Origin of the sequence: Exiguobacterium sp. CH10, assembly GCF_018617635.1 — a bacterium.
GTDB classification, from domain to species: Bacteria; Bacillota; Bacilli; order Exiguobacteriales; family Exiguobacteriaceae; genus Exiguobacterium; species Exiguobacterium aestuarii_A.
Window position 1 is genome coordinate 57,672 of the sequence record NZ_JACSKO010000004.1, and the last position, 57,671, is coordinate 115,342.

The 57,671-nt window shown below is 46.4% G+C and carries 60 protein-coding genes, 2 tRNA genes, 1 pseudogene and 1 other annotated feature (1 of these 64 only partly in view); of the genes and pseudogenes, 19 read left to right on the forward strand and 44 right to left on the reverse strand.

Annotation, left to right across the window (positions count from 1 at the left end; genetic code table 11):
* Nucleotides 1-84: 84 nt before the first annotated feature.
* On the reverse strand, nucleotides 85-936 hold the full coding sequence (locus KNP04_RS12505; protein WP_214822179.1) for a CvfB family protein: 852 nt from the start codon (nucleotides 934-936) through the stop codon (nucleotides 85-87).
* A gap of 288 nt (nucleotides 937-1,224) precedes the next feature.
* Here KNP04_RS12505 and KNP04_RS12510 point away from each other — a divergent pair, with 288 nt between their 5' ends.
* The 5 genes from KNP04_RS12510 to KNP04_RS12530 all read left to right on the forward strand — a co-directional run bounded on the left by KNP04_RS12510 (nucleotide 1,225) and on the right by KNP04_RS12530 (nucleotide 4,772).
* Nucleotides 1,225-1,377 (forward strand): hypothetical protein, encoded by a 153-nt coding sequence (locus KNP04_RS12510; protein ID WP_015880844.1) that lies wholly within the window; start codon nucleotides 1,225-1,227, stop codon nucleotides 1,375-1,377.
* Nucleotides 1,378-1,506: 129 nt separating this feature from the next.
* A complete protein-coding gene (locus tag KNP04_RS12515; RefSeq protein ID WP_074033069.1) occupies nucleotides 1,507-1,749 on the forward strand; it encodes a hypothetical protein in 243 nt (80 codons plus the stop codon).
* Between the two features lie 87 nt (nucleotides 1,750-1,836).
* The gene (locus tag KNP04_RS12520; protein WP_026826759.1) at nucleotides 1,837-2,097 is read left to right on the forward strand and encodes a hypothetical protein; all 261 of its coding nucleotides are present in this window, start codon (nucleotides 1,837-1,839) and stop codon (nucleotides 2,095-2,097) included.
* 78 nt (nucleotides 2,098-2,175) lie between these two features.
* Nucleotides 2,176-2,877: a lysophospholipid acyltransferase family protein gene (locus KNP04_RS12525; protein WP_214747215.1), complete on the forward strand. Its 702-nt coding sequence runs from the start codon at nucleotides 2,176-2,178 to the stop codon at nucleotides 2,875-2,877.
* A complete protein-coding gene (locus tag KNP04_RS12530) occupies nucleotides 2,874-4,772 on the forward strand; it encodes an ABC-F family ATP-binding cassette domain-containing protein (RefSeq protein ID WP_214822177.1) in 1,899 nt (632 codons plus the stop codon). Before KNP04_RS12525 ends, KNP04_RS12530 begins: the two co-directional genes overlap by 4 nt.
* A gap of 82 nt (nucleotides 4,773-4,854) precedes the next feature.
* Here KNP04_RS12530 and KNP04_RS12535 read toward each other — a convergent pair whose 3' ends face one another.
* The 7 genes from KNP04_RS12535 to KNP04_RS12565 form a co-directional block, all read right to left on the reverse strand.
* Complete coding sequence (locus KNP04_RS12535; RefSeq protein ID WP_214822175.1) at nucleotides 4,855-5,784, reverse strand: NADP-dependent oxidoreductase; 930 nt, start codon at nucleotides 5,782-5,784, stop codon at nucleotides 4,855-4,857.
* A 93-nt stretch (nucleotides 5,785-5,877) separates the two neighbouring features.
* Entirely contained in the window at nucleotides 5,878-6,417 is a 540-nt protein-coding gene (locus tag KNP04_RS12540) for a GNAT family N-acetyltransferase (RefSeq protein ID WP_214822174.1), read from the reverse strand.
* On the reverse strand, nucleotides 6,414-7,049 hold the full coding sequence (locus KNP04_RS12545) for a response regulator (protein WP_015880838.1): 636 nt from the start codon (nucleotides 7,047-7,049) through the stop codon (nucleotides 6,414-6,416). The genes KNP04_RS12540 and KNP04_RS12545 overlap by 4 nt, the downstream gene beginning before the upstream one ends.
* 2 nt (nucleotides 7,050-7,051) lie before the next feature.
* The gene (locus tag KNP04_RS12550; RefSeq protein ID WP_074033063.1) at nucleotides 7,052-8,074 is read right to left on the reverse strand and encodes a sensor histidine kinase; all 1,023 of its coding nucleotides are present in this window, start codon (nucleotides 8,072-8,074) and stop codon (nucleotides 7,052-7,054) included.
* On the reverse strand, nucleotides 8,071-8,760 hold the full coding sequence (gene liaF / locus KNP04_RS12555; protein WP_015880836.1) for a cell wall-active antibiotics response protein LiaF: 690 nt from the start codon (nucleotides 8,758-8,760) through the stop codon (nucleotides 8,071-8,073). Before liaF ends, KNP04_RS12550 begins: the two co-directional genes overlap by 4 nt.
* 78 nt (nucleotides 8,761-8,838) lie before the next feature.
* Nucleotides 8,839-9,483 carry a PspA/IM30 family protein gene (locus KNP04_RS12560; protein WP_214747228.1) on the reverse strand — a complete coding sequence of 215 codons (645 nt, stop codon included), beginning with the start codon at nucleotides 9,481-9,483 and terminating at the stop codon, nucleotides 8,839-8,841.
* Between the two features lie 22 nt (nucleotides 9,484-9,505).
* Nucleotides 9,506-9,895, reverse strand: a complete 390-nt coding sequence (locus tag KNP04_RS12565) for a lmo0954 family membrane protein (protein ID WP_214747230.1) — start codon at nucleotides 9,893-9,895, stop codon at nucleotides 9,506-9,508.
* 244 nt (nucleotides 9,896-10,139) lie between these two features.
* On the opposite strand from KNP04_RS12565, the gene rsgA reads away from it, so the two are divergent.
* Together rsgA and KNP04_RS12575 are read left to right on the forward strand one after the other, a co-directional pair.
* Entirely contained in the window at nucleotides 10,140-11,105 is a 966-nt protein-coding gene (rsgA, locus tag KNP04_RS12570; protein ID WP_214876493.1) for a ribosome small subunit-dependent GTPase A, read from the forward strand.
* Between the two features lie 144 nt (nucleotides 11,106-11,249).
* Nucleotides 11,250-12,482 (forward strand): annotated as a pseudogene (locus tag KNP04_RS12575) (Nramp family divalent metal transporter); the annotation flags it as partial.
* Nucleotides 12,483-12,549: 67 nt separating this feature from the next.
* On the opposite strand, the gene pflA reads toward KNP04_RS12575, so the two are convergent.
* Together pflA and pflB are read right to left on the reverse strand one after the other, a co-directional pair.
* Entirely contained in the window at nucleotides 12,550-13,266 is a 717-nt protein-coding gene (gene pflA / locus KNP04_RS12580) for a pyruvate formate-lyase-activating protein (RefSeq protein ID WP_214761178.1), read from the reverse strand.
* 56 nt (nucleotides 13,267-13,322) lie between these two features.
* Complete coding sequence (gene pflB / locus KNP04_RS12585) at nucleotides 13,323-15,569, reverse strand: formate C-acetyltransferase (protein WP_214822170.1); 2,247 nt, start codon at nucleotides 15,567-15,569, stop codon at nucleotides 13,323-13,325.
* A gap of 361 nt (nucleotides 15,570-15,930) precedes the next feature.
* On the opposite strand from pflB, the gene KNP04_RS12590 reads away from it, so the two are divergent.
* The 3 genes from KNP04_RS12590 to KNP04_RS12600 are packed head-to-tail and all read left to right on the forward strand — an operon-like array spanning nucleotide 15,931 to nucleotide 18,214.
* A complete protein-coding gene (locus KNP04_RS12590; protein WP_214696410.1) occupies nucleotides 15,931-16,353 on the forward strand; it encodes a hypothetical protein in 423 nt (140 codons plus the stop codon).
* A gap of 53 nt (nucleotides 16,354-16,406) precedes the next feature.
* A complete protein-coding gene (locus KNP04_RS12595) occupies nucleotides 16,407-17,573 on the forward strand; it encodes a DEAD/DEAH box helicase (protein ID WP_214696412.1) in 1,167 nt (388 codons plus the stop codon).
* Nucleotides 17,570-18,214 carry a hypothetical protein gene (locus tag KNP04_RS12600; protein ID WP_214876495.1) on the forward strand — a complete coding sequence of 215 codons (645 nt, stop codon included), beginning with the start codon at nucleotides 17,570-17,572 and terminating at the stop codon, nucleotides 18,212-18,214. The genes KNP04_RS12595 and KNP04_RS12600 overlap by 4 nt, the downstream gene beginning before the upstream one ends.
* A gap of 22 nt (nucleotides 18,215-18,236) precedes the next feature.
* Here KNP04_RS12600 and KNP04_RS12605 read toward each other — a convergent pair whose 3' ends face one another.
* From KNP04_RS12605 to KNP04_RS12725, 25 genes are all read right to left on the reverse strand, one after another.
* Complete coding sequence (locus tag KNP04_RS12605; RefSeq protein WP_214822167.1) at nucleotides 18,237-19,343, reverse strand: hypothetical protein; 1,107 nt, start codon at nucleotides 19,341-19,343, stop codon at nucleotides 18,237-18,239.
* Nucleotides 19,344-19,352: 9 nt separating this feature from the next.
* Entirely contained in the window at nucleotides 19,353-20,159 is an 807-nt protein-coding gene (locus KNP04_RS12610; RefSeq protein WP_214876497.1) for a hypothetical protein, read from the reverse strand.
* Nucleotides 20,156-20,836, reverse strand: a complete 681-nt coding sequence (locus tag KNP04_RS12615; RefSeq protein ID WP_211781660.1) for an ABC transporter ATP-binding protein — start codon at nucleotides 20,834-20,836, stop codon at nucleotides 20,156-20,158. The genes KNP04_RS12610 and KNP04_RS12615 overlap by 4 nt, the downstream gene beginning before the upstream one ends.
* Entirely contained in the window at nucleotides 20,814-21,206 is a 393-nt protein-coding gene (locus tag KNP04_RS12620) for a GntR family transcriptional regulator (RefSeq protein ID WP_214822164.1), read from the reverse strand. Before KNP04_RS12620 ends, KNP04_RS12615 begins: the two co-directional genes overlap by 23 nt.
* 140 nt (nucleotides 21,207-21,346) lie before the next feature.
* Nucleotides 21,347-21,937, reverse strand: a complete 591-nt coding sequence (locus KNP04_RS12625; RefSeq protein WP_214876499.1) for a kinase — start codon at nucleotides 21,935-21,937, stop codon at nucleotides 21,347-21,349.
* A 51-nt stretch (nucleotides 21,938-21,988) separates the two neighbouring features.
* Complete coding sequence (locus KNP04_RS12630) at nucleotides 21,989-23,674, reverse strand: b(o/a)3-type cytochrome-c oxidase subunit 1 (protein ID WP_214876501.1); 1,686 nt, start codon at nucleotides 23,672-23,674, stop codon at nucleotides 21,989-21,991.
* Complete coding sequence (locus tag KNP04_RS12635) at nucleotides 23,675-24,145, reverse strand: cytochrome c oxidase subunit II (RefSeq protein WP_074033048.1); 471 nt, start codon at nucleotides 24,143-24,145, stop codon at nucleotides 23,675-23,677.
* Nucleotides 24,146-24,169: 24 nt separating this feature from the next.
* Nucleotides 24,170-24,289, reverse strand: a complete 120-nt coding sequence (locus KNP04_RS12640) for a cytochrome c oxidase subunit 2A (RefSeq protein ID WP_224863290.1) — start codon at nucleotides 24,287-24,289, stop codon at nucleotides 24,170-24,172.
* A gap of 178 nt (nucleotides 24,290-24,467) precedes the next feature.
* On the reverse strand, nucleotides 24,468-25,178 hold the full coding sequence (locus KNP04_RS12645) for a Crp/Fnr family transcriptional regulator (protein ID WP_214876503.1): 711 nt from the start codon (nucleotides 25,176-25,178) through the stop codon (nucleotides 24,468-24,470).
* A 153-nt stretch (nucleotides 25,179-25,331) separates the two neighbouring features.
* On the reverse strand, nucleotides 25,332-26,717 hold the full coding sequence (locus tag KNP04_RS12650; protein WP_214785708.1) for an aldehyde dehydrogenase: 1,386 nt from the start codon (nucleotides 26,715-26,717) through the stop codon (nucleotides 25,332-25,334).
* A gap of 149 nt (nucleotides 26,718-26,866) precedes the next feature.
* Nucleotides 26,867-28,012: an MFS transporter gene (locus KNP04_RS12655; RefSeq protein WP_214876510.1), complete on the reverse strand. Its 1,146-nt coding sequence runs from the start codon at nucleotides 28,010-28,012 to the stop codon at nucleotides 26,867-26,869.
* A 121-nt stretch (nucleotides 28,013-28,133) separates the two neighbouring features.
* Nucleotides 28,134-28,847, reverse strand: a complete 714-nt coding sequence (deoD, locus tag KNP04_RS12660; RefSeq protein ID WP_074033044.1) for a purine-nucleoside phosphorylase — start codon at nucleotides 28,845-28,847, stop codon at nucleotides 28,134-28,136.
* Nucleotides 28,848-28,862: 15 nt separating this feature from the next.
* A complete protein-coding gene (locus tag KNP04_RS12665; protein ID WP_214696432.1) occupies nucleotides 28,863-29,573 on the reverse strand; it encodes a response regulator in 711 nt (236 codons plus the stop codon).
* Nucleotides 29,570-31,321 carry a sensor histidine kinase gene (locus tag KNP04_RS12670; RefSeq protein ID WP_214785711.1) on the reverse strand — a complete coding sequence of 584 codons (1,752 nt, stop codon included), beginning with the start codon at nucleotides 31,319-31,321 and terminating at the stop codon, nucleotides 29,570-29,572. The genes KNP04_RS12665 and KNP04_RS12670 overlap by 4 nt, the downstream gene beginning before the upstream one ends.
* Nucleotides 31,322-31,420: 99 nt before the next feature.
* Nucleotides 31,421-32,638 (reverse strand): M48 family metallopeptidase, encoded by a 1,218-nt coding sequence (locus KNP04_RS12675; protein ID WP_214876511.1) that lies wholly within the window; start codon nucleotides 32,636-32,638, stop codon nucleotides 31,421-31,423.
* Between the two features lie 97 nt (nucleotides 32,639-32,735).
* Nucleotides 32,736-33,836: a PQQ-dependent sugar dehydrogenase gene (locus KNP04_RS12680; protein ID WP_214822146.1), complete on the reverse strand. Its 1,101-nt coding sequence runs from the start codon at nucleotides 33,834-33,836 to the stop codon at nucleotides 32,736-32,738.
* Nucleotides 33,837-33,874: 38 nt separating this feature from the next.
* Entirely contained in the window at nucleotides 33,875-35,335 is a 1,461-nt protein-coding gene (locus KNP04_RS12685) for an MDR family MFS transporter (RefSeq protein ID WP_214876513.1), read from the reverse strand.
* Between the two features lie 63 nt (nucleotides 35,336-35,398).
* Entirely contained in the window at nucleotides 35,399-36,118 is a 720-nt protein-coding gene (locus KNP04_RS12690) for an ABC transporter ATP-binding protein (RefSeq protein WP_214876515.1), read from the reverse strand.
* On the reverse strand, nucleotides 36,115-36,906 hold the full coding sequence (locus KNP04_RS12695) for an ABC transporter permease (RefSeq protein WP_214876517.1): 792 nt from the start codon (nucleotides 36,904-36,906) through the stop codon (nucleotides 36,115-36,117). Before KNP04_RS12695 ends, KNP04_RS12690 begins: the two co-directional genes overlap by 4 nt.
* Before the next feature lie 3 nt (nucleotides 36,907-36,909).
* Nucleotides 36,910-37,470, reverse strand: coding sequence for a nitrous oxide reductase accessory protein NosL (locus tag KNP04_RS12700; RefSeq protein ID WP_214876519.1), 561 nt, complete (start codon nucleotides 37,468-37,470; stop codon nucleotides 36,910-36,912).
* Nucleotides 37,457-38,641: a NosD domain-containing protein gene (locus KNP04_RS12705; RefSeq protein ID WP_214876521.1), complete on the reverse strand. Its 1,185-nt coding sequence runs from the start codon at nucleotides 38,639-38,641 to the stop codon at nucleotides 37,457-37,459. Before KNP04_RS12705 ends, KNP04_RS12700 begins: the two co-directional genes overlap by 14 nt.
* Nucleotides 38,642-38,787: 146 nt before the next feature.
* Nucleotides 38,788-40,080, reverse strand: a complete 1,293-nt coding sequence (locus tag KNP04_RS12710; protein WP_214876523.1) for an ABC transporter substrate-binding protein — start codon at nucleotides 40,078-40,080, stop codon at nucleotides 38,788-38,790.
* 162 nt (nucleotides 40,081-40,242) lie between these two features.
* Nucleotides 40,243-41,223, reverse strand: a complete 981-nt coding sequence (asnA, locus tag KNP04_RS12715) for an aspartate--ammonia ligase (protein WP_214876525.1) — start codon at nucleotides 41,221-41,223, stop codon at nucleotides 40,243-40,245.
* Between the two features lie 69 nt (nucleotides 41,224-41,292).
* Nucleotides 41,293-41,533, reverse strand: a binding site (T-box leader).
* A gap of 106 nt (nucleotides 41,534-41,639) precedes the next feature.
* Complete coding sequence (locus KNP04_RS12720; RefSeq protein WP_251129952.1) at nucleotides 41,640-42,542, reverse strand: carbohydrate ABC transporter permease; 903 nt, start codon at nucleotides 42,540-42,542, stop codon at nucleotides 41,640-41,642.
* Nucleotides 42,539-43,444: a carbohydrate ABC transporter permease gene (locus KNP04_RS12725; protein WP_427373576.1), complete on the reverse strand. Its 906-nt coding sequence runs from the start codon at nucleotides 43,442-43,444 to the stop codon at nucleotides 42,539-42,541. The genes KNP04_RS12720 and KNP04_RS12725 overlap by 4 nt, the downstream gene beginning before the upstream one ends.
* 242 nt (nucleotides 43,445-43,686) lie before the next feature.
* Here KNP04_RS12725 and KNP04_RS12730 point away from each other — a divergent pair, with 242 nt between their 5' ends.
* The 3 genes from KNP04_RS12730 (at nucleotide 43,687) to KNP04_RS12740 (ending at nucleotide 49,257) form a co-directional block, all read left to right on the forward strand.
* Nucleotides 43,687-45,372 (forward strand): formate--tetrahydrofolate ligase, encoded by a 1,686-nt coding sequence (locus tag KNP04_RS12730; RefSeq protein WP_251129954.1) that lies wholly within the window; start codon nucleotides 43,687-43,689, stop codon nucleotides 45,370-45,372.
* Nucleotides 45,373-45,386: 14 nt separating this feature from the next.
* A complete protein-coding gene (locus KNP04_RS12735) occupies nucleotides 45,387-46,295 on the forward strand; it encodes an alpha/beta fold hydrolase (RefSeq protein ID WP_214876527.1) in 909 nt (302 codons plus the stop codon).
* Between the two features lie 190 nt (nucleotides 46,296-46,485).
* The gene (locus KNP04_RS12740; RefSeq protein ID WP_214876529.1) at nucleotides 46,486-49,257 is read left to right on the forward strand and encodes an SH3 domain-containing protein; all 2,772 of its coding nucleotides are present in this window, start codon (nucleotides 46,486-46,488) and stop codon (nucleotides 49,255-49,257) included.
* A 42-nt stretch (nucleotides 49,258-49,299) separates the two neighbouring features.
* Here KNP04_RS12740 and KNP04_RS12745 read toward each other — a convergent pair whose 3' ends face one another.
* From KNP04_RS12745 to KNP04_RS12755, 3 genes are read right to left on the reverse strand one after another with little or no spacing between them, the layout of a single operon-like run.
* Entirely contained in the window at nucleotides 49,300-49,713 is a 414-nt protein-coding gene (locus KNP04_RS12745; RefSeq protein ID WP_074033032.1) for a DUF3805 domain-containing protein, read from the reverse strand.
* Nucleotides 49,710-50,264 carry a hypothetical protein gene (locus KNP04_RS12750; protein WP_224863319.1) on the reverse strand — a complete coding sequence of 185 codons (555 nt, stop codon included), beginning with the start codon at nucleotides 50,262-50,264 and terminating at the stop codon, nucleotides 49,710-49,712. Before KNP04_RS12750 ends, KNP04_RS12745 begins: the two co-directional genes overlap by 4 nt.
* Before the next feature lie 2 nt (nucleotides 50,265-50,266).
* The gene (locus KNP04_RS12755; protein WP_214696459.1) at nucleotides 50,267-50,626 is read right to left on the reverse strand and encodes a hypothetical protein; all 360 of its coding nucleotides are present in this window, start codon (nucleotides 50,624-50,626) and stop codon (nucleotides 50,267-50,269) included.
* 130 nt (nucleotides 50,627-50,756) lie between these two features.
* Here KNP04_RS12755 and KNP04_RS12760 point away from each other — a divergent pair.
* From KNP04_RS12760 to KNP04_RS12770, 3 genes are all read left to right on the forward strand, one after another.
* A tRNA-Gly gene (locus KNP04_RS12760) sits at nucleotides 50,757-50,830 on the forward strand.
* A 14-nt stretch (nucleotides 50,831-50,844) separates the two neighbouring features.
* Nucleotides 50,845-50,918, forward strand: a tRNA-Gly gene (locus tag KNP04_RS12765).
* A gap of 156 nt (nucleotides 50,919-51,074) precedes the next feature.
* Nucleotides 51,075-51,875, forward strand: coding sequence for an MBL fold metallo-hydrolase (locus tag KNP04_RS12770; protein ID WP_214876531.1), 801 nt, complete (start codon nucleotides 51,075-51,077; stop codon nucleotides 51,873-51,875).
* 49 nt (nucleotides 51,876-51,924) lie between these two features.
* Here KNP04_RS12770 and KNP04_RS12775 read toward each other — a convergent pair whose 3' ends face one another.
* Nucleotides 51,925-52,080, reverse strand: a complete 156-nt coding sequence (locus KNP04_RS12775) for a hypothetical protein (protein WP_214876533.1) — start codon at nucleotides 52,078-52,080, stop codon at nucleotides 51,925-51,927.
* A 203-nt stretch (nucleotides 52,081-52,283) separates the two neighbouring features.
* On the opposite strand from KNP04_RS12775, the gene KNP04_RS12780 reads away from it, so the two are divergent.
* Entirely contained in the window at nucleotides 52,284-52,490 is a 207-nt protein-coding gene (locus tag KNP04_RS12780) for a DUF3006 domain-containing protein (protein WP_015880796.1), read from the forward strand.
* Between the two features lie 48 nt (nucleotides 52,491-52,538).
* Here the strand turns inward: KNP04_RS12780 and KNP04_RS12785 are convergent, their stop codons facing one another.
* Complete coding sequence (locus tag KNP04_RS12785; protein WP_251129955.1) at nucleotides 52,539-53,105, reverse strand: TlpA family protein disulfide reductase; 567 nt, start codon at nucleotides 53,103-53,105, stop codon at nucleotides 52,539-52,541.
* Nucleotides 53,106-53,179: 74 nt separating this feature from the next.
* Here KNP04_RS12785 and KNP04_RS12790 point away from each other — a divergent pair, with 74 nt between their 5' ends.
* The gene (locus tag KNP04_RS12790) at nucleotides 53,180-54,034 is read left to right on the forward strand and encodes an aldose 1-epimerase family protein (RefSeq protein ID WP_214876537.1); all 855 of its coding nucleotides are present in this window, start codon (nucleotides 53,180-53,182) and stop codon (nucleotides 54,032-54,034) included.
* 37 nt (nucleotides 54,035-54,071) lie between these two features.
* Here the strand turns inward: KNP04_RS12790 and KNP04_RS12795 are convergent, their stop codons facing one another.
* The 3 genes from KNP04_RS12795 to KNP04_RS12805 form a co-directional block, all read right to left on the reverse strand.
* The gene (locus KNP04_RS12795) at nucleotides 54,072-54,290 is read right to left on the reverse strand and encodes a PspC domain-containing protein (protein ID WP_074033027.1); all 219 of its coding nucleotides are present in this window, start codon (nucleotides 54,288-54,290) and stop codon (nucleotides 54,072-54,074) included.
* Between the two features lie 20 nt (nucleotides 54,291-54,310).
* Nucleotides 54,311-55,018: an SDR family oxidoreductase gene (locus KNP04_RS12800; RefSeq protein WP_214876539.1), complete on the reverse strand. Its 708-nt coding sequence runs from the start codon at nucleotides 55,016-55,018 to the stop codon at nucleotides 54,311-54,313.
* Between the two features lie 79 nt (nucleotides 55,019-55,097).
* Nucleotides 55,098-56,330 carry an LCP family protein gene (locus KNP04_RS12805; RefSeq protein WP_214876541.1) on the reverse strand — a complete coding sequence of 411 codons (1,233 nt, stop codon included), beginning with the start codon at nucleotides 56,328-56,330 and terminating at the stop codon, nucleotides 55,098-55,100.
* A gap of 195 nt (nucleotides 56,331-56,525) precedes the next feature.
* Between KNP04_RS12805 and KNP04_RS12810 the strand changes: the two genes are divergently transcribed.
* Complete coding sequence (locus KNP04_RS12810; RefSeq protein ID WP_214876543.1) at nucleotides 56,526-57,440, forward strand: hypothetical protein; 915 nt, start codon at nucleotides 56,526-56,528, stop codon at nucleotides 57,438-57,440.
* Between the two features lie 186 nt (nucleotides 57,441-57,626).
* Here KNP04_RS12810 and KNP04_RS12815 read toward each other — a convergent pair whose 3' ends face one another.
* On the reverse strand, nucleotides 57,627-57,671 hold the end of the coding sequence (locus tag KNP04_RS12815) for a hypothetical protein (RefSeq protein ID WP_214876545.1). Its footprint extends 183 nt past the window's final position; only the last 45 of its 228 coding nucleotides appear in the window; its start codon lies off the right edge, out of view; it ends in the stop codon at nucleotides 57,627-57,629.

The window sequence follows — 57,671 nt, forward strand, 5'->3', positions numbered from 1 at the left end:
ACTTTATTAACTATAACGTATTTATTCCTAAAATGAAAGAAATACATTTTCAAACTTTTTCATGTCATCCGAACATGAGTTATCTTATTTCAATTTGTAGCCGTTGTCGAGCTTTTCAACTTGCTTTTCTTTTAGTAGTTTTCCGAGCGCCCGTTTAAACGCGGCTTTGCTCATCCCGAACTCACGGTCAATGACGTCAGGGGCTGTCTTGTCGCCGTAAGGCATTTGACCACCACGTTCCTCGATATAAGAGAGGACGCTCGCCGCATCGCCGTCAATCGCCTCATAGGCACGTGGTTTCATTGAAACGAGAACGGTTCCGTCTTGTTTTACTTGTGTCACCCGAACTGTCAATTGTTCCCCGAGTCGTGGCCAACGTGTCATTTCTGCTTCATGTAAGAAACCAAGTGATTCCCCTTCGACCCATACGTTGACGCCAACTTCGCGTTTATTGACGACGGTCGCTTGAACATCTTGGTTGTTCCATTCTTGTTTCGATGGACGTGCCAACAAGTTCAAGTACGCGTAAGGGGCCGTGTCCCCGAGTAAACGTCCTTTTTGGTCATACTTCAAACGAATACACAATTGATCTCCCGTTTGTGGCCAATACGACCGGTTCTCTGGTAAGTCGTCCATCGAGACGAGAACATCCTTTTGAATCCCGATATTGACGAAGACACCTGTGTTATATCGAACGCCAGTCACTTCACACCATTCATACTCATCGAAAGAGACCGTCGGAATCGTCATCGTTGATGCGAGACGTCCTTCTGAGTCATGATATAAAAAGACACGAACCGTTTGACCGACTGTCACTTCTTCCGTCTGTTCTTTTCGATGAAGGAGCACCTCTTCGCGACCGTTACTAATGAATACTCCAAAATCAGCAGAACGTTCCGCGACCAAGTCTACTACTTCTCCTGCGCGCAATGCCATTACACCCACATCCTTTTCTAATCTATTACTGTCAGTATACCTATCTACACACGTTCCTAATCATATCATGTTCACTTTCAACATTTTGAATAAATGTGACGAATTTGTGAACGGGAAGTGAAAAGGGAAACCCGTCACAAGAAATGGAAGGAAGATGATTTATTAAAATTTTGTGACAATTTTGTGAACGTCTTTTTTTCTTCTAGTATCCTATTTTTGAAAACGTTATTATATAGGAAGTGTCCGGTATAGATAAGGTTTCATTTAGGATTGATCGGGGGATAATAAATGTTTGATATACAGTCTCGTTCGTTTGCAAAACGTTTTACAAAAGGGCTACTCGTCGCCTTTTTCGCATTACTCGCATCACTCAGCTTCATTTTTTCAAACGGTGTGGATACAAACGTATCGTCATCATCGACTTATATGACTCAAGAGTAAACGTCTTCCGTGCTACTGGAGGCGTTTTTTCTTTGCCAAACGCAAACAGGAATTTCCTACAAAAGGTCGAATACGATTAAAAGACCTTGCCTTTTTCTTTACTACCACATAAGAAAAGGAGACTCCGCTATGATTTTCTATTTTCTTACGACTATCTTATCGACTGCAGGCCTCGCTTTTTTGTTCCAGTCCGAACTATATAAAGATCCGATTGGGACTTTTCTATTTGCTGTCTTGATTGCGATGGGATTGTCTTCTTTCAAACAACTCTTTATGCAAGCGAGCGAGTTCTTTGTGGAAAGACGGAACCAGAAACGAATCAAACGTGTCGTGGCCAGAATGCATTCGACGACACGGAAACGCTCTACATAACGCTCGTCTTCCCTCTTCACATTTGGTATTCTATGAAGGAACAGACAACGTACATTGGATTTATAATCGCAGGAGGCACACAATCGTATGAATGAAATTCCGTTATCGAATGAATGGCTACTTCGTTATTCACCCGTCATGGAGCTTTGGTTAAAGGAAGATGGAATCTTACTTGTCGATGACGACAATCGCATCCGCCTTACCCTTGAGATCGGGAACGACCAAGCCATGCAAATTAAAAGTATTGAACAAGACGGCGCTTATTTCGTCGTCGATCCTGTGAATAAACGCATTACGTTCGAGCTTGAGGAAGAGGAAGAAGAGAGCGATTCTCGCTTTTGGGAATAAGGATTCATGCCGAAGGGTCGGATTCTCGTCAAGAGAAGAAGACTCTTTCTTGTTGTCATTATGAGAGGAGAAAATAAAATGATTCGAACAGCTGTATGGTTTTTCTCATTTTTTGCGGTGTTACCGATCACCGTCCCATTTTTACAAAAGGCGAAAAAAATTGATCCACCAAAGCGTTATCGCTACGTACAAGACATCGCTTATAAATGGGCACAATTCTTGTTGAAAATTGCCGGTGCCGACATTCGGGTCCATGGACAGGATCACATTCCGGATGAACCGGTCGTCTACGTCTCGAACCACCAAGGAAACTTTGACGTTCCCATCATGTTGACGGCCACGAAACGACCAAAAGCATTCATTTCGAAAATTGAGGTACAGAAATTCCCAATCATCCCGCGTTGGATGGAATTGATGGGCTGCATCTTTATCGATCGAAGCGATCGTCGTCAATCAATCAAAGCGATTCGCTCGGGTGTCGAGACAATCCAATCCGGTCAGTCAATGATCGTCTTCCCAGAAGGAACACGCTCAAAAGGCGGTCCTATGAAAGAATTTAAAGCCGGGAGTTTGACACTCGCGACGTCAAGCGGTGCGAAGATTGTTCCAGTTGCCATTCAAGGGAGCTACAAATTGTTAGAAGCCAAAAATCGAATCACTCCGGCAACGGTCGACGTCACCTTCTTACCCGCGATCGATCCGGCTGACTTACCGAATAAGGAAATCGCTGCAACAATCGAAGCAGCCATTCGTCAACAGATTGAAGGAGAGAACGCATGAGTTTATTAATGATTGAGGGCATTCATAAAGAGTTTGCCGACAAAGTCCTATTTGATGATGTGACGATGACGATTCATCCAGGAGACCGCATCGGAATCATCGGGGTGAACGGTTCTGGAAAGTCGACATTCATGAAAATCATCGCTGGTGCCGAGACGGCGGACAAGGGAACGATGCAACATCCGAACGATTACCGCATCCGCTATCTGACTCAGACGGTCCAATTCGATGAAGGTCAAACGATTCTTGACGCCTTGTTCACAAGCGATACACCGTCCGTTCAAGCACTGAAGCAATTCGAACGTGCCCGCCAAGCGCTCGAAGCGGATCCGACGAGTGAGCAGTTACTCGAACGTTTCATGAAAGCGCAGCAGGCTGTCGATGCCGCAGACGCTTGGGAAACGGAAGCAAAACTGAAGTCGATTTTGAACCGTCTCGGTCTTCCTGACGTGTCCGTCGATGTGAACGCCTTATCAGGAGGACAACAAAAGCGTGTCGCTCTCGCCGCAGCGTTACTCGACGAAGCGGACTTATTGCTCCTAGATGAGCCGACGAACGAACTTGATGCAGATACGATCGCATGGCTCGAGACGATGCTTGCCGATTATCGGGGAGCCATCCTTCTCATCACCCACGATCGTTATTTCTTAAATCGTGTCACAAACCATATCTTAGAGATTGCGGACGGGACGAGTTACTTCTATAACGGGAACTATGAGCTGTTCCTTGAAAAGCGGGCCGAACGAAAAGCACGGGCACAGTCGATGGAACAGAAACGGCAAAATATTTTACGTCGTGAACTCGCTTGGTTACGTCGAGGTGCAAAAGCACGAACAACGAAACAAAAGGCACGCATTCAACGTGTCGAAGACTTGAAACACCAAGAAAGCTTGGCCGAAGAAGAGTCGCTCGACGTCTCCGTCGGATCTCGCCGACTCGGTAAAAAGGTCATTGAAGTCGAGGACTTGTCTTTTGGGTACGACAATTCTCTTCTCATTCAGCAGTTCAATTGGATATTCGGACGCCGTGAACGCTACGGCATTGTTGGACCGAACGGGAGCGGAAAATCAACGCTTATGAACTTACTCGCCAAGCGTTTGGAACCGACCAGCGGTACCATCGTGCATGGGGAAACGGTCCACCTCGGCTATTACGGTCAACAAGTCGAGTTTGAAGACGAGTCACGACGCGTGATCGACGAAATCGAGCGGATTGCGAAAGTGATTTATACGCCGGACGGCGAGACAATCACGGCTAGTCAAATGCTCGAACGTTTCCTCTTCTCACCGGACGCGCAGTACAAACCGATTGAGAAGCTATCCGGCGGAGAAAAACGGCGCCTCGTCCTCCTGCGGATTCTCATGGACGAACCGAACGTCTTGTTCCTTGATGAACCGACGAACGATTTGGATACGGAAACGTTATCTGTTTTAGAAGACTATTTAGAATCGTTCCCTGGCACGGTCATCGCCGTCAGCCACGATCGTTATTTCTTAGACCGTGTCGCCGGACAGTTGATCGCATTTGAAGACGGGACCATCCAGGTGTATCACGCAGAATATAGCGATTACTTGACGATGCGCCAAGAAGAGGTTCGTCAAGTGAAGAAAGAGAAAGAACCAAAAGAGAAAAAGGAACGGGTGAAGTCGGAAGTCGTGAAATTCACCTTCAAAGAACAGAAGGAATGGGACACGATCGAAGAAGACATCGCCGCGATCGAAGAACAGATTGAAGCACAAGAAGCGACACTTGCGACAGCGGGCAGCGACCTCGGAAAAGTAAATGAATTGTACGCAACAATCGCAGAACTGAAAGAAACACTCGATGCGAAGATGGAACGGTGGACGTACTTGTCTGAAATCGATGAACAAATACAAGCGCAGAAAAAAGGCTGATTTCCACATGAGGTAGCTTTTCAAATCTAATGAAAAAGAGGTAGATTTCCGGTTCGCGTTTCGGAAATCCACCTCTTTTTTATCATTTCACTTTAATGACGATTTTCCCTTTAGCATGCCCTTCTTCTCCATAGTCATGAGCGAGTTTCGTGTCTTCTAAATCAAAGACCCGGTCAATCACAGGTTTCAGTTCGCCTTTTTCAACAGCTTCCGCAATTTTTTTCAAGCGCTCCCCCGTCGGTTGCATGAAGACGTATTCGGCACGGACATTCGCTTGTTTGGCTTCCTCTTCATTCGGTGGTGTTGAGATTGAGACGAGCATCCCATTTTCTTTAAGCATTTGATACAGTTTGCTCTGTCCGTCTCCTCCCATCGTATCGAATACGAAGTCAAGATCGCGGACGGTTTCTGATGGATCTTGTTGTTTATAGTCGATGACTTCGTCGGCCCCGAGTTCGCTGACCCAGTCCACATTCGGCGTACTGGTTGACGTGACGACATACAATCCGTGTGCTTTCGCAAGCTGGATGGCAACCGTCCCGACACCACCTGAACCAGCACCGATGAAGATTCGGTCACCCGGTTTCGCATCCATCACTTCGAACATGACTTGCCATGCCGTATGGGCGACGAGCGGAAGTGATGCGGCCTCTTCGAAGCTCAATGATGCTGGTTTCTTGACGACAAGATGAGCATCGACCGCCACGTACTCGGCATATGTGCCTTGCCGCGCAATATCCGGACGGCTGAATACTTCATCGCCGACCTCAAGCTCGTTCACATTCGCCCCGACTTCTTTGATGATGCCCGCTACATCCCACCCGATGACGAGCGGCATTTCGAAATGAAGCATTTCTTTTAAGTATCCTTCACGCAACTTCCAATCCACCGGGTTGACACTTGCGGCATGAACCTCAATCAATACGTCATCTGCACCGATTGTCGGTTGGTCAAGCTCCCCTACTTTGAATTCGTCTGACCCACCATACTGTTCGATATATGCTGCTTTCATCCTATCGTCCTCCTTTGAATGATTCACCTTTATTCGGTTCCCATTTTAGTCGCATCACAAACGAAAAAGCACACCGCCCGTTAGGCGATGTGCTTAGATTGACTGATGTGTCATATAGCTATAGACATAGACGTCATGGGCTTGTCCCCGCTGACGCATGTAATTATGTAGTCGACCTTCTTGAACGAACCCATTCTTCTCAAGCATGCGTTGCGACGCGAGATTGTCGATATAGACAATGGCACCGACACGTTCAATCTCACATGTCTCGGCAAACTGTAGGGCCGCATGGAGGGCTTCGGTCGCATAACCCGAACGCCAATATTCTGGTCTGAGTTCATAACCGATTTCGGCGCGACGGTGTGACGGCGCCCGATTGTGAAAACCGATTGTTCCAATTAACGCTTTTGATTCTAGATGTTCAATCGCAAAACGGATGATTGCCCCCGTCTCAATTTGGGTGAGCATATGGGTAAGCATCTGCTCCGTCTCTTCAAGCGTTTGATGCGGCTCCATCCCATAATGCTGGAGCACGCGTTCATTTGAAAATATGGCGAATACGTGTGGAATATCCTCCATTTGAAGGGGGCGCAGTCGAAGACGTTCCGTATCAATCACCGGGAGCCGATTCATCCTTTACTCACCAGATTATGTTGAAACGCATACACGACCGCTTGTGTTCGGTCATAGACGTCAAGTTTCGTCAAGATGTTCGAGACGTGCGTCTTTACCGTCTTCAGTGAAATAAACAATTCGTCCGCAATGACTTGATTCGACTTCCCTTCTGCCATGAGTTGCAAAATTTCTCGTTCCCGTGCAGTCAAGCTCTCATGGAGGGTCATCTCCGGGTGGCGTAGACGTTCGAGCATCTTTCCTGTCACTTGGGCAGCCATGACGGGGTTGCCGGCAGCCGTCTGACGAATCGCGTCCGCAATTTCATTGGCGTTTGCCGTCTTGAGCACATAGCTCATCGCGCCGGCTTCAATGACCGGGTATACTTTCTCGTCATCCAAGAAACTCGTCACGACTAGAATCTTAGCCTCTTTCCAGCTGGCTTTGATTCGTTTCGTCGATTCAACCCCATCCACAGGTTCCATGACTAAGTCCATGAGGACGACGTCCGGTTTTTCCGCAATCGCAAGCTCCGCTCCCGTCGCACCGTCCGATGCCTCACCGACGACTTCAATGTCCGGTTGTGTCGATAAAAAGGCAGACACGCCCGCTCGGACCATTTCATGATCATCAATTAATACAACTCGAATCATCATTACCCCTCCACTTGTTGTTTCACACGTACTTCGATTTGTGTTCCGACATTCGGCACACTGACCAATCGCAACGTTCCACCGACTTCCGCCGTGCGCTCTCTTATCGATTGTAATCCATATGAGGCGACTTGTGTATCGTCCACGTTAAATCCGATTCCGTCATCGTTGATCTTTAAAATAACCGTCTGTTGCACGGTTCGCATCTCAATTTCTAGGCGAGTCGCCTTCGCATGCCGCAACGTGTTACTGATCGCCTCTTGGACGATGCGGAACAGTTCGTTTTCGGTGTGCCGTGATAGCTTCACTTCTTCTAGACGCCAGACGAGTTCAGTCGACTGTTTACGCGACAGTTCTTCTAATAGGCGTTCGATCCCGGTTTTTAACGTCATGCCCTCTAATTCCACCGGTCGCAGTTGTAGGAGTAACGAGCGCATCTCTGCCTGTGCCGTTTGGGCCATGAGCTCCACTTGCTCCATTTGTTTACTCGCTAATTCCGGTTTCGTTTGCATCGTCTGTTTGACCGCAGTCGTCATCATCGAAATGGCGTAAAGCTGTTGACTCACGGAGTCGTGCAGTTCGCGAGCGACGCGACGTCTTTCTTCGACGACCGCTTCACTACGCGCCTCTTCGACACTGACCGGTCGTTCGCCAACTCGTTTCGCCATTTCAATCATCTCTTGACGTTGTTTTGAGACGCGAACGATTCGTTCGAGCGTGTCTCGGTAAGGCGACAACGGTCGGAACGTGATCTCTTTTTGGTTCTCTAGTTTCCAAAGGGCGTTCGCGACCTCTCGAAAGTCTCGACGTAAGTAAAAGTATGATGCGACTCCAAAGATACTGCCAATCAAAACGGCAATCACCAAAATGGACACACCGAAAGGCAACCCTTCTTCACGCGAAAATAAGTCGCTAAGTGAAGTCGAGTCACCTATGAGAAACGCCACTGTAATCAAGAAAGCCGTCAAGAGGCTACTGAACAATTGATGCCAGACGACCGTTCGTGGATAAGAATCCTTTTTCATACCGTCATCACCTCAACACTTCCGCTCATGAGCACGATATGAATCCGAACTTTCCGCGTAGCCTGGACATAATCATCAGACGCCGTATAGAAGCGACGGTTAAAAACCGGTGAATAGTTCGAATCATCAACTTGGACTTTCCCAAATCCAATCGACGCATCAATCGAATAATCGTAACCCGCTGGAATGAGGATACGGATGTCTCCCGCAAGTCCATTTAGGAGTAAAAACGTCTCCCCTTCAGGAATGATGGCTTGTGATAGATCCATCTCAACATCACGTAGCAAAAAGAACTCATTCGTATCCCGTAACACATAGTGTCCCGATTCTTTCATACCGAACGAGAAGGCTTGTTCCTGACGAAGAGGCGTCCGAATTTTTGATTCGACCGGTCGATTCTTATAGAGTCGGTACCCGAATAGCAATAACAGACCCGAGAGCACAAACCCAAACGCGGCTGATGAGAAGATCAAGCCAATCAAGAGAATGCCCCCGATTGCGTAAAAGATATAGCTGGCCGACTGTTTACCTCTACGACTGAAGCGTCTTCCAATATAAAGAAGAAGCAATGGGAGGATCATGCTGAATAAGACGCTATTCCCACCCGTCACGATGTCGATAAAGAGTCCAACTGAAAATAAGATAATCATGAATCCAATGATTTGACGTGTGTTCCAACGTTCCATGTCCATTCCCCCTTTCTGTTCATATGTATGAAGCAAAGAAAGCGATGACCTGATTCAGGTCACCGCCGAACCGTCACCTCACTCTTGTTTAAAGCGACGTTCCAGTTCTTTTAGTTTTGCTTCAAAATCGTCTTCATCTTCTTGCGTATCTTTCTTCTCTTCAGCAGGTTGTTCTTTCTTCTCTTCCTCAGTAAACGGATGAGACTGCGACGTGTTTTGACCGAAGATTTGGTCGAGTGCCCCTTTTAGAAGATCTAAGTTTTCACGCATCGCAAACTCATATCGTTTGTTTTGCATCTCATCGAGCTTGAGTTTCATCTCGAGTGCACGACGCTCTAGCGCATCCAATTCACGCTCTCCTTCATCGATCAACCCTTCGAAGTAACGATACTGTTCTCCGTAGTGTTTTGACTCAAGAGCTGCACGTTCTGCCAACTTCTCTTCACCAGCCTGTTTCGCCAGTTCTGTCTGTTCATATCGTTTATCTGCCATCTTTTTGGCATCATCACGTTTTTCAGCAAGCTCTGCAAGCAGTGTCCGTTGACGTTCGACGAGACGCTCAACCGATAACGCTTCCTTCTCCGCTCCACGGATATGACGGTTCAATTCCGCTTCTCCACTCGAACGTGGCATCTCTTTATCTTGATACTTCTTCACTTCTTTCGAAATCTCTTTCGTCAATTCATTCGCTAGTTCACGAAACTGATCAAACGGTGTCTTCATGGTGAATCCTCCTTATGGAATCTTAACGACGATTAACAAATTTTTGCCACACTTGATCGAACTGTTGGAAGCTGCTACGGCTAGCACGCGTTCCGTCGGCATTTAAAATCTCGACTTCCGGGTCACGTTTCTCACCTTTATACATCATATACCCTTTAAACAACAACCACGCGACAATGATTCCGACGAGTGCCCATATGTTTGAGAGCATCGTCCCAATCCCGATGACGGCAAGGATCCCGAAACCAACTTTAGCACCGATGTGTGTCACAGCCTGAAAACGGACTCCAGCCCAAAGCGTCAAGAGCGCTCCTAATCCGAATAAAATCATATTCGGTAAAGCACCGATCAACACGAGCACTAGAGCGATCGCGGCTACGATGAACAGCACCTTCTTCACTTGGTGATTCATCTGTTATCCCTCCTTGTTAAGTACACTCTTATCATAATACGTTATTTTGTATAGGTCGACGAGCGGAAGGCTTGTTTCGCCTCGGTCTTTAGACTGAGATGTTACCGTTTCCAAAAACTGTGGTACACTGATGCTATCGAACAATGAAAGGATGATGTTTTATGAGCAACATGATGCATGCACGTCACCAAATGTCAGCGAATCGGAGGGCTGTCGTCCTCCATCATTAAAAGGAGGATTCTTTTTGAATCAACAAACTGAAACGGGACGTGTCACGGCACAGTTCCAACATCTTTATACGGTATCCGTCGGAGAGAACGCATATATGTGCGGGGTTTCCGGTAAGTTCCGACATGAGGCGACGAGCGAACGGGAATACCCGGTCATCGGCGATTATGTCACGATTCAAGTTCGCGAGCATGGTCAAGGTACGATTCACCATCTCCTTGAGCGTCGGACCGTTCTCTCACGAGCGGCCGCCGGCAACGAGACGCGTGAACAACTGATCTGCGCGAACGTCGACTACGTCTTGATCACGATGGCATGCGGACACGACTTCAACATCCGCCGCCTTGAGCGCTATACGCTAGCTGCGTGGGACACCGGGGCCACCCCCATCATCGTCCTGACGAAAACGGACCAAGTCGAATCGGTCGACACACTGCTCGAAGACATTGAGCTAAACGCACCTGGAATTCAAGTATTTCCTGTCAGTGCAGTGACGGGAGAAGGGGTTACTGAACTTCGTCAGGCGTTACCGAGTGAAAGTACGATTGCCTTCGTCGGTTCGTCTGGAGTCGGAAAATCTACACTGACGAACGCCCTAGCTCACGAGACACTTGCCATCACGCAAGCTGTCCGGACGCAGGACGAGCGCGGGAAACATACGACGACACACCGCGAATTGTTCCGAATCGATGATTTATACGTCATCGACACACCAGGGATGCGCGAGTTCGGACTATGGGAAGGAAGCGAGCATCTCGATGAGACGTTCCGTGATATCGAAGCGCTTGCCGAGACATGCCGCTTCCGCGACTGCTCACATCAGAAAGAACCGGGCTGCGCCGTCCAAGAGGCGCTAACGAACAGTACGTTAGATGCGAAACGCTATGCGAGTTACGTCAAACTTGAGCGGGAACTTCTCTATATGGAGAAGAAACAGGCAGAACAAGCACGGGTATTAGAAAAGAAAAAACGGCGGATATAAGTTCGTTGGACTGTGAGCGAAGCTGCTCGCAGTCCTTTTTATTGTAATTTGACAGGTTCTCTAGGCAGGCGTAAACTTGCCATATACTTAAAAAGTTTACCTAAGTAAACAAATTAACCATTAGGCAAGAAAGAAGGATCTGTCATGTTGAATGAAGTCGAATTAATTCGAATACATCGCTCGATGACTCAAAAACTAAAAACACTTCTCCCTTTTTTAGGTCCAGCTTTTGTCGCTTCGGTCGCATACATCGACCCTGGAAACTATGCAACTAATATTGCAGCAGGCTCTCAATTTGGTTATTTACTCTTATGGGTCATTTTAATCGCAAACTTGATGGCCGGATTAATCCAAACGCTGTCTGCTAAAATCGGAATCGCGACTGGGAAAAACTTACCTGAAATTTGTCGTGACCGCTTCTCTAAGAAGACCGCAGTCTTTTTATGGATTCAAGCCGAATTAATGATTATGGCCACTGATTTGGCAGAATTTGTTGGTGCCGCACTCGGGATCTACCTCGTGTTTGATATAACGCTCATTCAAGCAGCACTACTTGCCGCGGCCGGTTCTTTTGCCATCTTAGAAGTACAAAGACGTGGCTATCGACCACTTGAAACGCTTGTGACTGGGATGCTACTCGTCGTTGCTCTTGCGTTTGCCATTCAAACGTTTAGCTCTCAGCCCGAAGTGAAACCCCTTTTGTCAGGTCTCCTCATACCTCGTTTTGACGGGACAGAGAGTATTTTATTAGCTGCCGGAATATTAGGTGCAACTGTCATGCCGCACGCTATTTATTTGCACTCTGCTTTGACACAACGGCGAATCAAGGGAAAAGATGCGGTAGCACGAAAACGCATCATGAAATTTGAACGAATTGATGTGACAATCGCAATGGTCCTCGCTGGCGCAATCAATGCCAGTATGTTGATTATCGCAGCTGCCGTCTTTTATAAGAATGGGATGTTCGTAAACGATTTAGAAATCGCTCACCAGCAGTTTGACTCTTTTTTAGGATCGCCAATTGCCATGTTATTTGGCATCGGCTTAATGGTTGCCGGATTATCAAGTGCATCTGTCGGAACATTGGCCGGGGATGTCGTCATGCAAGGGTACATTCAAAAGCATATTCCGATTTATATACGTCGTGTGATTACGATGGCCCCTCCACTCTTACTCATTCTTTCCGGTGTCAACTTGTCAAACGCTCTCGTTTGGAGTCAAGTCGTTCTCTCTTTCGGTATATCATTCGCCCTCATCCCTCTGCTTCTCTTTACGAGTAATAAAGAGTTAATGGGCGGGCTTGTGAATCATCGCTTTACGACATGGATTGGATGGGGCATCACAGCGATTGTCATCTCATTAAATTTATTTTTGATTGTCCAAACCTTTATCTAATCTCTAAATATAAAAAACAAGCGCAGGCCGAGCGGCCTGCGCTTATCTTTTATACAGTTCCCTGCAAGATTCCTTCCGCCCATTCGACTTCATCAGACGTCGGGGGTTTCGTACCTTTGAGTGGATAATCGAGTCCGAGCGCCTCCCATTTGTAGACGCCCATCTCATGATAAGGCAGGATCTCGACTTTCTCGACATGGTCTAATTTTTGAATGAACGCGGCGGTGCGACGAAGCGCCCCTTCTTCAAGCGTCCATCCAGGGACGAGGACGTGGCGAATCCACATTTTCGTTCCGCGCTCGGAAAGGTGTTCGGCAAGCGCGAGCGTGTTGGCATTGCTACGTCCCGTCAATTTTTTACACATGTCGTCGTCGATATGCTTGATATCGAGCAAGACAAGGTCGGTATGATCTAAAATCGCATCCAAGTTAGGAGGACGGAGAGCACCGGACGTATCGAGTGTCGTATGGAGCCCATACTTTTTCGCTTCACGCAGTAATGCCTCTAAAAATTCAGGTTGCGCGAGTGGGTCACCACCTGAGATGGTGATGCCGCCGTTCGATGCCTCCATGAACGGTCTGTAACTGAGCGCCTCTTGAATGACGTCTTCAGCCGAGCGGTGATTATTCTTTTTGAAATCCCACGTGTCCGCGTTATGGCAATAGAGGCAACGTAACGCACAACCTTGTAAAAAGACGATGAAGCGAATACCAGGGCCGTCAACTGTTCCGAATGATTCGACCGAATGTACATATCCCATTGTCATCGAAATGACCTCCTAACGAATGAGCGGCCCTCCGTGGAAGGCCGCTTAGCCTTTACTTACAACGAACCGTGGAACGTACGGTTGATGACATCAATCTGTTGCTCACGTGTCAACTTGATGAAGTTGACCGCATATCCAGATACGCGGATTGTGAGTTGTGGATACTCTTCCGGATGTTCCATTGCGTCGAGAAGCGTCTCGCGGTTGAAGACGTTGACGTTCAAGTGATGTCCTTTGTGCTCTCCACTCATATACCCATCGAGAAGTGCCGCCAAATTGAGTTCGCGTGCGATTTCTTCTTTTCCAAGTGCTTTCGGTACGATTGAGAACGTATATGAGATCCCGTCTTGTGCGTGTTCAAATGGAAGTTTCGCAACAGATGAGAGCGATGCAGCCGCACCTTTCGTATCCCGTCCATGCATCGGGTTGGCACCTGGAGCGAATGGTTCACCAGCACGGCGACCGTCTGGCGTATTCCCTGTTTTCTTCCCGTACACGACGTTTGATGTGATGGTAAGGACCGATTGCGTATGAAGCGCGTCACGGTATGTTTTATGTTTCCGTACTTTTTCCATGAACGATTCGACGAGTTCGACGGCGATTGCGTCGACACGGTCGTCATTGTTACCGAATTTCGGGAAATCGCCTTCTGTTTCGAAATCAACGATGATTCCTTCTTCATTACGGACCGGTTTGACGCTTGCGTATTTGATTGCTGAAAGACTATCTGCCGTTACAGAGAGACCGGCAATCCCACAAGCCATCGTCCGTAAGATTTCTGGATCGTGAAGTGCCATTTCGATACGTTCGTACGCATATTTGTCATGCATGAAGTGAATGACGTTGAGCGTATTCACGTATAGTTCTGCCAACCAGTCGAGTGTACGGTCAAAGTCGGCATATACTTTTTCGTACGTGAGCACATCTTCTGCATTCATCTCCCAAGCAGGAGCGATTTGAGCACCGCTCTTCTCGTCACGTCCGCCATTCATGCTATAAAGAAGGGCTTTTGCCATGTTTGCACGCGCACCGAAGAATTGCATCTGTTTTCCGATCTTCATCGGTGACACACAACATGCGATACCATAGTCGTCACCGAATTGTGGCATCATCAAGTCATCGTTCTCATATTGAATCGCCGATGTTTCAATCGACATTTTCGCACAGTATTGTTTGAAGCCTTCTGGTAGCTTCGTCGACCAGAGAACGGTCAAGTTCGGCTCTGGAGCAGGACCGAGGTTCGTGAGTGAATGTAAGAATCGGAACGAGCTCTTCGTGACGTTCGAGCGACCATCTTCACTCATCCCACCGATTGACTCCGTTACCCAAGTCGGGTCACCTGAGAACAATTCGTTATAGTCTGGTGTCCGTAAGAATTTGACGATCCGAAGCTTCATGATGAAGTGATCTACGATTTCCTGAACGTCCGATTCTGTTAAACGACCAGCTTCAAGGTCACGTTCAGCGTACACATCAAGGAATGTCGAGACGCGTCCGAGTGACATCGCGGCACCGTTTTGCTCTTTGATTGCAGCAAGGTATGCCAAGTACACCCATTGATACGCTTCTTGCGTGTTTTCAGCAGGGCGACCGAGGTCAAATCCATAAGCTGCCCCAAGTTGTTTAAGTTCTTGAAGCGCACGCAGTTGTTCCGATAGTTCTTCCCGGTCACGGATGTCTGATTCAGATAAGAATCCACCCCGTTTCGCCAAGTCTTTTTTGCGTTCTGCCATCAAGAAATCAATTCCGTAGAGCGCGACGCGGCGATAGTCACCGATAATGCGTCCACGACCGTACGCATCCGGAAGACCTGTGATGATCCCTGATTTACGAGCGGCCCGCATTTCAGGCGTGTAGGCATCGAAGACACCTTGGTTATGTGTTTTACGAATCTCTGAGTAAATTTTTGTGATTTCTTCATCTGGCTCGAAACCATATGATTCTAGTGCGGCATCCACCATGCGAATCCCGCCATTCGGGTGAATCGAACGTTTGAACGGCTCATCCGTCTGAACGCCAACGACTTTCTCTAATTCTTTGTTTAAGTAACCTGGTCCATGCGACACGATTGTCGATGGTGTGTGTTGATCGACGTCCCAAACGCCTCCGCGTTCACGCTCTTCTTTTGTCAGTTCCATCACACGGTTCCAAAGAACGTTTGTCGCTTCTGTCGGACCTGCTAAAAACGTATCGTTCCCTGTGTATTCATGACGGTTCAAACGGATAAACTCACTGACATTGACTTCATTCGTCCACTGACCAGGGACAAAACCTGACCATGCGGATTTGATTTCGGTTGCCATGTTGATTCACTCCTCATTCTCGAAAGTAACTGCGTGTTATCTATACTGTGAGTGTACGTGAAAACGTGAACAATATGTTTTACAGTCTTGTGAAACTTGTAACAATCTTATGAACGTGATGACATAGCCGTTTTTGAAAGCGTTTTACAAACTGTTATATTCGATTAATTATATAGTTTGAAACAGCTGAATCCCATTTCATTAGGGTCGAACTATGATCTGTACTAATTTGATTGTTCTGTGACGAACTATACAGTTTTTGGGGTGATAAATCTCACATCACTCGGTTAGAACTTGAATTTTTGTGTCGTATCAGACACAATGAAGGCAGAACATTGTATAAGAGGAAGGGGTTCTACTCATGACGTACGAACCATTAACACCAAGCCACGCCTTTCAAGTCGGCGATCGCATCTCACTAAAGGTCGACGAAGCCGGTGAAAAGCGTGATGGATTTATCACAGAATTTGAAGATGGAGGGTTTTGGATTCGCTTTGACGATGACATCGAGAACGAAGATTTTATCGATTATCGCGACCAATTACTCGCCGGACTTTTGTCGCGTCCAATCCATGTCATCACGACACATCCGGAACTGAAACCGTTCGAGAAAATGACGTCCGAGTTACAGTATCGCGTTTATCAAGGATTCACGATTGAGAAAGTTGAATTGACAGCAGAAGGCGCGGATGCCCACATCCAACTCATCGAAGACGGTCAAACGTATACACAGACGTTACGTTCTTCAATGGAAGATGGCCAGGAGCATGTTCGCTATATTTGACGAGGGAGCGCTTTCGCTTCCTTTGTTTTTGCCTAAAGATAAGGAGACCTATTATGAATTTTACAAAACCTTTTATTAACGAGACGTGGGAACGGATGGGCTTTAACGAGCCGATGCCGGTCCAAAAAGAAGCGTTCCCCCTACTATTAGATGGAAAAGACGTGACAATCGAGGCACCGACCGGAACGGGTAAAACACTCGCTTACCTGCTCCCAGCGATTGAAAAAATCGATCCATCGAACGACCGAATCCAAGTTGTCGTTGTCGCTCCAACTCGTGAACTTGTTATGCAGATCCAACAGGTCGCGCAACGTTTCACCGAAAAAGGCGATGTTCGCATCGGCTCGTTCATTGGCGGTGTCGAATTGAAACGTCAAATCGATCGAATCAAGAAAAAGCCGCATTTAATCGTCGGGACACCGGGACGTCTCGTCGAATTGATTGACAAGAAAAAGCTGAAGCTCCATGAGACACATACCGTCATTCTCGATGAAGCCGACCAAATCATCGATAGCGGTTTGACAGAAGCGGCAGAACGCATCATCAAGCATACTGCGCATGAGCGTCAACTTGCACTCGTCTCAGCAACACTCACCGATTCACTCAAAGAGTGGTCGGCACCGTTCATGAACGAGCCGGCACATATCAAAATCGAACGTGCTGTCAGCGATCAAGTGACATACGGTTACTTGTTGACGACGCGTCGCTACAAACCAGAACTGTTACGCCGTCTTTCACACGTCGATGGCGTGAAAGCACTTGCGTTCATCAATAACCGCTCGTTCTTGCCACCACTTCGTGGGGAGCTTGAAAAGTTGAAAGTGGACTACCGCATGCTCGACAGCTTGAAAGGAAAGCGCGAACGCGTCGAGACACTCCGTGAATTCCGTAAAGGCGAATACCCGCTCCTCATCACGACAGGTCTCGCGGCACGCGGGCTCGATATCGAAGATGTGACGCACGTCGTCCATTTCGATTTACCGGAATCCATCGATGACTTCATCCACCGCTCAGGCCGCACGGCTCGCGGTAACGCAGGCGGGACCGTCCTTTCTCTCGTGACGACGGACGATTTACCACACTTAAAATCATTCGCGCGTCAACTCGGTGTCGAATTGAAAGAACTCGAAATTTATCGTGGTGATGTGATTGAGAAACGGATTGAGGAGAAGCCCCCTGTCGTCAAACGCCCTGCAAACAAGCGAGGACCGCGCCGATGAAAAAAGACCGGAAAGTAATTCCCTTCCCTTTGCTCGTCGAAGAGTCCGAATTGCTTGCCGAACTGAAAAAGTTATATGAGCAAGCCGCTCTTGCGCGAAGCACACAATGGACGAATTATATTCAAGAGATCGCATCGGAAGGAACATGGCACTTAAAAGATGCCGAACTCTTCCGCGACCTCTTCATTGATTGGGCCGTCTTCTTCGAAACGGACGAAGACGGCATGACGCCCCACGGTCGCTATTTGACTGACCATAAGGGCGACATGTCACCCGCTCTCTATCACGCACTCCGTGGACTAGCCGTCCCGCGTTGCAGCATCTTTGAAGTGACGGAAAACGGTCAGTTAAAAGACTGGGAGTCAAAAGAGACATACGCTGTTCAGTTACCCGAAGAACGTGAGACCGGCGACCTCGTCCTCGGAAAGTTACTCGACATCCGAGGCAGCTGGCGCTTCGGTTCGGCGTTTCTCGCCTTACCTGCGAAGATGTCTGGAAACGTGTCTGATCTTTATATCGACTTTACGGATGAAGTCGGACCCGGTGCCTTTTTGGAGCAGTTCCCGGAGTTCTGCGCGGAACTGATTGACTTATTGCTTGATTTAGAAGAAGGCGTCATCATACCGAAACCATCAAAATAAGCAAAGGGCCGCGGCCCTTTGCTTATTTTTGTCTGACGTACACGTCAATCTGTTTGAGCATGTCACGCGCTTCCTCATTTTCAGGCGTGATTGCCGCACTTGAAATCTGTTTCCCGTCCTCGTATACATCGATGACGACACCATCTTTCGCTTGGCGCGTTTGGTACAGACGACCGTTTGAATAGAAGGCGTGATCAACTGAGTCGAGAACGCTTCGGGTCATTTTCTTCCCAGTGTTCAAGTCCATGATGATTTCTTCGCCGTTTTCATTTATCGCTAACAGGTTTTGGCCCGACGTTGTATAATCCCAAAAGCCTTGGTCTTCTGCCAATTGAACGACTTTCTCCGTTTTCGTGTCATAAGCGAATTGACCTGGCAATCTGTCTTCAACATTGAACTTATCTTCTCCTTCTTCGATAACATCGTAGAAGCTAACACCGACAGGGATATAACGTGTTTCTGTCATCTGAGAGGATACATCGGTAGCGTAAAAACGATTCGTATTGATGACATGGGTGATAAATCCTTTGTCCATGTTCAATTCTTTGACGCTTACTTCATTCATCTCTTCATTAAACGTAGCAATCATTGTTTTTACGTCTTCGTCATATCCATCTCGATAGATTAAGTTTAACTGACCATCATTCAGGAATACGCCTGCCCACACCCCGTTCACGATGTCGTATATTTTTGAATCACTGGCATCGAACGCGAATCTCGATATTTCTTTTCCTTCTAATTGCTGAAACACGATGAGTTCTTTCATCCCATCCTGCCCGACCCCGATATATCCATCTTTCGTTTTAATCGACTGCGCATACGTCCATCCATTCATGAGCCTATGGATTGAACGTACATCTCCATTCAAGCGTTCCTGATAACGAAACCCTTCAGATATATAATTCAAATTTGAAGTGAGGCGACTCTCGTCAGCCGTCACTTCAAACCGTTGATCAACAGCATCATCAGAACTATAAGTCATCTCAACAATTTGATTTTCCCAAACAGCTGGATTCGAACTGATGTCTAACGACCATTCTGCTTTCGGTTCTGTCGCATCAACAGCAAACGTCCCAAGCCCAATCACAATCACCGCACCGAGCGCGGCCACATTCCACATTCGTTTCATCTTCTCACCTCACACATTCAATTTCGTCTGTAAAAATCTTCGACCTAGCCAAATCGTCACACTTGTCCAAACGACCAATACCACACCGACGTAAACAATCGTCTCATCATAAATCAGTCGATTCGACAGGAACGCGTATCCTAAAATCGGAATGGTTAAGATGACAACTAGAATCGATAAACTAAGTACAGGCGACCACATCGTACGTTGCCAGAAACTGCGTTCAATCAATACAAATGTAAAAATAAACAGCACAACGATGATGATCAACAATTGATGGATGACAAAATTTACAAGTGAAGAAGGATACATGGCCGTTAACATCCCATGATAGAAAATCGCTTGCTCGAATGAACCTCTCATCGGAATCATCTTTTCATCGAACCAACTCGTGAACGCTATGTACTGTAACTTGAGAGCAATCCATTCGATGGCAAACAGTCCCAACGTCATCATTAAGATTGTAGCGAGTTTGGCGAAAAACAAGGTCATCCGTTTTTGTGGCATTGTGAGTAGTCGCAACATGAACGTCCCTCGTCCTTGGAAATCGCGATACCAAATCCAGGCACTGCATAGTAACATCGCTGCGACCGCAATTCCGAGTGACAAGAGATACGGTGTACTGCCGAGATAATCCAAGAACGTATATTGATAGTCCGCGTTCCCTTCACGTCGTAACCGTTCAAATAGATTCGTCTCATCCCATAAAAAGTAACCGAGATACCCAAACTGAACGACGATAAGACCAGTGACTAATATCAAAAACGGTTTCGTGACACGCTCGACTTCCCAACTCAATAGTTTCAATAGATTCATGCCCCGTACTCCTCTCTCATCACATCAACGATGGATTTCCCATGAATGAAACGGACATCTTCGACATCAAACTCTCGGACGATGCGTCCGTTATTCAACATGACGGCCTTGTCAATCAAGTACTCGATATCTTCAATCTCGTGTGTCGTAATGAGCACGCCACGATTCTCCATGATTTCACTCGAAAACAGTTCGACAATCTGTTCTTTTGAGAAGACATCGATTCCTGAGAACGGTTCATCAAGCAATAAATAATCCGGATCTTGGGCAATCCCGAGTGCGAGGTTCGCTTTCGCGAGCGTCCCTTTCGATAACTCGCTCAATTTATCTTCCGGAAACAATTTAAAGTCTTCGACGAGACGGGCAAATAATGCCGGATCAAATGTCGGATAGAAATCTTTCATAAACGCCTCACACTGTTCAATCGTGAAATGAATCGGGAACATCGCATGATCGGCGACGAAAGCGACACGATTCAAATCAATCGGTTTCCCATCGATCAATACCGAACCTTTATCGAAAGGTGTCAATCCCATGATACCTTTCAATAACGTTGATTTACCTGTCCCGTTCAGTCCGATAAGACACGTGATTTCTCCTTTATTCGCTGTGAACGAGACGTCTTCAATGACTTGTTTCCGGCGATAGCGTTTTTTAACTCCCAACACTTCGATCATCGTACATCCCCTCCTTGTACTGTCGTTTAATCTTCTCGACCAGCTCGTCTACCGAGACATCAAGTTCTTGAATCGATTCTACAAATACGGCGACCGCGTCATCTACGATTTCAGAGCGGATCTGTGCCAATACCGTCCCGTCTGTCGTCACGCGACTCGGTCGATTTCGTTCGGTCGTAATCAATTGTTGGTCCTCCATTTCCTTGAACGCTTTTTGAACCGTGTTCGGATTAATTTTTAAATCGTTCGCAAGCTCACGCCGGGATGGCATCTCATCCCCGGCTTTCAGTTCACCGAGCGCCATCTTTTTCTTGAAGTAGTCGACGACTTGTAGGTAAACCGGTGCCCTCGTATTGAATTGCATGTTCATCACCTTTCTAAGTGTATGACATGGTTAATACACTTTCTAACTGTATTATTAGCGTAATACACTTTGACGTCAATCATTTTTTCAAATTTTCGCCAAATAAAAAAACACCTGACGCATGCGTCAGGTATTGAAACGTTCAGTCAGAGCACGATATCTGCTCCTCTTTTTGGGTCGACGAGTTGGAGATAAAGATCTTCCCCTGGCCAATAACGCCTCTTGTATTTCTCAAGCCGTGCTATCAGATCACCAATGTATGTATCACGACTCAATGCCCGCTCGTACCGAACCTCGCGGGGACAATCGAGATAAATCACATAATCGTAATAAGATCTCCATTCCGGTCGTTGTAGAAAAATTCCTTCGACGACAATGGTATGAGCAGATGACACATCGACCACTTCTTCAACGATGACATCTCGTTCATGATCATATCGCGGTAATACTAACTCCGTAACCCCTTCTGTTAAGGGGCGGAACAGTTCGTTCTCAAGACGCAACACGTCCCATTGGAGTGCGTAATATTCGGTCGGTTCAGGCTGTCCGGTCTCATAGCGTTTGTCACGTTCCACAATATAGTCATCAATGTGAAGAACAAGTATAGTCGGCTCTTCGCTCAAATGCGAGACGAGCGTCGTCTTGCCCGCTCCGCTCAATCCATCAATCGCTACGACAAACGGTCGATTGGCTGAATGCATCGAACGCGCTGCATGGATGACGTCTAATACGTTCATATCGTTCCTCCCTACGCAAAAAAGTCAGCTCACGTATGAGCTGACTTTAGTTTACCAGAGTACCCAACCACGCGCTCCTGGAGGCGCACTCTCAATCAAGTGCCAAATTGGAACCGTGTATGCAAATGCGATCAAGACGAACGTTACAGTAATCCACAATTTCCAGTTTTCGAAATAGCGTGGTGTATCCATCGCCGCCTCTTCCGTCTCAGCGAGCGGGAATTCCTCTTCTCCTTTTGGAGCGAGGAATGACAAGTTGAACATCGAGTAGACGAAGATCAGAACGGAGATGAACAAAATTGTTCCCCCGATCGCCATCATGACGTGGTACGGGATCCATTCACGCGTCAACGCATCCGAGAAGTAAGTTGCCGGACCCGTACGACGTGGGTTACCATTCAATCCTGAAATGTGCATCGCATACGACATGATGGCCATACCGACCGCCCACGTTCCTGCTTGAATCAATCCAAGTTTGTTCATCGCTTTCGTCAACGTGCGACCACGAAGTACCGGTACGAGCCAGTATGCCGTTCCGAAGAATGTCAAGGCTACAGCCGTCCCGACGGTGATATGGAAGTGACCCGTGACCCAAAGCGTATTGTGAACCATCGCATTCAATTGGTGAGATGCGTTGATGATTCCACCCGCACCGGCAGGAATGAAGAATAGCATCCCGATGAATGGTGCGAGGAAACGAACATCACCATACGGCATTTTCTTCACCCAACCGAACAATCCTTTCGCGCCTAGCGCACGTCCACGAAGTTCGAACGTCGCAAAGAGTGAGAATGCTGTCATGAACGATGGGATGACGACCAAGAACGTCAAGATGACTTGAACGAACTTCCAAAACGGTTCAATTCCTGGTTCTGTCAACTGGTGGTGGAAGCCGACCGGGAATGAGAAGAGTAAGAACAACAAGAACGCCATACGTGCCAACGCATCCGAGAAGATCTTCCCACCGATGACTTTCGGCACGACCGTATACCATACAATGTATGCCGGCATGAGCCAGAAATAAACGAGTGGGTGACCGAAGTACCAGAACAAGGTACGTGATAATTCGATTCCGACTGTATCTGTCCATCCAAGTGAAAGCGGAAGGAGTTGGAATAAAATCGTTGCCGCGACTCCGAGTGTCGCAATGTCCCATAGAAGCATCGTCATAATACTCATGTAAGCCGGGAGTGGCGGATGAACGCCTGGGTTGTCGCGTTTGTAGTCCGCATACATACGGAACATCGCGAATGACGACAACCACGTCCCGACTACGAATAGGACGAGTCCGACATAGAAGAGCGGATCTGCCATGAGCGGTGCATAGAACGTATACAATACTGTCCCTTTGTTAGCCAAGATCATGACCGTTACCATGACGGCACCGATAATCATCGTCCAAAAACCGAGCCAAGCGACACGTGTCGGGAATGATTCAAAACGACCGAACGACTTCGCAAGCAACGCATATAAGAGACCGATGATGAACATCGTCGTGAAGACGATCCCGAGCATGATACCATGAGCCGTTAGCAATTGATAATATCCAAAGATTTCAGGGATGACTCCGGTCCGAATCAACGTCTGTGTCAAACCGGCCAACGCACCAATCAAGACGGCGAGAATTGATACGAGAACGTGACCGTACGCAAGACGCGCCTCTTTCGCTCCAATACTCGGAACAGGAACCCCTCGTTCCATCTCCCATTGTTTCAGTTTAGATGATACGTCGTTCATTTACTCCACCACCTTGATTTTAGTCGACATCATGTGATGCCCTGTCCCACAATATTCGTTACAAAGGATCAAAAACTCGCCAGCTTCCTCGAACGTGTACGTCAATGAGTTGATATGTCCAGGGACGACCATCATGTTGACCGGTGTACCTGTCAACTGGAATCCGTGTACGACGTCAGGTGACGTCACAAGGAATGTTACTTTTGCGCCTTTTGGAATTTCAACATTCCCTGGTGTGAACGTAAAAGCTTGTGCAATCATGACGAGTTCGTATTCATTCTCACCAATTTGATGAAGTCCTGGTTTGTCGAATGGAGCCGTCTGATTTACTTTGGCCGGGTCAATCAAATCCGCATCCGATGCTGGCTGATTCCCTGCCGCAAATGCCGATACCCCGAGAACAGTCAAGAAGACCGCGAGTAGGATAATACCAAATGTAAGCCAATATTTTTCTAGTTTATGAATATGCACGATGAGACCCTCCTCCCTACATGTTTATCGAGTGACGAATAAGTAAAAGACTGATGACCACATGGCGATGATGACACCTGCAACGATCATGACCGATGTAAACGTTCCTTTTAGGTTCGGTTCTTGCCCATCTTTATGTTCCACGTGTAAGACCCCTTTCGGTTGTTTTTCCACTTTCATTGTATGCAATCGTCTAGGGGATAATATGTGATATTTATCACTCCAAAAGTGACAATCACATCAAATTTGCGTAGTTTCAACACACAAAATTCACATTTCCATAAAAATAGGTCACAAAAAAACCGCCTTCACATGAGGCGGTTCATAAACGACATATTCCTGCAGGACAACCTTCGCAGTGACAAAGCTCTTTTAAAAAATCAACATCATGGATGACGATCGATTTGGTCGTCGTGCTGATGACTCCTTCTTTTCGCCATTGACTGATTAATCGATTCACCGTCTCGCGTGGTGCTCCAATCAACTGCCCGAGTTCTCCATCTGACGGATGACGAGGAATGACGATTGTCCCCTCTTCCTCCACCCCATGCATGGCTGCCATACGGAGTAGTGTCGAAGCCAAAGCGCCTGGTTTTCCATACAATAATAAGTCCCGTACTTTCATTTCTGAATGCTTTCGCATCATCGATGTCCATCGTAAAATTTCTCCGGCAAAGCGGATGTCTCGTTGCATGAGCGATTCCAATTCACGTTTTGAAATGGTTCCAATCGTACTCTCTTCAGTCGTCTCGATACTGTATGAGCTAGGGAACGTTTCCACGATGTCAAACTCGCCAAAGAAGTCATCCGCCCCATACATGAACATGACGAGTGGATTTCCCTTTTTCGTGATTTTTGTGAATTTGACAGAACCACTCTTCAAGTAAAAGAACTTATCACACTTCTCACCTTCCCAACATACGATACTCGCTTTCGGATGATGTTGAATCGTCATCATTTCCAGTAGCAATTGTTTCGTTTCATCTGAGAATACAAAACTGTTCGGTTGGGTCGTTCCACATTGCATTGACATAGGTCGGTGCTCCCTCCACGTTTCATTCGTACGTTCCAATTATGACTTTATTATACAGGAGTGTGACAGGGAGTATCAAAAAAGTATGTGACATTTCAAACAATCTTTTTCAAAAAAAGAGAGACCCGGCATTTGTACCGAGTCTCTATAGCTTTATCGTTGAATCAATCGAATCAATTGTTCAGCCGGTTTGAAGTTCGGATACCGAACTGGTAAATCAAATTTTGTCGTGTTTTTCAAAATAGACTTCGCGTGACTAAACGTCTCAAAGCTCGTACGTCCGTGATAGGCCCCCATACCGCTCTCGCCCACTCCACCAAACGGTAAATTCGGGTTCGTCAAATGCATGATGACATCGTTCACACACCCTCCTCCAAAGGAGAGGTGTTTCATGATCGTTCTTTCCACATCTTTCGATTCCGTAAAGAGATAGAGCGCAAGTGGATGCGGTCGGTCAGAGATGAACTCAATCACTTCATCTAGCTGACGATACGGAATGACCGGTAAAATCGGGCCAAAAATCTCATCTTTCATCACATCGGCATCTTCTTCGAGATTCGTCATGACGGTTGGCGCGATTTTTAGCTCATCCCGGTTCGTTTCCCCACCAAAAGCAAGTTCACCTTCTGTCAAATAGTGAGACAAACGGTCGAAATGCGATTCGTTGACGATACGAGTGTATCGTTTCGTACCGACACCGTTCCCGAACATCGCAAACGCCTCTTGTTTGATTGCCTCTAAAAAGGCTTCTTGCTGCGATTCATGCACGAGCACATAGTCTGGCGCGACACACGTTTGTCCGGCGTTCATCCATTTCCCCCACGCGACACGTTTTGCCGCAATGGAGACATTCGCATCTCCGTGAACGATTACAGGTGACTTCCCTCCGAGTTCGAGTGTGACGGGTGTTAAATGTTCTGCTGCCGCCTTATTCACGATGCGACCGACTTGCGTCGAACCCGTAAAGAAAATGTAGTCCCATTTTTGATTCAAGAGCTCTTGGGCTGTGTCTTTATCCCCCTCGACACTGGCTATATATCGATCGGTGAAAGCACGTTCTAGCACTTGTGTCAGGACACGCGCGACATTCGGTGTCAGTTCTGAAGGTTTGACGACCGCTGTGTTTCCTGCGGCAATGGCACCAATGAGTGGCGCGACCGCTAGTTGGAACGGATAATTCCACGGAGCGATGATCAATACCGTACCGTATGGCTCATATTGAATTTCACTCTTCATTCCAAGATGGATGGCAGTTCCACGCACACGCTTCGGACGCATCCATCGTTTCAATTCGCGTGTCGTCCGAGAAATCTCGTCATAAATGAATCCGATTTCTGTCGTATACGCATCCATCTCCGATTTGTTCAAGTCCTCTTTAAGCGCTTCTAGCAAGTCCGCTTCATAATGCTTGATCGATTCCTTTAAAAACGTCAGCATACTTAAACGGAATGCCATTGATTTCGTCGCCTGTGTTTTAAAGAAACGACGTTGTTTCTGGACAAGCTCGTCAATCGTCAATTGTTCAATCGGTGCCAGCATGAACTTTCCTCCTTATGATTCATCACATTGATTTCATTTTATCATCGAGTGAAAAACGAATCTAAAATAACACTTTCATCGGTGTAAGTTAACTAAACGTTTAAATGTTTAAACATTTAATCATAGAGTAATACATTACTTCTATCGTGTCAAAGTATCCGTCTTCTCTTTACCACACTGACAAGAAAGAGAAGGCTCGCCCCCCATAAAATCAAACCAGTCAGCGTAAACTGCTCTACGACTGAAAGTGGCAGAGCGCTTAAAAAAGAAGATCCCGCTACCGTCCCAAGAGAGAAGAAGGCATAGAACGCCCCGTATGCTTTCCCTCGATTTTGAGGAGAAGTAGATTGAATCAACAGTGTGTTGATGGCCGGGAAAAGAATCGCAAACCCGACACCATATAAGGCAAGTACCCCATAAAGGCTAGTTTGTATACCCGCCTGTCCAATTAACATCTGGCACGTCCCAATAATCGCCACCCCAAGTGCCGTCAATTTGGTCGGTGAAAATCGATCGAACAATCGGTTCGTCGGTAATAAAAAGAATAAGACGGCGACCACGCCGAAGATACTGAGCAACGTCCCGCTCAATCGTGAATCATAGCCAAGCTCCTGCACATGGACCGGTAATAAAAACGCAAGTGCCCCCTGGGAAAACATGAGGAAGAATGCCCCCCAGTAGGCTCGAATCACTTTCGGGTCTGGTTTTATCGGTGCTGTATGGGTATCTTTCTTCGAATCCGCCGTTTGACTCCGTCGCATCGTTACGATTGTCACGAACAGAATCACCCAGCCGAATAAAGAAACAAATAAAAAGACGGTCGGTGGTGATGTGATACTAGCGACAATTCCACTGAACGCAGGACCGATGATGGCCGCTAATCCGACGAAACTACCGGTGATGGCGACTTTCTTCCCTTGACGATTCATTGCGGTGATGTTCGCAGACAATGTAAACGCAGCCGGGACAATCAGTCCAGCCATAAAGCCGTGGACACATCGGACAAGCAGTAATATGGATGGCGAGTCGACGAATTGGTAAGCGAGTAAACTTAAGCTCGTCAGGAACAAACCGAGAACCAACACGCGATATGGACCATTCTTATCAGTCCATATACCGGACAGCACATTTCCAAACGTGTTCGTCAACGAATAAATCGCGATAGAAAAACCAGCGATAAATGAAGATGCCCCAACGGATAACGCAAACGTGCTCATGATTGGAAGTTGGGCGAACAAATCAAAAAAAGCAAAAAATACAATTGCATATAATATAAAACGTGATGGAGTTTTCATTAGACACTTCCTCTTTCTCGGTATCTTATCCTTAGTCTAGCTGGAGCTCCAATCGTTTCATAGGGATGAATGGGTTTGGACACAAAAAATCCCTACAGCCAAAAACTGTAGGGAAAACTGTTTAGTTTGTCACTTCAACCGCTGTATCAAGAGCGACACGAATCATTTCATCAAACGTCGTCTGACGCTCTTCTGAAGTCGTTTCTTCACCTGTCAACAAGTGGTCAGAGATTGTGAGGATTGTCAACGCGTTTACTTTATGTTTCGCCGCAAGCGTGTAAAGACCCGCTGCTTCCATCTCGATTGCGAGGCAACCGAAGTCTGCCCACTTCTTGAAGTGGTGGAAGTCATCTTGATAGAATTGGTCTGCTGTGAAGATTTGTCCCACTTTCACCGGGATGCCAGCTTTCTCAGCATTCATATATGCACGATGTAGGAGGTCGAACGTCGCTGTTGGTGCATAGTCCATTCCGTTGAAGCGGACACGGTTTTGCCCCATCTCACTTGATGCGCTCATGGCGATGACGACATCACGCACTTTGACGTCTTCTTGAATTCCGCCGGCAGTTCCGACACGGATCAAGTTTTTTGCACCGTACGACATGATGAGTTCATTCACGTAAATCGACATAGAAGGCACACCCATGCCCGTTCCTTGGACCGAGATGCGTTTTCCTTTGTACGTACCTGTGAAGCCGTACATCCCACGAACTTCATTATATAATTCAACGTCTTCTAAAAACGTCTCCGCGATATACTTGGCGCGAAGCGGATCCCCTGGAAGTAATACCGTTTCTGCAATTTGTCCTTCTTGAGCTCCAATGTGTACACTCATGTTTGAATTCCTCCTTTAAGCTTGTCGTTGAACCTTTTCCCGAAATTCGTTCGGAGTAACACCGACTTGTTTTTTAAAGACCTTCCGGAAATACTTATCGTCCGAAAAGCCGACTGCTTGGGCGACTTCATAGATACGCTGTCTACTCGTCTCTAACAGGCGCTTTGCTTCGTTCATCCGAATCGTCAATACGTATTCAGACAAGTTCACGCCATATTGTTGTTTAAAACGCCGCGAGATGTACTCTCGACTTAAGTAAAATCGTTCGCTCATCCCTTGCAAACTCAGTTCTTCCGAAAAATGCTGTTCAATGAACGTTCCAATCTGAGAAATCGGGTCTTCACTCGATCGATCCACCACGTCCCCTAACGCGCGTGCCAACGTATCATTCAATACATCCGGGTCGATCGGTTTTAACAAATAATCAAAGCTCCCATACTGGATGGCCCGTCGCATATACGAATATTCATCGTATCCTGTCAGCACAACAAGCTTAGAAAATGAAGCATGGTCGTGTACCCACTCCATCAGCTCGATCCCATCACAATGGGGCATTTGAATATCGGATAAGATGAGCGCTGGACGTTCTTGTTCGATGAGCGCCTGTGCTTCACGCCCATCCGTTGCTTCAAGAACCGTCGTCACACCGAACCGTTCCCATTCACCGAGTAATTTCACCGCTTCCCTTACCGGAGATTCATCATCTACAATCAACACTTTCGTCATGACGCCACCCCCTCAGAAGAAGCCGGGAAACGCATCATAATTCGAAAACCGCCTGTTTCAGGTGTAGCCAACATAAATTCTGCCTCCCGATTATAGTTTAACATGAGTCGATCGCGAATGTTTCGTAATCCTGTGCCTTCCGTGTCATAAAATGTCGAATCACTTTGTTCAATCCGTGACATGACTCGTTCCCATTCCTCGGTCGTCAGCGAACGACCACTGTTCTCACAACGAATCACAAGTGACGTGCCGTCCATCCAGGCCGTCACATCAAACCGATTCGCTAAAGCAGAGCCGTCCCGCTCGAACCCATGCTTGAAAAAGTTCTCTGCCAACGGCTGCAAAATCATTTTTGGAACAATCAGTTCATGGAGGTCTTCAGGAACTGAGACGGTCACTTGAAACTGATTTGGAAATCGTACGTCTTGAAGACGAATGTATGAGTTCAAATGCTCGATCTCTCGTTTCAGTGTCACCATCGACTCTTCTGGATGCATCGTATACCGCATCATCGAAGACAGTTGCGTGATCAATCGATAGACCGTCTTGCCATCTCCCTTCAATGCCAATGTTCCGATCGACTGTAATGTGTTAAATAAGAAATGTGGATTGGTTTGCGCCTGAAGTGTACGAAGCTCGTTCGTCCGATTCTCTAAAGCGAGCTTATACTCTCGTTGAATCAAATCATCGATCCGTTCAATCATTCGCTTGAACTGTCTTCCGAGTACGCCGAACTCATCATTTCCGAGGGAATCAAATGAGACGGTCATGTCCCCTTGCTCGATTCGCCAAATGTTTGAGGTCAACGTCTTGATTGGTGTCGTCAATTTCATCGAAGCATAGGTCGCTCCGATCAGTGCCAAAATGAGCGAGACCATCCCGACAAGCAAGATGATGAATGACGTTCGGGAAGCCGGTTCGGTCAAGAGTTCATCTGGAATCGATTTACCGACATAAAACTGCTGATGATCGAATTCGAATGTTTTCGTGATTTGATGATGTTTCCCATCGGTCGAGATGGATCTTGGCTGAAATGAAGACGGAATTTCTCCCTCACCGAGATGGGCAAACACACGGTTGTCTTCACCGACGAACCATAAACTCTCATCCGGACTATTCTGTAAAGAAGCCAGCTGTCCGATGAATAGATTTTCAGGGATATCGAGCGAAAGAATAGCAAGTGGTTCATCCGTTTCAATCTTGTCGAGCCTGAAATGAAGCGTCACGACGTCTTCTTGTGTCATGATCGGTCCAAAATCATGATAAGCAACAAGTGGATGGGATGCTTCTAATAAGACACGACTTTTCGGATTATCCAAGAGCTGTTGTTGGACGACGCTCGGCTCTTTTTTCGATCGTGGTGACACTTTCATTTTATAAGCCGCAAACGAATCCATATCTTCGAGCATTAACAGCTGAATTTGCGCCACGTCTTCTCGGGACAGATACATCGCGAGGAGCGCGCGCCGCACTTCAATCTCCGTTTCTCTTAACGAAAGTCCCGGTCCATATTCCAAAATGTCTAACACGTCACGATCAGCGTATAAACTCGTTGGCAATCGACTCAAATCAGAGATATAGCGTTCCATCTGACGTGTCCCCCGCTCGAGCGACCATTCGGTCATCTCAAGACCACGTTCACGCTCCCGGTCTTGCACGTACCAAAATGAAACAATCGTCGCTAAAATGACCGGTACAATAATGGTCAACGCAATCATCCCCGTTAACTTTGTCCGTATGCTATTCACCGATATCCCTCCTACCCAAACAGTATATCACGCGCAATGCAAACGTTTGCAAAAAACCACAAAAAATTCCTCGTCTCTTTTGAAACGAGGAAATTTCTTTTATTCATATGCTTCCATTAATTCAATGAGTTCAGAACTATGTCCCCAATCACGTGCCGTATCAATCGGTGTCATCCCGCTATCGTTTTGGAGCGTGACGTCAGCTCCGTTGTCTAGCAAGAGTTGAACTGTTTCTTCATCAACCTCATCATTGTAGAACAAGTTGTGAAGTGGCGTTTCGCCATACTCGTCTTGAATATTCACGTTAGCCCCGTTCATTAATTCTGCTTCAATCTCTTCATAGCTCGCATTATTGTATGTCAATTCTTGGATTGGCTCTTCCCATTCTAACGCCCAATCATCTGCAAGGTCCTCGCTCATTGCCGCAGATACGATTTCCGTCAAATCATCGCTCATAACAAGAAATGCGATGATGACTCCGTTCCCGATAACTGTCAACAATACCATCGAAATGATGGAAGCTTTCACATATCCAGCCGTCTTGAATACCGGAATGTTTTCTTCACCTGCAGCTGTTGCAATCGATGCGATTCGCTTCGGTAACGTTGGATGCGTCGACAACAACTCACTATACTTCGCGATAAAACCGTTCTCTCGACTTGCTTCGTACAAATAGTCGAACTCATTCACTTCTTTCGCGAGCGGCCCCCCGATTGCAAGAACCGTTAACGCACGCTTCGCCGCCCCGAAGTCTTGAATGTAGTGAGCAGCCATCCGGTCACACGTATATTCGCAAGCACGTGAATAGGCAGAACCTAAGAAAGGAATGATACTACCGAGCAAGACGACCCACTGCTTTTGGACATGGTTACGACGAATGTGTGCCAGCTCGTGTGCGATGACGAACTCCACTTCTTTCGTCTGTCCCGTCCGTGTCAATTCCACGACATCCGAATACAGAATGACCATGTTCTTCTGGAAGAAACGTGTGGCAAAAGCGTTTAATACACCGCCCGCCTGTAAAATATACACATCTGGCAACAAGCGGATGCCCATATCTGCTCCGACACGTTGGACCATCTCATGAAGTTCTGTAAACTGACGACCCGTCACTTTGACACCGTTCGTCCGAATGTACCCGATTTGAATCCAGTGAGTAAAGAGCGAGAGCGATACGATTGTACCGATGATCCATAAAAATAGACCGAATGAGGCTACTGTCAGCACGATTCCGAGGATTAACATGAGTACGCTTGCTGCAACTAATAGTGAGAAGTATAATTTTTCTCGTTTATGTACCAAGTTTGAATGATTCATCTATTTTCTCCTTCTTTTTCCAAAATACATGTTTAATTATACCGTTCCTTCCAGAAGAAACAACGAAAAAAATAGAAACTGACAAAGTCGTCAGTTTCTAGCGAATCGTTACTTGATAAAGTTGATCGTCTTGAGGCTGTGGGTTGCCTCGTCCGTCCGTATTGTTCGAAATAAAATACAAGGTGTCATCTTCTAACCACACATCACGAATCCGACCTACATCTTCGACAATCGTCGTTACTTGTTTCGTTTCCCGGTCGATGGCAACAAGCCGCTCGTTCCGAAGCGTCGCCATATAGACGTACTGTTCATCTGTCGCGATACCAGAAGGTGCCCAAGACGTCTCACCTACTTCAAACCACGGTGTGACAAGGCCCTCTTGTTCCTGATTCGCCTCAATGATGGGCCATCCATAATTGTTTCCTTCTTCAATCACGTTGACCTCGTCATGTCCGCTCGCCCCGTGTTCGCTCGCATAAAGAACATCGTCAATCTGACTCAATCCTTGAGGATTGCGGTGACCGAGCGAGTAGATCCAGTCGGTCGGTTCACCTTCACCCGATAATGGGATTCGTAGAATCTTTCCGGCTAATGATGATTCGTCTTGTGCGAGTTCAGGCACGAGCGCATCTCCCGTCGTTATCCAAAGATGCTCACCGTCCAGCAATAGGCGACCTCCGTTATGAAATCGTGCACCTGGAATCTCGTCAAGTAAGACATCCGTCTCCTCAAAGCGTTCTCCATCCCACGTCAACTCGACCACACGATTTTGAACGTTTCTTCCTGACGATCCATACGTATGATACGCGTAAAGGATTCCGCTCGATTCAAAATCTTCGCTTAACGCAAGACCAAGGAGCCCTCCTTCACCAATCTCAAATACACTTTCCTTGAAGTTCACGTCTTGTCGAGTTGCGCGACCCGAACCGTCAATCACGGTGATGGTGCCACCACGTTCGGATACGAGCCATCCCTCCTCTGTCCGAGCGAGTGACCACGGAATGGACAAGTTCTCGGCAATAGCGGTCACTTCTCCAATCTCAAGATTCGACTCTTCCGTCGTACTCGTCTCACGATCAGTCTCTGACTCACTGCGAGTCGTTTCTTCTGAGGTTGGTGGCTCCGTACTTTCGTTCGTCGATTCCGGCGTACATCCCATCAGAAACAACAGTGTCACAATCCCAATTTGACGTTTCATGTCGGTTCGCCTCCCTTTTTCTTCATCATACCCTTGTTTCAAGAGCGTTGTGAAGGTTCCGGTGGGCGAGCCGGCAAGCGGGACGCGATGACGAACGCGATGATTGCGGCGACCATCGCTCCGATAAAGATGCTGTTCAATCCGGTCGCAATGATTTGTTCTCCTTGAAGTCGAACCGAAGCGTTCAACGTCTCCGTGACGCTCTGATTGAAGAAGTCTTCTAACGAAACTTGAGATAACGCGCTGCTCTCTTTAAAGTCGTTAAGAACAACAAAGTTAAAGACTGCTCCGAACACCGCTACACCGAGCGTTTGACCAACCGTGCTTAAAAATGAGTTGGTCGCCGTCGCCGTTCCACGCTGTTGATAGGAGACGACAGTTTGCAGGACGACGATAAACATCGGTTGAGACAATCCAAATCCGACACCGATTAGCGCCACTGCCCCATACACCCATACGTCTGAACTCGACTGGGATAACAGTGTTAACGTCAACGTCCCGATGATGAGCAATCCCATCCCGATCAAGGCGCGTCGTCTCGGAGAAGCCACTCCGAGTGAACGCCCCCCGATAATCGACGTGAACGTCCACGCGACCGAAAGTGGCATCAACATGAATCCAGCCTCTGTCGCCGATTTTCCCAACACAGCTTGTGCCCAAATTGGAATGTAAGCGGACATGGAGACGAGCACCCACGCCGCAAAAAAGACCGAGCCGTTGATGGCAGCAATCGTCGGTTGCTTGAGTAATTCAAACGGCAATAACGGAGATTTTGCTTTTCGTTCAGATACGAAGAAACCAACCAATAAGATGATACTGAATACCCCACTGGCAACAATGGTCGTCGTCCATTCATTCGTTTCACTGAATGTGATCAGGGCGTATAAGAATGCTGTCGTCCCACCTGCGAACAAGAGCGCTCCTTTCAAGTCGATTCGTTCAGTCGTCTCAGCGACTTTCTCTTTATAGAAGATGATGATCATGATAAACGAGAGTAACGCAAATGGTACGTTCAATAAAAAGACGTAGCGCCAAGATAACGTTTCGACTAAAAAGCCTCCGATGACCGGACCTAGCACACCCGACACACCCCATACGGCACTTAAAATCCCTTGAATCTTTCCGCGCTCCTCGTATTTATATAGGTCTCCGATAATCGTCATCGAAATCGGAAGGACGGCACCGGCCCCTAGACCTTGTAGCGCCCGAAAAACGATCAGCTGTTCCATCGACGTGGCTAACCCACATAAGAGTGAGGATAGCGTGAACAATCCGATTCCAAATAAGAGGACACGCTTTCGCCCGAATAAATCTGCTACTTTTCCATAAATCGGTGTTGATACTGCTGTAAATAGTAAGAAGGCAGCAAATACCCAGCTGACGAGCGTCGCCCCGTTCAACTCACTGGCAATGACAGGCGTCGCAACTGATACGACCGTCCCTTCGATCGCCGCTAAAAAGGTTGCCAATAAGAGAGCAACCGTCACATTTTTTCTCATCCGTTCCATCTCCCCAAAAAAATAGTGGCGTCGGAAGGTTCCGAGCACCACTTCAACTGTCTATTATTTTGTGCGAGCCACGTCCATTTTACAAGTGTCATCTTCTGATCCGAAAAAGAATTCTCTTAGACGTTCATACGCGGCTTGTTCTTCATGGACATGCACCTTCCCACAAATAGAACCCGCTCTCATCATCCAGACTTCATCTGACAACATAGCGGCAACATCTAGTTGATGAGTTGAAAATACGATGGTCGTCCCTCGCTCCGCCTCTTCACGTAGTAAATCTTGAAGCATTCGCATCCAGATCGGATCTAGACCGTTCGTCGGTTCATCTAACAACAGGATAGCCGCCTCATTGACGAGCGCTTGTGCCAAGAGGAGACGTTGGCGCATCCCTTTCGATAATTCGGCGATTTTCTTGCGCTTATGTTCATATAACCCGACCCGTTTGAGAACTTCAGGAGTCGGACGGGCGCCTTGCAAGATGGCGTAGTAGGCGAACGTCTCTTCAACCGTCCATGTGCCATCAAAGGAGAAATCGTCCGGCATATAGCCAAAGCTCTCATTGTATTTCGTTCGTTGCGTTGTCGTATAGTCATTCAACTGAATGACGCCGGTACTTGGTTCGATTGTTCCGTTCATCAGATTTAAAAGCGTCGACTTCCCCGCCCCGTTGCTCCCGCATAAAGCAATAATTCGCCCTGAGGTAATCTCTTCACGAATCGGATGGAGCGACCACGTATCGCCATATTTTTTTCCTACGTCTATACAGTGAATCATGATGTTTTCCTCCAAGCCACTTTCGAAGCAAGCCACAACAAGACACTACTCATCGTCATCAAGGTAGCCCAGACGACGATGGATCCAATCGGGCGATTTATCCAATTTAACCAGTTGAGATACACCTCTCCAAACGCGTCCGGAGATGACACTGTTGTACTGGCCCAAATGCGCATCAAATCAAATCCATTCACAAACAGCGCAAGGATCATTCCATTCACCTGAATACCGTATGGAAGCAAGGAAATCATCGTCACGAGAATCGTCGGCCACAATAGTACGAGGACGACCCACGTTAAAAAGGCGAGTAACATCGCCCGGATTCTCGTACGACCGAATAGTCCGATTAACGTACCGAGTGCCGTCGCATACATTGTTAATCCGGTCGCGTAGGCAAATAGGATGACCCATGTTGTAAACGATTGACCGACGACGAGTGATGCGATGAAGAATGCCAATAATAGAACGATTACTTGTGTGATCAAAAACGAACTGAAGCGGATGAAAATGAATTTCCACTTTGGATAGGTAAATGTCGAAAGCAAACTTAGTCGTTTCGATTCTTGTTCCTGTCCCCAATGAATCGCTGTAGTCAGTAAGATGAAAAGCGGAAGCAATAGACCGAGCACGGTGATCAGCGTTGCGCCTATGTTCGTATAGTCGGCAGCAATCGGTAGTGCTTGTCCAAGTCCTCCGAGTAGAACGAGCGTGAGAATCCACGTCAGGAGAAAAGCATAGTTCTCTCGCTTTCGAAGGCTGCGTGCCCATTCCATCCTCCATAAAGACATCGGTTACTGTCCTTCTTCTTCCGTATCCATCTCCATGTCCATCTCACTATCTTGATCCATTCCGTCCATCGAGCCTTCGCCATTCATCATCATGTTCATCTCGCCACGTTCCCACGTATGATCTTTCAATTGATCGAAGTTCATCATCTCGCCGCCGTTCTCTTCCATATATGCTTCCGCGTCTGCCTCTTTTGCGAACGATAGAATGTTGTATGCCATCGGTGTTTTCGACTCTTTGTCGTAAACAAACATCGCTTCGTCTAATTCGACCCAATCTTTCGTATTGAAGTCTTTCACATACATGGCAGCAATATCTTCTTCTTTTTGTTCTGGATACCAATCACGCATCAAGCATCCAATATCATCGAACGCATATCCTTTTTCATTCTCCATGATCGCTTCCGCTGCGAACTGCTCATCCATGATTTTCATCTTACACACTTCGCATTCCGTTTCGCCCCATTTGATTTCAAACGGTTCTGCCGATGCACTTGAACATGCACCAAGTGCCAACGATAATCCTGCTACTGATAATAGTCCTGCTACTTGTTTATACGATTTCATGTCGTTTCCTCCCAAATCTCCAAATGATAATGAGCAATAAAATACTTCCTACATTCCAGACCGAACCGTTCCATTTCCACATCGCTGAATAAGTTTGTGGTGAAACATCTGTCAACGATACGTCTTCCGGGCTCCTTAGTATACTATTTAGTAAAAGAAGACCGGGTGACCCGTATAATAATTCGAATGCTTCATATGAATCTGTCAATAAGAATAAGTATGGGTCTGTCCGGAATGGAACCTCACTATAGCCGTCGCCATTCAGGTCAAGAGTCATGCCACCCCAGACATTTCCTTGCACGATGTTTTCAGATGACTCGACCATCGTCACGGGTTCTCGATTTCCCAATAGATTGTTTTGAAGAATCATCATTCCTCTTGCTCGCTTCAATTGAAAGCCAATATCATTTCCATTAATTGCATTCTGTTCGAGTGTCGTCCCAGTCGACTGCTCCGCATATAAACCGATATGATTCCCATAAATACTCGTCTTCTCAATTGTTGTATCGATGGCTTCATATAACATCAGTCCCGTCGCCGTTCCACCGACTTGATCATGCACATTTCCATTTTGGAAAGCGACTTGATTCGTCCCCATAATCATCGCACCCGTCAGGTTATGATGTAGTTCAGGTACAGAAATCATAACGTCAGTCGGAAACATCAAGTGAATGCCATAGCGTGAATGCGAGACGACTGGTCGCACAATCGTGTGCTGAGATCCGTTTTCTATGTATATCCCGTCTCGCACCTCTTTCGCGACGACTCCTCTAAGCTCTGACGCTTCGCTATTGAGAAGTACAATCCCATCTGCCTGTCCGTTTCCTTGAATTGATGTTCGAATGACACGTACGCCGTAACCATTCTCAATCAATAGTCCAGTGTCCGAGGATTCGATGGACACATCGATTAGTTGGTGTCCGAGACCCGATACTTGAACGGCGGGTACACGATCACTCTCGCACTGTTGAACCGATACACGTTCAAGAAGAGCACCCGTTCCTCGAAGAATGAACGCCGGATGTCCACAACTCGTATATGTTTTTCCGGCCCCATCAAATACTTCGTTTGATTCGATGACGATTGGTTCGGTCAATGGAGTCAGCGTTTCTTCCGCATTCACATGCGGCACCCAACACATAAATAGAATCCCTACTAGTAATCGTTTCATGCCCCCTCCTTCTCTCAACCGCTTACATCACTTATTCTACTGAAACCCCCGTGGGTATGTGTGTGGTTTATATGGGATTCTTGTGACAGTTTCTTCATAAAAAAAACACAGACGGTGAAGGGGTCGTTTCACCGTCTGTGCGTCGCTTATTTCACTTTGTCTTGCCATACTTTCGTGAAGTCTTGAAGCATCTCTTCACCTGTTTTTTGTCCACCGACATATGCCTGCATGAGGGCACCGTATTCATTTACCGCACCATCTGGATACTTGAACCAGTTCCAAGAGATGGTCTTCCCTTCATTTGAATATGCAAGGATGTCATCTGCGAGCGGTCCGAGGTCGTTCGCTTCAATCGACTTGAATGCCGGAATGAACTTGAACTTGTTGACCATATAGTCTTTTCCAGTATCAGATGTCGCCATCCATTCTAAGAAATCTTTTGCTTCTTCTTTATACTTCGAGTTCTTGTTGACAACCCAGTTGTTCGGGACACCAACCGGTAGGCGGTCCATTTTCTCTTCATCATCGTTGATTGGGATTGGAACGAAGCCCATCTCCATATCCGGATTCACATCGAGAATCATCTGTTGTGCCCAGTTTCCTTGTTGGAGCATCGCTGTCTCTCCTTGGGCGAACTGAGTGACTTGTGTATTATAGTCTGTCGTCAATGGATTCTTATTCCCGTATTTGATTGTCAAATCAAATAGCTTCAAAAACTCTTGGAACTGTTCGTTGTCTTCAAACTTCGCTTTATTTTCGTTCAGTGCTTGAATGAATGCATCCGGATCATCTTGCTGCGCCATCGGAATATTTAAGAGATGAATGCCTAAAATCCAAAACTCTGCATAACCGACAGAGAACGGTGTGATCCCCGCCTTCTCTAATTTTTCTGCCGCTGCAGTCAATTCAGAAAGCGTTTTTGGTAACTCATCGATGCCGGCCTTTTCAAACAGTGCCTTGTTATAAATAAAACCGTATCCTTCAAGGTTCATCGGCATTCCGTAAAGTTTACCATCCATCGTCATCGGCTCTTTGGCGACTTCCGTCAAATCACCGACCCATTTCTCGCTCGACAAGTCTTCAAGTTTGTCTTTCCACGTTTGTGCTTCTGTGAAGCCACCGTTATTAAAGATGTCCGGTTCATTGCCCGAAGCGAATTGAGACTTGAGGGCCGCGCCATAGTCCGCACCGCCACCGACCGTTTGAACGGTCACTTTGACGCCAGTCTCTTCTTCATACTCTTTCGCCATCGCTTCAAGATCTTTGGCGATCTCCGCTTTGAACTGGAAGACATTTAACGTGACGTCCTTCTTGTCACCACTATCCGCACTTCCTTCAGAAGAACCTTCGTCTGTAAGAGATCCTCCTCCACAAGCGGCTAATGATAGTACCATTCCAGCCGTCATGACCGCAGTCGACAATTTCCACTTCCGTTTCATTTCGTTTCCTCCCTTAACCTGATCCAATCTTTACAAAATCAACTTTAAATGAAAACGCTTCCATGATGTAGGTGTCAAATTTGACGAATAGGGTGGAAAATGTTGCACAGAAAAAACAGGACTCATATTTTGGAGTCCTGTTCCGTGTTTCTTCTTATTATATTACAACAAGCTGATGCCAGCTGCTTCGCACGACTGAATCACTTCTTGTGGCCAAACCGACGTTTGTACTTCTCCGATATGGCGCGCACGCAAGAGATACATCGCTACACGTGATTGACCGATTCCTCCGCCAATCGTCAACGGAAGTGTACCTTCGAGAACACCTTGATGGAATGGATATGCCCGTTTCTCGTCCGCACCCGCTTTCTTCAGCTGTGCGTCAAGAGCCGTTTCATCTACGCGGATTCCCATCGACGATAATTCAAATGCCGACTCGAGTTCTGGATGCCAGACGAGGATATCACCGTTGAGTGACCAATCGTCATAGTCTGCCGCACGTCCATCGTGCTTCATGCCAGAGGCGAGAAGATCTCCAATTTGCGAGATAAAGACGGCGCCATGCTCTTTACATATGGCACTCTCACGTTCTTTCGGTGTCATCGTCGGATATGCGTCCTCCAACTCTTGACTCGTGATGAAATGAATGGCTTCCGGAAGGATCGCTTCAATGCCATACGTTGTTTCCACTTCCAATTCTGTTTCACGAAGTGCCGCATAGATCGACTCGACCGTTGCTTTTAAATATTCCATCGTCCGCTCTTCCCGAGCGATGACTCGCTCCCAGTCCCACTGGTCGACGAAGAGCGAATGTGTCGCATCGAGTTCTTCGTCACGGCGAATGGCACGCATTTGCGTGTATAATCCTTCTCCGATACCGAATCCATAACGTCCGAGTGCCTCACGTTTCCATTTCGCAAGCGATTGAACGATTTCAAGTTCATGTCCTGGGTACATCGTATCGAACTGAATGATGCGCTCCACGCCGTTTAAATGGTCGTTGACACCACTTGCCGACTCCACGAATAGTGGTGCCTGCACTTGCGTGAGTCCGAGTTCACGTGAGACCTTCTCCTCGAAGAGTGCCTTTACTGCTGCGATTGTCTGCTGTCTTTCCTTCATCGTGCTTGTTGCTGTTGTCATTTTCCGTTTCCTCCAATTGTGGAATATTTGAAAATGAAGCCATGAAAAAAAGCCCTCCATTCCCATTGAACATGGGACGGAAGACTTCGGTTCCGCGGTGCCACCCAAATTAGTAGACGAATCTACTCACTTTTTCGAGACAATCATCTCGTAACTCCGATAACGGGGAGCGGTCCGGCTACGTCTACTGGCAAAGCGTTCGGGTAGCGACTCCAGGAAGTTTTTCGACGAAGGGTTAAGACCGGGCTCACACCATCCCCGGATCGCTTGACTCACTACCTTCGTGTACTCGTCCTTTCGACGTCGTTCACAATTGAATTGAGTTCATTATTATAAATATTCAGACTAATGTCAACGACTTTTTTCAAAAAAAAATTAATCCTCCGTGTAGCGAACGGAGGATTCCCTTGGGAGGGTTATTTAATCGAGCCACTTGTAATCCCTTTGATGATATGTTTTTGCATACCGAAGAAAAAGACTAAAAGTGGAACGATTCCTAACACTAAACCAGCTAACGCAAGATCCCATTGCTTCGTGTACTGTCCAAAGAAATAGAACGTCGCGAGCGGGATGGTCCGCAACTCCACATCACGGAGAACAAGTGAAGGCAATAAGAAGTCGTTCCAAATCCATAGGCTATTCAAGATGACGATCGTCACCGTAATCGGCTTGAGTAATGGGAAGACAATGCGCCAAAAGACGCCCCATGTTGAACAACCATCGATGATTGCGGCTTCTTCAATCTCTTCCGGAATCGATTTCATGAATCCGTGGTATAGGAACACAGAGATTCCAGAACCAAATCCGAGATACATGACCATCAGTCCCCAATGACTGTTAAGTAACCCGAGAATGCTTGAGACTTTCACAAGCGGGATCATGATGGATTGGAACGGGATGACCATCGCCGCCACGAATAAGAAGAAAATCATCGTGGAAATCCAATGCTTTGTCCGAACAAGTTTCCACGCTGCCATCGATGTGAAGATGACAATGATTGCATTCGCTCCGACTGTAATGAGAAGTGAGTTTAAAAACACACGGCCATAATTCATCGCTTCCCATGCTTCCGTATAGTTTGACGTCAACCACTCACTCGGTAACGCCGATGTATTCGTAAAGATTTCAGCCATCGATTTGAACGAATTGGCGACAACGTAATAGAACGGGACCAAATAGAGAAGTCCAAGCAAGATGGCGACAAGCTCAATGATTCCAAGGTTCCAAGAATATGCCCCCGAGCGAAGTGGACGCTGCGGAACACGCTTTGGTGTCTTCTCTACGTTTCTCTCGACATGTTCCAATTTCTCAGTCGTCATGCTTCCACCTCCCGTTTCTTCGTCACGTACACTTGTGTCACCGTAATCGCAGCCACGACCAAGAAGAAGATGACCGCTTTCGCTGACCCAAGACCATAGTTATTATTCACAAAAGATTCCGTATAAATATTTAAGGCTAACATCTCCGTTGATTTGAACGGTCCGCCGTTTGTGAGTGATAAGTTCGTATCAAACACTTTGAACGACCAAGAAATCGTCAAGAATAAACAGATGGTGATGGACGGCATAATCATCGGCAACGTGATGTGACGAAGCATTTTGAAGCGGTTGGCTCCGTCAATCCGAGCCGCCTCCATCAAATCCGTCGGTACATTTTGTAACGCTGCGATGTAGATGACCATGACATAACCGCCTCCTTGCCAGATGGCGACAATGACGATTCCCCAGAATGCTGTTTGCGCATCCCCGAGCCATGGTAGTTCAAATAAACTCCAACCCGTCAACGCTCCGATTGAGGCAAAGCCTTTTACATAAATGAACTGCCAAATGAATCCGAGAATCAACCCACCAATCAAGTTCGGCATGAAGAAAATCGTACGCAAGAAATTTCGTGTTTTAATATTCATCGTCAACAGCAATGCTAATGAGAATCCAACGATGTTCGTCAGTAAGACAGAGATGATTGTGTATTTTGTCGTAATCCAAAATGAAGCGCGGAACTGCTCATCTTCAAAGAATAATCGCTGATAATTATCAAATCCGACAAAATTCAATTCTCCGGTCACACCGTTCCAATCCGTAAAACTATAGTAGATCCCATTGAAGAACGGAATGAGAACGATGGCGACGAACGCTAGAAAAGCAGGTCCGACAAATGCTACAAAACTCGCTGGTTTCTTCCAATTTCGTCTTCGTTTCATCCGTTTCGAAGTTTCAGTCATGTGTATCGCCTCCACTATCAATGTATCGTGAAGAATCTTTTATGAAAACGGATACATTTGACAGAAAGGGTGGAAAATATTGAACGGAATGAATGAATTTCACGATCTGATGAGTTATGATAAAATCAATGATATTACGAACGGATTGGACGTCAATCTATTCGTTTCGTACTTAAAAACGTTAAACCCGAATATTATTTGATATATAAAAACACATCGTTCGAAAACGGAGGTATTTTCTCATGACAACAACAAAACCATTATCCGATCTAACCATCGCGCAACAAGCTAAAACATTGCCCATCAAAGAGATTGCAGCAAAAATTGGACTACAAGAAGACGATCTTGACCTTTACGGAAAATACAAAGCTAAACTTTCTTACGATGTCCTCGAGCGTGTGAAGACGAAAAAAGACGGAAAACTTGTACTCGTTACGGCAATCAATCCAACGCCAGCCGGAGAAGGAAAGTCAACGGTTACGGTCGGGCTCGGTCAGGCCTTGAACCAATTGAATAAACAGGCAATCGTCTGTCTCCGCGAACCTTCACTCGGACCGACGATGGGCTTAAAAGGCGGAGCTGCTGGCGGCGGCTTTAGTCAAGTCCTTCCGATGGAAGACATCAACCTCCATTTTACAGGGGACATGCATGCCATCACGTCAGCTCATAATACGATCAGCGCCATGATTGACAATCACCTTCACCAAGGAAACGACCTCGGCATCGATGTTCGTCAGATTGTTTGGAAACGCGTCCTTGATTTGAATGACCGCGCCCTTCGTCACGTCACTGTCGGACTCGGTGGTTCTGCTCATGGTGTACCACGTGAAGAAGGATTCGATATTACAGTTGCCTCTGAAATTATGGCCATTCTTTGTCTCGCTGATTCTTTAAAGGACCTCGAAGATCGGATTAAGCGAATCGTCGTTGCTTATGATCATCAACAAGAACCGATCACCGCTGAACAAATCGGGGCTGCTGGGGCTGCAACATTGCTGTTGAAAGAAGCGTTCAAACCAAACTTAGTTCAGACGATCGAACAAACCCCTGCCCTCGTCCATGGAGGACCGTTCGCAAATATCGCCCACGGCTGCAACTCGCTCATCGCGACAAAAACAGCATTAAAACTAGGAGAATATGTTGTGACAGAAGCAGGGTTTGGAGCCGACCTCGGAGCTGAAAAGTTCTGTCATATTAAGTCTCGCGTTGGGGAGTTAAATCCAGATGCAGTTGTACTCGTGGCGACCGTTCGTGCTTTGAAGATGCATGGCGGCGTGGCGAAAGACCAGCTCCATATCGAGAATGTCGGTGCAGTCGGTAAAGGAATGAAACTGCTTGCGAAACATATCGACACGATGAAAAAACTCGGTCTTCCGACCGTCGTTGCTTTAAATCGTTTCAATTCAGATACCGAAGAAGAGATTGCAGCGGTACTTGACTGGTGCACGGCACATGAGATTCGTGCTTCACTGAGCGAAGTATGGGCGAACGGCGGACTCGGTGGGCAACAACTCGCTGAAGCTGTTATTGATGCGGTTGAGTCAAACGAAAGCAAACTATCACCACTTTACGAATTGACCGATTCGATTGAACAAAAGATTAAAACGATTGCCCGAGAAGTATATGGTGCGGCCGATGTCACGTTCACTGCAAAAGCTAAAAAACAAATGCTTGAGATTGAACAGAAAGGTTGGGCAGACCTGCCGATTTGTATGGCGAAGACACCGTTCTCTCTATCGGACGACCCTTCTAAATTTGGTTATCAACAAGGATTCACCATTACGGTACGCGAATTAAAACCATCAGTAGGAGCAGGTTTCCTCGTTGCTCTCACAGGAAACGTTTTAACGATGCCGGGCTTACCGAAACATCCGGCTGCCCTCAATATGGGCATTGATGAATCTGGAAAAGCAATCGGACTTTTCTAATAGGAGGATGACACATGGTTCTTTCGGAGTTGACGTATCCAGATGGATATCAGACAGAAGTAATGGAAATTCGAGCAGAGCAGTCCATTGGAAAAATATTCATCTTTCACGGAATGCTTGAGCACCATGAAAGATATATTGAGTTCGCTCGTTTTCTAACAGAAAATGGATACGATGTGTTCATATGTGACTTACGAGGGGCCGGCTCAAGCGCTCACGAACAACAGACTTACGGACACCTCGCTCCTGGCGATGGCTTTCAGCAACTTGTCGAGGATGCTCAATATCTGATCAACCGTTACGAGGATGAGCGCCCTACTTATGTGTTAGGTCACAGTTTCGGTTCTCTGCTTGTTCGTCGACTCGGTCAAATCATGGGGCATGCCTTGGCTGGAGTGATTGTCGTTGCCCCGCCCCCACATCCTGGGGTCGCAGGTGAAGTCGGGCATCGTTTAATCGCTACCGTCATGAAACGTAAAGGTTCCACCCATCAATCACGTTTCTTTGAACGCCTTTTGTTCGGGCGCTATAACCTTAAGTTTTTACCTGCTCGAACGGATAGTGACTGGCTATCAAGCGTACCTGAGGAAGTCGACTCGTATTTAGATGACTCGAATTGTGGCGGTCTTCCTTCACTCGGTTTTTTACATGAAGTGACCCGTGCCTCACTTGATGTCACAACCGTCGCACGCATTCATGAACATCCAAAATCCCTCCCGATGTTGCTCGTTGCCGGGATGGACGACCCTGTGATCCATGACGGGGAAGGATTGAACGGGATCATCGAAAAATACCGCAATGCGGACGTCGAACTGTCTGTTGCGACATATGACGATGCCCGACATGAAATTTTGCGTGAAGCGGACCGAGAACAAGTATGGTCAGACATACTAATGTGGATGAAGCAAAACAAAATCCATTAAATGGTTTAAGCTCCTTTTTGAAGGAGCTTTTTATTTTTTCCAAATTTCATACAAATAACTTCAATGATTCACCTCTTTTTTAAAAGATAACCTTCTTATCAAAATTTAAGTGCGTTATACTTAGACCGCATAGTGAAAATCATCTACATCGATCGATGACCAATCGGTTGGTGAAAGGAGTAAATAGACTTTGAAATCAAATCTTACACGATTGAGTGCAGCCGTTCTTGTTTCGACCTCGTTATTTAGTGGATTGGCTCCCACTCCATCATACGCAGCAACATATGAAGGAACCGTCAACACAGAGATTTTAAATGTTCGTTCTGACTCGTCTACGACTTCATCGATTGTTGGGAAACTAACAGAAGGAACAACGGTAAACGTCTATTCATCAAATAACGATTGGGCACAAATCGAATTTGAGGGTCAAACACGTTATGTCGCTTCCGAATATTTAACCGTCAATACATCTATTTCTAAGTCTTCTACATCTACTACTTCTACCGCTTCTACTGCGCTATATATCGCTAAAGAAACGACAAATATGTACTCATCGATGACGACCTCATCTTCTGTCGTAAGCGCAATCCCGAAAGGTGCGACCATCACTTACATATCGACGCATGGGGCGACGGGTTCGTGGTACAAAGTTTCTTATAATGGAAAGACAGGTTATGTCGCGCAAAAATATTTCGCTGAGCAGTCATCTGCGAAGCAATATGTTGCGGAAATGAACGTCAATTTAAGAGCTGAAATGACGACTTCTTCTGCTGTATTGACGGTCATTCCTAAGGATGCGGTCGTGAACTATATTTCGACGCACGGCGCGACGGGATCGTGGTACAAAGTTTCTTATAACGGGAAAATTGGTTACGTCGCTCAAAAATACTTTTCTGCATACGAAGGTGGAAGTGTGACGCCTCAAGTGAATCCGACACATATGACAACTGATTCAACAAAAGTATATGCATCGATTACGACGACTTCTCGTGTATTGACAACTCTCCCGAAAGGCGCGAAAGTCAGTCTTCAATCTTTATATGGTGCGACAAATTCGTGGGGTAAGATTTCTTACAACGGAATTACTGGATATGTGGCCATGCGCGACCTCCAATCGCTGACAGCACCTAAACCGATGTACATTAGCAATCAAACGACGCTTTACAACTCTATGTCATCAACTAAAAAAGCTATCCGTACGTTAACGCCTGGCACGGCCGTATCTCAACTTTCGACTCATGGCGCAACAGGTTCATGGTCTAAAGTGACGTATCAATCTACGACAGGATACGTTCCGACGCGTGATCTTTCTGAGAAATTCACACAAGTGGTGACACCGTATTACGCTCAACAAGAAACGAAGTTATACTCTTCGATGTCTAGTTCTAAAACGGTGCTACAGACCATCCCAAAAGGGGCTAAAGTTGATCAATTCGCTAAATTTGGAGCGACTGGTTCATGGTATCAAGTGCGTTACAACAACACGACTGGCTATGTCGCAGCTCGTGACTTTGCGTTGACGCCACCGACAACGACACCGACTGAACAGTACGGTCCGGAAGCCGAATACCGAATTTATGTAGAAGGTGGAAGTACGTTAAACGTACGTTCTACTCCTGCACAACTTCCAGACAACCTTGCTGGAAAGTTAAACAACGGGACGATTGTCAGTGTGAAACCAATCATCGGTTCAGATTGGGGATTATTAACGAACGGTACGTATAGTGGAAACTATATTCATATGGATTACGCAATTCCTGTCACGACAACGCCCCCGGGAAGCGGTGTCATCAAGAACGTATTCTATACAAGTTATCCGATGACTGTTCGTGACATGGCAGAGCGACAATATAATCAAATCGCTCAAACTGATTTTCATCGCTACGAAAAAGCGTATTTACCAAGAGCTTGGGTCAGTGTCACTGATAACGTCGGCACAATCGTCAATCAGGATATGACCGTCATCTCAAACGTCGGTGCTGCGTTAAAATCGTCTGCCACATCAAGTTCTGTGACAGTGGCCACTATTCCGAAAGGAGCAACAGTTCAATATGTAGAACGCGCTTCCTCTTCTTGGTATAAAGTCAAATACGGTACGGCAACGGGTTATATCACATTGAGTTCCGTCATCGGTAAGGCCAATATTTTAAGCCAACCAAGCCTTACATCTCATCCATACGGTCAAATCAATCCGGGCGAAAAAGTAACCATCACTGGACAGACAGGCACATACTATACAGTTTCTTACAACCGTCCATCCGGTCACAACCTTCGTGTGTTTGATAACATGTGGCGTCGGGCATCGCTCAATGAAGTGTTGACATATGTTGACCCGACTGGCATCGACCCGAATTCACGCTCGTTCTACCAATTCTTAGATTTATCGAAGAGTGCTGGAACGACAGCGACAACGCTCAATAAATTACTGTTGTCGAAAGGGACGCTCAGCGGATTAGGTCAAGCGTTCGTAGATGCCGGCAGTCAGTATAATATCAACGAAGTCTATCTGCTTTCACATGCACTTCATGAAACGGGTAACGGTACCTCAAAACTAGCGTCTGGTGTACCCGTTGATAAAGACGGAAACGCCTTGATTAACTCAAACGGTGACCGCATTTATCCCGAGCGACCTGTAGCCGCTACCGTATACAATATGTATGGCATTCAGGCCTTCGACAGCAATCCACTTGGAAGCGGAGCCAAGTATGCATTTGAACAGAAATGGTTCACGCCTGAAGCAGCAGTAATCGGTGGAGCCTACTGGATTGGTTCTAGCTACATTAATCATCCGACTTATAAACAAAACACACTTTATAAGATGCGTTATAACCCTGATTCTCCAGGCACGCATCAATATGCAACGAATATTGCTTGGGCAGATATTCAAACGAGACAGATCTATAACGTCTATCAAATGCTTGATTCGTACACACTCAATTTCGATGTTCCAAAATATCAATAAAAAAATGAGACACGCGCCTCTAATTTGGCGTCGTGTCTCATTTTATGTCCATTCGACTGAGTCGATGATCGATTCAATCTCCATTTTTTCATTCGTCACTTGATCAGCAACGTATGTCATGAATAAAAGGCGTTTTCCGTCCGTCAAAGACCAGACATCTAAATGCATCCCATCTTCGATGCCACTTGCATAGGCCGTCGTCATGTCACCCGTCTCGTCCGTCACGCTTGGCGCAATTTTTACGTCGATTGGGAACTCTCCTAAAAAGGTATTTAACTCGCGTAAGACGGCTTCTCTTGGTTCTTGTGAATCCTCAGACTCATAGATGGAGATTTGAAGCGTTCCTTGCGCATCCTCTTCTGTTGAATAGAAGCTCACATAATCTTCTTCTTCACTGTATTCGTAATGTTCCGGATACGTCAGGCGGAACCACCCATCAATTTCATACTCTTTCATGCTGTTTTCTCCTTTACTTGCTTAAATGCCAGTCCTGTGACCATTTTTGCTTGTAGTGCATACTTTAGTCGTTCGGTCACATAAAGACGTTGGCTATTTACATCTTGGGCAATCATATGTCCAAATAAATTCATTCGAACCGTCTGATTGGATAGGAAATAGAATCGATCCGTACTTAACGGGCGAAATTCGTTCGAGTGTTCGAGGTATTCGATTTCAAAGCGTCGGAGCACATTAAGCGCGCAGTAGCGATCTGTCTTCCCTGTACTTGTATGAAGCTCGACACGGACGAGCTGAACGTCATATGGACAGACATTCATAAAGATCGGACTGACTCGCTCATGGATCAGCAGGATACCCATATCAGTTTCAATCAGATCAGGTAAGGACCCTTCATCTTGTGAAATGCTCAATACGACATACGGCCGGTTCGATGGTGCGAGCAATTCGCCTTTGTAAAATCGAAATCGCTGAATCCCTGTCAGAACCCGGGCCCGCCAAGCACTCCCTCGTGCTTCCGCTTCCATTCGATACAACCTCTCTTCACTCACGCTTACTCCCCCTTCACTTGTTTGAGCGCATCGACGAATGTTTCCCATTCTAGGTTGTCACAAACAACCTTATTTTCCAATCCCCATTCTTCATCGATTGTCAAACGTACTTCGTTCGATTCAGGGTGACGTATGATTCGAAGATTCCCAATTTGAATCGAATCAAGAGCAATATCAAATGTATGACTCGGCAATCCGACCCACTTGACCCGATTCGAACGTAACACGACATACCATTCGTTGTCATGATGAATCGAGAACGTCCAGCTTCGAAGAGACACTGTTTGATCCGTTTGTTTGGACTGCTTCAACATCCGAAATCCTTCGCCCATCAGTTGTAAATATGATTTTCGTTCACTCATATTTGATTTCTCCCCTTTTTTCTATTATCTTCGTTGTGGATAGGATTCTGCAACCTAAAAAGTTTTTTAAAAAAGGGTTTGCAAATAGAATTTGATATGCTATTATATCAAAGTAACGTTAAGACGTAACGCGGGTGTAGTTTAATGGTAAAACCTCAGCCTTCCAAGCTGATGACGAGGGTTCGATTCCCTTCACCCGCTCCATATTTTTTCTTCATGCGGGTGTAGTTTAATGGTAAAACCTCAGCCTTCCAAGCTGATGACGAGAGTTCGATTCTCTTCACCCGCTCCAATATCGACATATACGCGAGAGCCTCTCGCACACATACAATGCACGGTTGAGACCTTGCAAAAGCAGAAAGTCATCTGACTTTCTGCTTTTTTGTTGTTCCATCGATTGTTTTGGGGAAAAGAGTGAATGACTCTAATCAGATGAGGAGGAACTCTTTTGATTCAAGCGAAACTTCAATCATTCACGATTTACGAAAGTGCGTTGATGCGAACGACATCGACCTTAATCGATACACCAGACGCCATTCTTTTGATTGACCCCACATGGCTTCCAGAAGAAATCGCCACGATTCGTCGGGATATCGAGCTAAGACGAGAAGATCGCCCACTTTACGTCATTTTCACCCATCATCATTTCGACCATATTATCGGGGCTTATGGTTTTAAGGATGCGACAACGATTGCCTCACAGGCGTTCGTAGATGCCGACTCGTCAGATCAGCTCGATGAGATTCGCGAGTTCTATGAACAGCATTACATCGATCGCCCGATTCAAAAACCTGAAATCGATATCGTGATCCAACCGAATCAGACACTTCTACTTGGATCCATACCCGTTACGTTCATCCCGACACCCGGCCATGATGCAACACACCTATCTGTTCTAATCGAGCCGATGCACCTACTCGTATGCGGAGATTACGGGTCGAATATCGAGCCACCCTTTATCGAGCATGATCCGACCGCCTATCTCGAAACATTACAAACGTTGCAAACCCTTATTTATGAACATGAGGTTCAATGGTTTGTGCCTGGACACGGTGACCTATGCGACAATCGTAGTCAAATGATTGAACGTTTGAGTGCGGCAGAAGAATACATCTTAGCACTTCCCGAAGACCGTCATTGGTCCCCTCTGTGGCCAGAGCATTCTTTTTTCGATCGTGTCCATGAACGTAATCGAAAAATGGTGGAACAAAAAGAGACCGATCGCCGGTCTCGTCAACAAGACTATTAAAAAAATCGCAACGTCTCCCCAAGACGTTGCGATTTCCCCCTATGTAGACCTATTTCTTTGTGACGCGTTCTGAGCGGACCGTGAACATACGGTCAACCCCATAGATCGTTACTCCCGTCAGAGCGAGTAACCCAATCATTGCAGAAGAAAACATGACCATCCCCCCATTGTTCACAGTTTCGTCATAATCACCCCGTGCTTTCATTATAGAAGACCATTTTAAAAAAAGAAAGCGTTTTCTTCAAACTTCCTTCACATTTATCAAATTTATCCTCATGCGTTTCTTGGAATAACTTCCCTTGTCCGATTGGACAGACACTCGTAAAAATGTGTAGCTTTTGTGGAATGTGGGAATAGATGATGTAAGGATAAAAAGAGACAGAAGCTGCTCGTCGAGGAGGAAGAGGCATGATTAAGTACGGTACATTGGTGCGAATCGAGGGAAAATATGCCGTATTGAGATGGAATAACGGCTCTAGTTTCATTCCTAGACGATTCCTACCTTCCGAGGCACGTGTTGGTGATACAATCATTCGAGACAATCATCATTATTATCTTGAAGAAGATATGACCCCAAATTTTGATGCATTGATCAAGCAACACTATAAAAGCTGAACGATTTGCCCTCCCATAAAGGGCAGATCGTTCAGCTTTTTTGAAATATCACATTGACGTCTTTTCGATTTGTTGCTGAATCCACGCTTCATCGACGGGACCCGTCTGCTTCGCCACAATGACTCCTTGTTCATCCAACACGTACGTTGTCGGTAGCGCGACGACCCGATACTGTTGCTCTACGATCGCTTCTTCATCTAACAAAATCGGAAAATCAACCGGGTACTCCTGTAAAAAAGCCTCGACGTCCGCTTTTCCTCGTCGTTCGTTTTTGGTGACATTCACGCCGAGAACCGGGATGCCTGTCGCTTCTTCAAACGATACCAGCTCAGGAAACTCATCTCGACAAGGCGGGCACCAAGAAGCCCAAAAATTAATGACTACCGGCTGTCCTTGGAACTGGGAAAGGGTCAGACTCTCCCCCTCTAGCGTATTCAAAGTGAAGTCCGGAGCTTGTTGTCCCACTTCAAGCCCTCCTAGTACCGATTCATTTTGGGCGATTGGAACCGCTTCTTCTTTCTTTTGTGTCATCATATATTCTTCGTAGCCTTTATAGGCGAGCCCAGCAATCAATAGAAGGATGAGCGTTCCGATTACGATTCTTTGTAAGCGCATCATTTACCCCTTGTTTGTTTTACTTAAGATTTCTACACTTAACTTATCACAAACCGTAAAGGAGCGTATGTATTGTGCAACTTCAAAACAAAAATGTTCAGATTACGTTAAAAGCACAGGGTGCTGAGATGACTAGTTGGAAAATAGCCGAAACGGAATACTTATGGCAAGGTGATCCTACGTATTGGGGACGACAAGCCCCTATTCTTTTCCCGATTGTCGGGCGATTATTGGATGATCAATATGTATATGAGGGCAATACGTATACGATGAGCCAACACGGCTTTGCTCGTGACGCGATTTTCGACATCGAATCATCGACTGAAACTTCCGTTCGTTTCACCTTGAGAGATACGCCTGAATCACGTCAACATTACCCTTTCCCGTTTACTCTGAACGTATCGTATCAACTTGCAGGAGAAGAAGTCATTGTCACCTATCGTGTCCATAACCCGGGTGAAACCATGTTACCGTTCAGCATCGGTGGTCATCCCGCATTCAACATCCCTTTCAAGGATGGTGCGTTCGAGGACTATACGATTGACTTCGGAGAAGTACGTACACTTGACCGCTATCTATTAGAGGGACCGTATTTGACAGGGGCCTATCAACCACTAGGTGATCGGCAATACATTCCGCTTACCCGTTCCCTATTTGACGACGATGCATTGATTTTCGAAAATGTGGAGTACGCTGCACTACGTCATCAGCCGTCAGGCACGGCAATTGTGATGGAAAGCCCTTCATTTACTCACTTTGGCATTTGGTCACCACCCCATAAGGATGCTCCATTCGTTTGTCTTGAACCGTGGTTCGGTCACGCAGATTACAAAGGACACCGAAAAGATTTTCTACACAAAGAAGGAGTTCAACTCCTTGCCCCAGACGAGACGTTCGAAGCAAGCTATACCTTATACATCGAAAAATAAAAGCAATCCGACATGACTGTCGGATTGCTTGTTTTCGTTAAAAACGATCTTCTTGTTCCGCCTCATATTCTGATGGCGGCTTTTTCATGATAATGGCCAGAACGATATAAATCAGAAGCCCTGGACCACCTAAGAGTGCCATTGCCACAAACAGAACACGCATGATTGTGACGTCCACTCCTAAATAGTTCCCGAGCCCTGAACAGACCCCGGCAATCATTTTATTATTCTGATCTTTATACAACTTTCGTTCCATGTCATCTTCTCCTCAACTCGTTATGATCGTTGTGGTCGGCGTAACGTCGTTCTACCTCCGTTTGCCACTTCTCCACGGCCTTCAAAATCAAGCGCTTCATTAATCGGCGTACTACCCGACTTGATTTCGATTCGGCGACCGTATAGTCCACGGTTGTCAAGAGATGAAGAGATGACAGTCGCGACATCCGTCTCGGAAATCGTTGCACCGTCCGCATCGTTCAAGTCTTCAGATGCTTCGATGGAACCTTTACTCGGTTCATCGACAATGGTCACTGGGCAAATGATCGTATAATTCAAACCGCTATGTTCAATGTATTCGTCGGCGGCATTGTTGGCTGACAGAAAGTTAAAGAGTTCCTTTGGTGCGGCATTCGGTTGGTCCGCGCCATATGCACTGAGCAAGACGACGTGACGTACTCGTTCTTTTTTAGCAGCATCAATCGCGTTCATCGCGACGTTTCGGTCGAGCAGTTCAATTTCGGTACTCGATCCGTCTGCGCCGGCGGTCGCCGCAATGATGACTGCATCTTGTCCACTTGTCGCCTCATGAACTTTTTTCTCAAGCTCTTTCTCGACATCAACCGTCAATACGCGCGCACCCATTTTCTCGTACTCTGCTTGTAGTTCAGGATAACGAATTAAAGCGGTCACTTGATGGGTCTTCGCTAGACTTTTCAATACACGTTTCCCGATCTTTCCTGTTGCTCCAATGACTAATACTTTCATTCAAATTTCCCTCCTCAAAAGAGTAGTTCATTTGTTTAAAATTCCTCTTTCAAGTCAGAATCAAACCCTTTTCTTAAAATTATCTGACCGTGCCCCACATCGACAAATCGAGAGCATCTCGAATGGATTGCACACTCTCTTCTAACGGTTCGTAGTAATAGACATTGTTGATATAGGCATCTTGTCCTTCAACTTGCATCTTATTCACGTCCGGGTTCGAAATCATCGTGAGCCCGACAGACGTCATTTGTAAGACATTCATCTCAAGACCCATTTCCTCTTTCATGAAACGATACGTTGCCGGAATCTTCGTCCAACCCGAAGGACTAGCCAATTTTTCTGCGACGGCTGTCATGACTTCGGTTTGACGATTCGAACGGGCACCGTCCGTATCCGACTTACGGTGTCTCGCATAGGCAAGTGCCATGTCCCCATCCATCGCGTAAGAAACACCTTCCGTATATTCATACGTCTGGTTAAACCCCTTCTCACTAAATGAGTGCGTTGCTGTCACATTGACACCACCAATCAAATCGATCAATTCCATGAACGACTCAAATGTGATCACGACTTGTCCATCAACCGACGCATCGGTCAGTCCTTCAACAGCACCTACCGTACACGTTGCACCACCATAAGCGAAAGCATGGGTGATTTTATCGCCATCCCGGTCTGGCTCACATGGAATGGCCGTATACGTATCGCGTGGAATCGACACGTTTTGAACAGTACGTGAACGAGGGACAAATTCCATCAATTGTAGAGAATCTGTGCGGGACCCCGAGAGGGATTCTCCAACCCGTGCGTCACTTCCCATAATGAGGAACGTGAACGGAGAAGTCGCCACATACCCTCCGACAAGCAACAGGAGAATGAGAAGAAGGGCCACTTTCCCTTTCCATTTACGCTTTCGTTTATTTGATGGTTTGGACGAATGATCGACTTCTTGTTTCGGAGATTTTGCCGGTTTCGGTTGTTGCGTCGCATGATTCGACTTTGATTGAGAAGTCTTTCGTTTCGATTTTGAGAATGACGGAATCCGCGGCATACGCTTCTTCCGCTTTTTTGATGTTCCGTAGTTCGGCTTCGACGAATCCGTTGATTTCTCGTTCAAGAACGGGTGCTCCGATTGAACAGGAGCCCCTTCCCCTTGTCGATTCTGTCGCCATGCTTCATTTATATTCGATGGCTCTTCTATATTCGACGGCTCATCTGAAGATCGTTCATCATACAAACGAGACGCTTCACGTTCTTGTTGTTCGAGTTCGCGCTTTCTACGTTCTACACGCGATAAACGTTGATCATCTTTCATATTTTCAGTCCTCAACTTTATCAATTTTCTCTATTATCCCGAACCGACATTGATCTGACAACGATTCTAGTGAAAATCCGTCTTAAGCATGAGACCGTATGATTGTTTCAGATGAAATCCGGGAAAGGAATATTAATTGGTGTCTGCCCAAATCAGAGATGCATGCAACAAGTTTTAATGAAAGGAGGAGAGCTGATGCGCATCGGAAAATTACGCATGTTGTTGGAGCAATATGGCGAGGCGACGTTACGTGATTTATTGGTCGAAATGTATCGTCATACTCCTAAAGATGTGATTGATGATCAAGACTTTGATTTTATGATCAGCCAATTTACACGCTATAAAGAAAAAAAACATTCGGAAGAGCGTCATTCGCTCTCACAAACGATTACGTTAGCTGAACGTTTTGTCGATTCAGCATATGAACATTTATATATTCGTCCCAATCAAGTCATGTCCGATCGTGATCAGAAAAATTGGTATATCCACGCCAAAAAAATCATTCGTGATTTAGCCCACTATGCTGAAGAATACCCAGAAGCACGTACGATGTATGAAGAGATGTTTTATCTTCTGTCAACGTCAGCCGGAGAAGAACCTCTCTTTTCAACGAGCGACCCGTTTCGACTATTGAAAATCTCACAAGTCACTATGCTTCAAAAACTCATCCACTACTACCAACTAGACGCACCCATTGATACCGTCTGGATTGACCGCGCTTTATATACTGCCCTCCACGTGCCAAAAGACGTGGACTCCACACGAGTCGACTTACTATCTACCTTGCCGATTGAACACAGCCAAGCCAACACGAGAAAAATCCTTCACGCACGCATTCTCAAACTGTGTGAGCGGATGTTGGAAAAATCCCAGACAGAAGATACCGCACTTGAAAACTATCAAGCTCTTAAAATGTTAGAGCTCCGCCTCCTCGTCGCCGAAGGTAACTTACAAGAAGCCGAACAGAAGCTGTTTTCAGAGTATATCCCTTTCTTTTCACATCGTTCCGAACCGTTCCGTGTCTACGTCGATTTCTTAGAGAGCCATGGCCATACGGATGAAACAAAACGATTAAAACGATTAGCAAAAGAAAAACGTATTCGATTTTAAATAGACAAAAAAAGGGAGTCAATCGATGACATCGGTTGACTCCAATACATGATATGAACGAGGGGTGTTCATTTGAAAAGGAGGACAGAAAGTTGGTGCAGAACTTCCTTCCTACACATATAAGTATATAGTAACGATTGTAACCGTTACCAAACGACTTATTGCATTTTTGTGAACGTTTTCACGTTATTCAATCGTATTCATAATTCCTAAACCAACGACAGATAATAA

Coding starts and splice junctions, on each gene's coding strand:
- KNP04_RS12505 (WP_214822179.1), bottom strand. CDS start 936: ATGGCATTGCGCGCAGGAGAAGTAGTAGACTTGGTCGCGGAACGTTCT.
- KNP04_RS12510 (WP_015880844.1), top strand. CDS start 1,225: ATGTTTGATATACAGTCTCGTTCGTTTGCAAAACGTTTTACAAAAGGG.
- KNP04_RS12515 (WP_074033069.1), top strand. CDS start 1,507: ATGATTTTCTATTTTCTTACGACTATCTTATCGACTGCAGGCCTCGCT.
- KNP04_RS12520 (WP_026826759.1), top strand. CDS start 1,837: ATGAATGAAATTCCGTTATCGAATGAATGGCTACTTCGTTATTCACCC.
- KNP04_RS12525 (WP_214747215.1), top strand. CDS start 2,176: ATGATTCGAACAGCTGTATGGTTTTTCTCATTTTTTGCGGTGTTACCG.
- KNP04_RS12530 (WP_214822177.1), top strand. CDS start 2,874: ATGAGTTTATTAATGATTGAGGGCATTCATAAAGAGTTTGCCGACAAA.
- KNP04_RS12535 (WP_214822175.1), bottom strand. CDS start 5,784: ATGAAAGCAGCATATATCGAACAGTATGGTGGGTCAGACGAATTCAAA.
- KNP04_RS12540 (WP_214822174.1), bottom strand. CDS start 6,417: ATGAATCGGCTCCCGGTGATTGATACGGAACGTCTTCGACTGCGCCCC.
- KNP04_RS12545 (WP_015880838.1), bottom strand. CDS start 7,049: ATGATTCGAGTTGTATTAATTGATGATCATGAAATGGTCCGAGCGGGC.
- KNP04_RS12550 (WP_074033063.1), bottom strand. CDS start 8,074: ATGAAAAAGGATTCTTATCCACGAACGGTCGTCTGGCATCAATTGTTC.
- liaF (WP_015880836.1), bottom strand. CDS start 8,760: ATGGAACGTTGGAACACACGTCAAATCATTGGATTCATGATTATCTTA.
- KNP04_RS12560 (WP_214747228.1), bottom strand. CDS start 9,483: ATGAAGACACCGTTTGATCAGTTTCGTGAACTAGCGAATGAATTGACG.
- KNP04_RS12565 (WP_214747230.1), bottom strand. CDS start 9,895: ATGAATCACCAAGTGAAGAAGGTGCTGTTCATCGTAGCCGCGATCGCT.
- pflA (WP_214761178.1), bottom strand. CDS start 13,266: ATGACAATGGGATATGTACATTCGGTCGAATCATTCGGAACAGTTGAC.
- pflB (WP_214822170.1), bottom strand. CDS start 15,569: ATGGCAACCGAAATCAAATCCGCATGGTCAGGTTTTGTCCCTGGTCAG.
- KNP04_RS12590 (WP_214696410.1), top strand. CDS start 15,931: ATGACGTACGAACCATTAACACCAAGCCACGCCTTTCAAGTCGGCGAT.
- KNP04_RS12595 (WP_214696412.1), top strand. CDS start 16,407: ATGAATTTTACAAAACCTTTTATTAACGAGACGTGGGAACGGATGGGC.
- KNP04_RS12600 (WP_214876495.1), top strand. CDS start 17,570: ATGAAAAAAGACCGGAAAGTAATTCCCTTCCCTTTGCTCGTCGAAGAG.
- KNP04_RS12605 (WP_214822167.1), bottom strand. CDS start 19,343: ATGAAACGAATGTGGAATGTGGCCGCGCTCGGTGCGGTGATTGTGATT.
- KNP04_RS12610 (WP_214876497.1), bottom strand. CDS start 20,159: ATGAATCTATTGAAACTATTGAGTTGGGAAGTCGAGCGTGTCACGAAA.
- KNP04_RS12615 (WP_211781660.1), bottom strand. CDS start 20,836: ATGATCGAAGTGTTGGGAGTTAAAAAACGCTATCGCCGGAAACAAGTC.
- KNP04_RS12620 (WP_214822164.1), bottom strand. CDS start 21,206: ATGAACATGCAATTCAATACGAGGGCACCGGTTTACCTACAAGTCGTC.
- KNP04_RS12625 (WP_214876499.1), bottom strand. CDS start 21,937: ATGAACGTATTAGACGTCATCCATGCAGCGCGTTCGATGCATTCAGCC.
- KNP04_RS12630 (WP_214876501.1), bottom strand. CDS start 23,674: ATGAACGACGTATCATCTAAACTGAAACAATGGGAGATGGAACGAGGG.
- KNP04_RS12645 (WP_214876503.1), bottom strand. CDS start 25,178: ATGTCAATGCAATGTGGAACGACCCAACCGAACAGTTTTGTATTCTCA.
- KNP04_RS12650 (WP_214785708.1), bottom strand. CDS start 26,717: ATGCTGGCACCGATTGAACAATTGACGATTGACGAGCTTGTCCAGAAA.
- KNP04_RS12655 (WP_214876510.1), bottom strand. CDS start 28,012: ATGAAAACTCCATCACGTTTTATATTATATGCAATTGTATTTTTTGCT.
- deoD (WP_074033044.1), bottom strand. CDS start 28,847: ATGAGTGTACACATTGGAGCTCAAGAAGGACAAATTGCAGAAACGGTA.
- KNP04_RS12665 (WP_214696432.1), bottom strand. CDS start 29,573: ATGACGAAAGTGTTGATTGTAGATGATGAATCTCCGGTAAGGGAAGCG.
- KNP04_RS12675 (WP_214876511.1), bottom strand. CDS start 32,638: ATGAATCATTCAAACTTGGTACATAAACGAGAAAAATTATACTTCTCA.
- KNP04_RS12680 (WP_214822146.1), bottom strand. CDS start 33,836: ATGAAACGTCAAATTGGGATTGTGACACTGTTGTTTCTGATGGGATGT.
- KNP04_RS12685 (WP_214876513.1), bottom strand. CDS start 35,335: ATGAGAAAAAATGTGACGGTTGCTCTCTTATTGGCAACCTTTTTAGCG.
- KNP04_RS12690 (WP_214876515.1), bottom strand. CDS start 36,118: ATGATTCACTGTATAGACGTAGGAAAAAAATATGGCGATACGTGGTCG.
- KNP04_RS12695 (WP_214876517.1), bottom strand. CDS start 36,906: ATGTCTTTATGGAGGATGGAATGGGCACGCAGCCTTCGAAAGCGAGAG.
- KNP04_RS12700 (WP_214876519.1), bottom strand. CDS start 37,470: ATGAAATCGTATAAACAAGTAGCAGGACTATTATCAGTAGCAGGATTA.
- KNP04_RS12705 (WP_214876521.1), bottom strand. CDS start 38,641: ATGAAACGATTACTAGTAGGGATTCTATTTATGTGTTGGGTGCCGCAT.
- KNP04_RS12710 (WP_214876523.1), bottom strand. CDS start 40,080: ATGAAACGGAAGTGGAAATTGTCGACTGCGGTCATGACGGCTGGAATG.
- asnA (WP_214876525.1), bottom strand. CDS start 41,223: ATGACAACAGCAACAAGCACGATGAAGGAAAGACAGCAGACAATCGCA.
- KNP04_RS12720 (WP_251129952.1), bottom strand. CDS start 42,542: ATGACGACTGAGAAATTGGAACATGTCGAGAGAAACGTAGAGAAGACA.
- KNP04_RS12725 (WP_427373576.1), bottom strand. CDS start 43,444: ATGACTGAAACTTCGAAACGGATGAAACGAAGACGAAATTGGAAGAAA.
- KNP04_RS12730 (WP_251129954.1), top strand. CDS start 43,687: ATGACAACAACAAAACCATTATCCGATCTAACCATCGCGCAACAAGCT.
- KNP04_RS12735 (WP_214876527.1), top strand. CDS start 45,387: ATGGTTCTTTCGGAGTTGACGTATCCAGATGGATATCAGACAGAAGTA.
- KNP04_RS12745 (WP_074033032.1), bottom strand. CDS start 49,713: ATGAAAGAGTATGAAATTGATGGGTGGTTCCGCCTGACGTATCCGGAA.
- KNP04_RS12755 (WP_214696459.1), bottom strand. CDS start 50,626: ATGAGTGAACGAAAATCATATTTACAACTGATGGGCGAAGGATTTCGG.
- KNP04_RS12775 (WP_214876533.1), bottom strand. CDS start 52,080: ATGAAAGCACGGGGTGATTATGACGAAACTGTGAACAATGGGGGGATG.
- KNP04_RS12780 (WP_015880796.1), top strand. CDS start 52,284: ATGATTAAGTACGGTACATTGGTGCGAATCGAGGGAAAATATGCCGTA.
- KNP04_RS12785 (WP_251129955.1), bottom strand. CDS start 53,105: ATGCGCTTACAAAGAATCGTAATCGGAACGCTCATCCTTCTATTGATT.
- KNP04_RS12795 (WP_074033027.1), bottom strand. CDS start 54,290: ATGGAACGAAAGTTGTATAAAGATCAGAATAATAAAATGATTGCCGGG.
- KNP04_RS12800 (WP_214876539.1), bottom strand. CDS start 55,018: ATGAAAGTATTAGTCATTGGAGCAACAGGAAAGATCGGGAAACGTGTA.
- KNP04_RS12805 (WP_214876541.1), bottom strand. CDS start 56,330: ATGAAAGATGATCAACGTTTATCGCGTGTAGAACGTAGAAAGCGCGAA.
- KNP04_RS12810 (WP_214876543.1), top strand. CDS start 56,526: ATGCGCATCGGAAAATTACGCATGTTGTTGGAGCAATATGGCGAGGCG.